This is a genomic window from Vibrio sp. Vb1980, assembly GCF_033338615.1.
In the GTDB taxonomy this organism is placed as follows: Bacteria; Pseudomonadota; Gammaproteobacteria; order Enterobacterales; family Vibrionaceae; genus Vibrio; species Vibrio alginolyticus.
The window spans coordinates 1-55,538 of the sequence record NZ_JAWOSZ010000015.1; the positions used below are offsets into that span (position 1 = coordinate 1).

The 55,538-nt window shown below is 44.4% G+C and carries 70 protein-coding genes and 1 pseudogene (1 of these 71 running past the window's edge); 22 read left to right on the forward strand and 49 right to left on the reverse strand.

The window, feature by feature from the left end; genetic code table 11:
- Positions 1–345 precede the first annotated feature (345 nt).
- The 6 genes and pseudogenes from R7F64_RS18805 to R7F64_RS18830 all read right to left on the reverse strand — a co-directional run bounded on the left by R7F64_RS18805 (position 346) and on the right by R7F64_RS18830 (position 5,654).
- Positions 346–1,368: an IS110 family transposase gene (locus R7F64_RS18805; RefSeq protein WP_102552417.1), complete on the reverse strand. Its 1,023-nt coding sequence runs from the start codon at positions 1,366–1,368 to the stop codon at positions 346–348.
- A gap of 90 nt (positions 1,369–1,458) precedes the next feature.
- Positions 1,459–1,740: pseudogene (locus R7F64_RS18810) on the reverse strand (recombinase family protein); the annotation flags it as partial.
- A gap of 235 nt (positions 1,741–1,975) precedes the next feature.
- Positions 1,976–2,620, reverse strand: coding sequence for a hypothetical protein (locus R7F64_RS18815; protein ID WP_239354750.1), 645 nt, complete (start codon positions 2,618–2,620; stop codon positions 1,976–1,978).
- A gap of 131 nt (positions 2,621–2,751) precedes the next feature.
- On the reverse strand, positions 2,752–3,585 hold the full coding sequence (locus tag R7F64_RS18820) for an abortive infection family protein (RefSeq protein WP_041157137.1): 834 nt from the start codon (positions 3,583–3,585) through the stop codon (positions 2,752–2,754).
- A 158-nt stretch (positions 3,586–3,743) separates the two neighbouring features.
- Positions 3,744–4,352 (reverse strand): hypothetical protein, encoded by a 609-nt coding sequence (locus R7F64_RS18825; RefSeq protein ID WP_041157136.1) that lies wholly within the window; start codon positions 4,350–4,352, stop codon positions 3,744–3,746.
- A 402-nt stretch (positions 4,353–4,754) separates the two neighbouring features.
- Positions 4,755–5,654, reverse strand: coding sequence for an HNH endonuclease (locus tag R7F64_RS18830; RefSeq protein WP_140203481.1), 900 nt, complete (start codon positions 5,652–5,654; stop codon positions 4,755–4,757).
- A gap of 470 nt (positions 5,655–6,124) precedes the next feature.
- Here R7F64_RS18830 and R7F64_RS18835 point away from each other — a divergent pair, with 470 nt between their 5' ends.
- Positions 6,125–7,456, forward strand: coding sequence for a Fic family protein (locus R7F64_RS18835; protein WP_213963514.1), 1,332 nt, complete (start codon positions 6,125–6,127; stop codon positions 7,454–7,456).
- A 65-nt stretch (positions 7,457–7,521) separates the two neighbouring features.
- Here the strand turns inward: R7F64_RS18835 and R7F64_RS18840 are convergent, their stop codons facing one another.
- From R7F64_RS18840 to R7F64_RS18960, 25 genes are all read right to left on the reverse strand, one after another.
- Positions 7,522–8,019 (reverse strand): baseplate protein, encoded by a 498-nt coding sequence (locus R7F64_RS18840; RefSeq protein WP_169629044.1) that lies wholly within the window; start codon positions 8,017–8,019, stop codon positions 7,522–7,524.
- Between the two features lie 13 nt (positions 8,020–8,032).
- The gene (locus R7F64_RS18845; protein WP_318071978.1) at positions 8,033–8,641 is read right to left on the reverse strand and encodes a hypothetical protein; all 609 of its coding nucleotides are present in this window, start codon (positions 8,639–8,641) and stop codon (positions 8,033–8,035) included.
- Positions 8,642–8,650: 9 nt separating this feature from the next.
- Positions 8,651–9,319 (reverse strand): hypothetical protein, encoded by a 669-nt coding sequence (locus tag R7F64_RS18850; RefSeq protein WP_213986457.1) that lies wholly within the window; start codon positions 9,317–9,319, stop codon positions 8,651–8,653.
- Positions 9,320–9,340: 21 nt separating this feature from the next.
- Positions 9,341–10,915, reverse strand: a complete 1,575-nt coding sequence (locus R7F64_RS18855) for a hypothetical protein (protein WP_318071979.1) — start codon at positions 10,913–10,915, stop codon at positions 9,341–9,343.
- Complete coding sequence (locus R7F64_RS18860) at positions 10,908–11,339, reverse strand: DNA-directed RNA polymerase subunit alpha C-terminal domain-containing protein (protein WP_042522739.1); 432 nt, start codon at positions 11,337–11,339, stop codon at positions 10,908–10,910. The genes R7F64_RS18855 and R7F64_RS18860 overlap by 8 nt, the downstream gene beginning before the upstream one ends.
- A gap of 46 nt (positions 11,340–11,385) precedes the next feature.
- Positions 11,386–13,035 carry a hypothetical protein gene (locus R7F64_RS18865; protein ID WP_213986455.1) on the reverse strand — a complete coding sequence of 550 codons (1,650 nt, stop codon included), beginning with the start codon at positions 13,033–13,035 and terminating at the stop codon, positions 11,386–11,388.
- A gap of 282 nt (positions 13,036–13,317) precedes the next feature.
- Positions 13,318–13,668 carry a hypothetical protein gene (locus tag R7F64_RS18870; RefSeq protein ID WP_213986454.1) on the reverse strand — a complete coding sequence of 117 codons (351 nt, stop codon included), beginning with the start codon at positions 13,666–13,668 and terminating at the stop codon, positions 13,318–13,320.
- Positions 13,668–14,219 carry an N-acetylmuramoyl-L-alanine amidase gene (locus R7F64_RS18875; RefSeq protein ID WP_213986453.1) on the reverse strand — a complete coding sequence of 184 codons (552 nt, stop codon included), beginning with the start codon at positions 14,217–14,219 and terminating at the stop codon, positions 13,668–13,670. Before R7F64_RS18875 ends, R7F64_RS18870 begins: the two co-directional genes overlap by 1 nt.
- A gap of 256 nt (positions 14,220–14,475) precedes the next feature.
- Complete coding sequence (locus R7F64_RS18880) at positions 14,476–14,865, reverse strand: hypothetical protein (RefSeq protein WP_258500618.1); 390 nt, start codon at positions 14,863–14,865, stop codon at positions 14,476–14,478.
- Position 14,866: 1 nt separating this feature from the next.
- Positions 14,867–15,631 carry a hypothetical protein gene (locus tag R7F64_RS18885; protein ID WP_318071980.1) on the reverse strand — a complete coding sequence of 255 codons (765 nt, stop codon included), beginning with the start codon at positions 15,629–15,631 and terminating at the stop codon, positions 14,867–14,869.
- Positions 15,632–15,640: 9 nt separating this feature from the next.
- Positions 15,641–15,925: a PAAR domain-containing protein gene (locus R7F64_RS18890; protein ID WP_140084749.1), complete on the reverse strand. Its 285-nt coding sequence runs from the start codon at positions 15,923–15,925 to the stop codon at positions 15,641–15,643.
- A gap of 6 nt (positions 15,926–15,931) precedes the next feature.
- Complete coding sequence (locus tag R7F64_RS18895; protein WP_024703862.1) at positions 15,932–16,702, reverse strand: hypothetical protein; 771 nt, start codon at positions 16,700–16,702, stop codon at positions 15,932–15,934.
- A complete protein-coding gene (locus tag R7F64_RS18900) occupies positions 16,699–17,676 on the reverse strand; it encodes a hypothetical protein (protein ID WP_318071981.1) in 978 nt (325 codons plus the stop codon). The genes R7F64_RS18895 and R7F64_RS18900 overlap by 4 nt, the downstream gene beginning before the upstream one ends.
- Entirely contained in the window at positions 17,669–18,430 is a 762-nt protein-coding gene (locus R7F64_RS18905; protein WP_213986448.1) for a hypothetical protein, read from the reverse strand. The genes R7F64_RS18900 and R7F64_RS18905 overlap by 8 nt, the downstream gene beginning before the upstream one ends.
- Positions 18,431–18,432: 2 nt before the next feature.
- Positions 18,433–18,972 carry a hypothetical protein gene (locus R7F64_RS18910; protein WP_069497720.1) on the reverse strand — a complete coding sequence of 180 codons (540 nt, stop codon included), beginning with the start codon at positions 18,970–18,972 and terminating at the stop codon, positions 18,433–18,435.
- Between the two features lie 228 nt (positions 18,973–19,200).
- The gene (locus tag R7F64_RS18915) at positions 19,201–19,518 is read right to left on the reverse strand and encodes a CcdB family protein (protein ID WP_169629034.1); all 318 of its coding nucleotides are present in this window, start codon (positions 19,516–19,518) and stop codon (positions 19,201–19,203) included.
- Complete coding sequence (locus R7F64_RS18920) at positions 19,518–19,763, reverse strand: type II toxin-antitoxin system CcdA family antitoxin (RefSeq protein ID WP_017420672.1); 246 nt, start codon at positions 19,761–19,763, stop codon at positions 19,518–19,520. The genes R7F64_RS18915 and R7F64_RS18920 overlap by 1 nt, the downstream gene beginning before the upstream one ends.
- A 143-nt stretch (positions 19,764–19,906) precedes the next feature.
- Positions 19,907–20,533 (reverse strand): hypothetical protein, encoded by a 627-nt coding sequence (locus R7F64_RS18925; RefSeq protein WP_213986447.1) that lies wholly within the window; start codon positions 20,531–20,533, stop codon positions 19,907–19,909.
- Positions 20,530–21,681: a phage tail protein gene (locus R7F64_RS18930; protein ID WP_213986446.1), complete on the reverse strand. Its 1,152-nt coding sequence runs from the start codon at positions 21,679–21,681 to the stop codon at positions 20,530–20,532. Before R7F64_RS18930 ends, R7F64_RS18925 begins: the two co-directional genes overlap by 4 nt.
- 3 nt (positions 21,682–21,684) lie before the next feature.
- Positions 21,685–22,008: a hypothetical protein gene (locus tag R7F64_RS18935; protein WP_074518809.1), complete on the reverse strand. Its 324-nt coding sequence runs from the start codon at positions 22,006–22,008 to the stop codon at positions 21,685–21,687.
- Positions 22,001–22,633 (reverse strand): hypothetical protein, encoded by a 633-nt coding sequence (locus R7F64_RS18940; protein ID WP_213986445.1) that lies wholly within the window; start codon positions 22,631–22,633, stop codon positions 22,001–22,003. The genes R7F64_RS18935 and R7F64_RS18940 overlap by 8 nt, the downstream gene beginning before the upstream one ends.
- A gap of 97 nt (positions 22,634–22,730) precedes the next feature.
- Entirely contained in the window at positions 22,731–23,396 is a 666-nt protein-coding gene (locus R7F64_RS18945) for a Ref family recombination enhancement nuclease (protein WP_213986444.1), read from the reverse strand.
- 144 nt (positions 23,397–23,540) lie between these two features.
- Complete coding sequence (locus R7F64_RS18950; RefSeq protein ID WP_213986443.1) at positions 23,541–23,729, reverse strand: hypothetical protein; 189 nt, start codon at positions 23,727–23,729, stop codon at positions 23,541–23,543.
- On the reverse strand, positions 23,726–24,259 hold the full coding sequence (locus tag R7F64_RS18955; protein ID WP_054866672.1) for a PadR family transcriptional regulator: 534 nt from the start codon (positions 24,257–24,259) through the stop codon (positions 23,726–23,728). Before R7F64_RS18955 ends, R7F64_RS18950 begins: the two co-directional genes overlap by 4 nt.
- 16 nt (positions 24,260–24,275) lie before the next feature.
- Positions 24,276–24,734 (reverse strand): hypothetical protein, encoded by a 459-nt coding sequence (locus tag R7F64_RS18960; protein ID WP_048626724.1) that lies wholly within the window; start codon positions 24,732–24,734, stop codon positions 24,276–24,278.
- Positions 24,735–25,183: 449 nt separating this feature from the next.
- Between R7F64_RS18960 and R7F64_RS18965 the strand changes: the two genes are divergently transcribed.
- From R7F64_RS18965 to R7F64_RS19025, 13 genes are all read left to right on the forward strand, one after another.
- Complete coding sequence (locus R7F64_RS18965) at positions 25,184–25,612, forward strand: hypothetical protein (RefSeq protein ID WP_318071982.1); 429 nt, start codon at positions 25,184–25,186, stop codon at positions 25,610–25,612.
- A 2-nt stretch (positions 25,613–25,614) separates the two neighbouring features.
- Positions 25,615–25,869: a hypothetical protein gene (locus R7F64_RS18970; RefSeq protein WP_140203153.1), complete on the forward strand. Its 255-nt coding sequence runs from the start codon at positions 25,615–25,617 to the stop codon at positions 25,867–25,869.
- A 137-nt stretch (positions 25,870–26,006) separates the two neighbouring features.
- The gene (locus R7F64_RS18975) at positions 26,007–26,933 is read left to right on the forward strand and encodes a hypothetical protein (RefSeq protein WP_213963507.1); all 927 of its coding nucleotides are present in this window, start codon (positions 26,007–26,009) and stop codon (positions 26,931–26,933) included.
- 87 nt (positions 26,934–27,020) lie between these two features.
- Positions 27,021–27,560, forward strand: coding sequence for a helix-turn-helix transcriptional regulator (locus tag R7F64_RS18980; RefSeq protein ID WP_024703888.1), 540 nt, complete (start codon positions 27,021–27,023; stop codon positions 27,558–27,560).
- 119 nt (positions 27,561–27,679) lie between these two features.
- The gene (locus R7F64_RS18985; RefSeq protein ID WP_318071983.1) at positions 27,680–27,928 is read left to right on the forward strand and encodes a hypothetical protein; all 249 of its coding nucleotides are present in this window, start codon (positions 27,680–27,682) and stop codon (positions 27,926–27,928) included.
- A gap of 13 nt (positions 27,929–27,941) precedes the next feature.
- Complete coding sequence (locus R7F64_RS18990) at positions 27,942–28,190, forward strand: hypothetical protein (RefSeq protein ID WP_081048945.1); 249 nt, start codon at positions 27,942–27,944, stop codon at positions 28,188–28,190.
- A gap of 219 nt (positions 28,191–28,409) precedes the next feature.
- Entirely contained in the window at positions 28,410–28,658 is a 249-nt protein-coding gene (locus tag R7F64_RS18995) for a hypothetical protein (RefSeq protein ID WP_318071984.1), read from the forward strand.
- Positions 28,659–28,842: 184 nt separating this feature from the next.
- Complete coding sequence (locus R7F64_RS19000; RefSeq protein ID WP_318071985.1) at positions 28,843–29,589, forward strand: hypothetical protein; 747 nt, start codon at positions 28,843–28,845, stop codon at positions 29,587–29,589.
- 12 nt (positions 29,590–29,601) lie between these two features.
- Positions 29,602–30,288 carry a glycosyltransferase family 25 protein gene (locus tag R7F64_RS19005; protein ID WP_318071986.1) on the forward strand — a complete coding sequence of 229 codons (687 nt, stop codon included), beginning with the start codon at positions 29,602–29,604 and terminating at the stop codon, positions 30,286–30,288.
- A gap of 22 nt (positions 30,289–30,310) precedes the next feature.
- Positions 30,311–30,670, forward strand: coding sequence for a hypothetical protein (locus R7F64_RS19010; RefSeq protein WP_318071987.1), 360 nt, complete (start codon positions 30,311–30,313; stop codon positions 30,668–30,670).
- Positions 30,671–30,680: 10 nt separating this feature from the next.
- Positions 30,681–30,923, forward strand: a complete 243-nt coding sequence (locus tag R7F64_RS19015; protein ID WP_318071988.1) for a hypothetical protein — start codon at positions 30,681–30,683, stop codon at positions 30,921–30,923.
- 68 nt (positions 30,924–30,991) lie between these two features.
- Positions 30,992–31,414: a hypothetical protein gene (locus R7F64_RS19020; RefSeq protein WP_318071989.1), complete on the forward strand. Its 423-nt coding sequence runs from the start codon at positions 30,992–30,994 to the stop codon at positions 31,412–31,414.
- 178 nt (positions 31,415–31,592) lie between these two features.
- Positions 31,593–32,015, forward strand: coding sequence for a hypothetical protein (locus tag R7F64_RS19025; RefSeq protein WP_318071990.1), 423 nt, complete (start codon positions 31,593–31,595; stop codon positions 32,013–32,015).
- Between the two features lie 320 nt (positions 32,016–32,335).
- Here the strand turns inward: R7F64_RS19025 and R7F64_RS19030 are convergent, their stop codons facing one another.
- Positions 32,336–32,569, reverse strand: coding sequence for a TA system antitoxin ParD family protein (locus R7F64_RS19030; RefSeq protein ID WP_158174322.1), 234 nt, complete (start codon positions 32,567–32,569; stop codon positions 32,336–32,338).
- A 236-nt stretch (positions 32,570–32,805) separates the two neighbouring features.
- Between R7F64_RS19030 and R7F64_RS19035 the strand changes: the two genes are divergently transcribed.
- The 3 genes from R7F64_RS19035 to R7F64_RS19045 all read left to right on the forward strand — a co-directional run bounded on the left by R7F64_RS19035 (position 32,806) and on the right by R7F64_RS19045 (position 36,883).
- On the forward strand, positions 32,806–33,603 hold the full coding sequence (locus R7F64_RS19035) for a hypothetical protein (protein ID WP_318071991.1): 798 nt from the start codon (positions 32,806–32,808) through the stop codon (positions 33,601–33,603).
- Positions 33,604–34,088: 485 nt separating this feature from the next.
- Positions 34,089–34,403 carry a hypothetical protein gene (locus R7F64_RS19040; protein WP_318071992.1) on the forward strand — a complete coding sequence of 105 codons (315 nt, stop codon included), beginning with the start codon at positions 34,089–34,091 and terminating at the stop codon, positions 34,401–34,403.
- 662 nt (positions 34,404–35,065) lie between these two features.
- On the forward strand, positions 35,066–36,883 hold the full coding sequence (locus R7F64_RS19045; protein WP_069536066.1) for a hypothetical protein: 1,818 nt from the start codon (positions 35,066–35,068) through the stop codon (positions 36,881–36,883).
- A 227-nt stretch (positions 36,884–37,110) separates the two neighbouring features.
- Here R7F64_RS19045 and R7F64_RS19050 read toward each other — a convergent pair whose 3' ends face one another.
- Complete coding sequence (locus tag R7F64_RS19050) at positions 37,111–37,956, reverse strand: hypothetical protein (protein WP_069536067.1); 846 nt, start codon at positions 37,954–37,956, stop codon at positions 37,111–37,113.
- Between the two features lie 854 nt (positions 37,957–38,810).
- Between R7F64_RS19050 and R7F64_RS19055 the strand changes: the two genes are divergently transcribed.
- Entirely contained in the window at positions 38,811–39,647 is an 837-nt protein-coding gene (locus R7F64_RS19055) for a hypothetical protein (RefSeq protein ID WP_318071993.1), read from the forward strand.
- A gap of 878 nt (positions 39,648–40,525) precedes the next feature.
- On the opposite strand, the gene R7F64_RS19060 is transcribed toward R7F64_RS19055, so the two are convergent.
- The 3 genes from R7F64_RS19060 to R7F64_RS19070 all read right to left on the reverse strand — a co-directional run bounded on the left by R7F64_RS19060 (position 40,526) and on the right by R7F64_RS19070 (position 42,444).
- A complete protein-coding gene (locus tag R7F64_RS19060) occupies positions 40,526–41,047 on the reverse strand; it encodes a Fe3+-citrate ABC transporter substrate-binding protein (protein WP_318071994.1) in 522 nt (173 codons plus the stop codon).
- A 309-nt stretch (positions 41,048–41,356) separates the two neighbouring features.
- Positions 41,357–41,986 (reverse strand): tyrosine-type recombinase/integrase, encoded by a 630-nt coding sequence (locus tag R7F64_RS19065; RefSeq protein WP_318071995.1) that lies wholly within the window; start codon positions 41,984–41,986, stop codon positions 41,357–41,359.
- A complete protein-coding gene (locus tag R7F64_RS19070) occupies positions 41,986–42,444 on the reverse strand; it encodes a hypothetical protein (RefSeq protein WP_213986484.1) in 459 nt (152 codons plus the stop codon). The genes R7F64_RS19065 and R7F64_RS19070 overlap by 1 nt, the downstream gene beginning before the upstream one ends.
- 1,045 nt (positions 42,445–43,489) lie before the next feature.
- On the opposite strand from R7F64_RS19070, the gene R7F64_RS19075 reads away from it, so the two are divergent.
- On the forward strand, positions 43,490–44,377 hold the full coding sequence (locus R7F64_RS19075) for a hypothetical protein (RefSeq protein ID WP_017634088.1): 888 nt from the start codon (positions 43,490–43,492) through the stop codon (positions 44,375–44,377).
- Positions 44,378–44,485: 108 nt separating this feature from the next.
- Here the strand turns inward: R7F64_RS19075 and R7F64_RS19080 are convergent, their stop codons facing one another.
- Together R7F64_RS19080 and R7F64_RS19085 are read right to left on the reverse strand one after the other, a co-directional pair.
- Entirely contained in the window at positions 44,486–45,982 is a 1,497-nt protein-coding gene (locus R7F64_RS19080) for a hypothetical protein (RefSeq protein WP_017634087.1), read from the reverse strand.
- Positions 45,975–47,369, reverse strand: a complete 1,395-nt coding sequence (locus tag R7F64_RS19085; protein WP_169628916.1) for a hypothetical protein — start codon at positions 47,367–47,369, stop codon at positions 45,975–45,977. Before R7F64_RS19085 ends, R7F64_RS19080 begins: the two co-directional genes overlap by 8 nt.
- Positions 47,370–47,678: 309 nt before the next feature.
- Here R7F64_RS19085 and R7F64_RS19090 point away from each other — a divergent pair, with 309 nt between their 5' ends.
- Positions 47,679–48,074, forward strand: a complete 396-nt coding sequence (locus tag R7F64_RS19090) for a hypothetical protein (RefSeq protein ID WP_318071996.1) — start codon at positions 47,679–47,681, stop codon at positions 48,072–48,074.
- The gene (locus R7F64_RS19095; RefSeq protein WP_318071997.1) at positions 48,071–48,556 is read left to right on the forward strand and encodes a metal-dependent hydrolase; all 486 of its coding nucleotides are present in this window, start codon (positions 48,071–48,073) and stop codon (positions 48,554–48,556) included. Before R7F64_RS19090 ends, R7F64_RS19095 begins: the two co-directional genes overlap by 4 nt.
- A 492-nt stretch (positions 48,557–49,048) precedes the next feature.
- Here R7F64_RS19095 and R7F64_RS19100 read toward each other — a convergent pair whose 3' ends face one another.
- Entirely contained in the window at positions 49,049–50,302 is a 1,254-nt protein-coding gene (locus R7F64_RS19100; protein ID WP_318072014.1) for a PAS domain-containing methyl-accepting chemotaxis protein, read from the reverse strand.
- 428 nt (positions 50,303–50,730) lie between these two features.
- Here R7F64_RS19100 and R7F64_RS19105 point away from each other — a divergent pair, with 428 nt between their 5' ends.
- A complete protein-coding gene (locus R7F64_RS19105; RefSeq protein WP_169628920.1) occupies positions 50,731–51,051 on the forward strand; it encodes a DUF2623 family protein in 321 nt (106 codons plus the stop codon).
- A 211-nt stretch (positions 51,052–51,262) separates the two neighbouring features.
- Here R7F64_RS19105 and R7F64_RS19110 read toward each other — a convergent pair whose 3' ends face one another.
- The 10 genes from R7F64_RS19110 to R7F64_RS19155 form a co-directional block, all read right to left on the reverse strand.
- Positions 51,263–51,532: a hypothetical protein gene (locus R7F64_RS19110; RefSeq protein ID WP_169628921.1), complete on the reverse strand. Its 270-nt coding sequence runs from the start codon at positions 51,530–51,532 to the stop codon at positions 51,263–51,265.
- Positions 51,525–52,010 carry a hypothetical protein gene (locus R7F64_RS19115; protein WP_169628922.1) on the reverse strand — a complete coding sequence of 162 codons (486 nt, stop codon included), beginning with the start codon at positions 52,008–52,010 and terminating at the stop codon, positions 51,525–51,527. The genes R7F64_RS19110 and R7F64_RS19115 overlap by 8 nt, the downstream gene beginning before the upstream one ends.
- A 14-nt stretch (positions 52,011–52,024) precedes the next feature.
- Positions 52,025–52,663, reverse strand: coding sequence for a DNA N-6-adenine-methyltransferase (locus tag R7F64_RS19120; protein ID WP_074190797.1), 639 nt, complete (start codon positions 52,661–52,663; stop codon positions 52,025–52,027).
- On the reverse strand, positions 52,641–52,883 hold the full coding sequence (locus R7F64_RS19125) for a hypothetical protein (RefSeq protein ID WP_017634081.1): 243 nt from the start codon (positions 52,881–52,883) through the stop codon (positions 52,641–52,643). Before R7F64_RS19125 ends, R7F64_RS19120 begins: the two co-directional genes overlap by 23 nt.
- Positions 52,876–53,172, reverse strand: a complete 297-nt coding sequence (locus R7F64_RS19130; RefSeq protein WP_169628923.1) for an HU family DNA-binding protein — start codon at positions 53,170–53,172, stop codon at positions 52,876–52,878. The genes R7F64_RS19125 and R7F64_RS19130 overlap by 8 nt, the downstream gene beginning before the upstream one ends.
- Positions 53,172–53,495 (reverse strand): HU family DNA-binding protein, encoded by a 324-nt coding sequence (locus R7F64_RS19135; protein WP_052484255.1) that lies wholly within the window; start codon positions 53,493–53,495, stop codon positions 53,172–53,174. Before R7F64_RS19135 ends, R7F64_RS19130 begins: the two co-directional genes overlap by 1 nt.
- The gene (locus R7F64_RS19140) at positions 53,474–53,743 is read right to left on the reverse strand and encodes a hypothetical protein (protein WP_169628924.1); all 270 of its coding nucleotides are present in this window, start codon (positions 53,741–53,743) and stop codon (positions 53,474–53,476) included. The genes R7F64_RS19135 and R7F64_RS19140 overlap by 22 nt, the downstream gene beginning before the upstream one ends.
- 118 nt (positions 53,744–53,861) lie before the next feature.
- The gene (locus R7F64_RS19145) at positions 53,862–54,560 is read right to left on the reverse strand and encodes a hypothetical protein (RefSeq protein WP_017634077.1); all 699 of its coding nucleotides are present in this window, start codon (positions 54,558–54,560) and stop codon (positions 53,862–53,864) included.
- 26 nt (positions 54,561–54,586) lie between these two features.
- Complete coding sequence (locus R7F64_RS19150; protein WP_169628925.1) at positions 54,587–55,315, reverse strand: VRR-NUC domain-containing protein; 729 nt, start codon at positions 55,313–55,315, stop codon at positions 54,587–54,589.
- Between the two features lie 2 nt (positions 55,316–55,317).
- On the reverse strand, positions 55,318–55,538 hold the 3' portion of the coding sequence (locus tag R7F64_RS19155; RefSeq protein ID WP_256952031.1) for a hypothetical protein. Its footprint extends 244 nt past the window's final position; 221 of the gene's 465 nt are visible here — the last part of the coding sequence; its start codon lies beyond the right edge, outside the window; the stop codon is at positions 55,318–55,320.

Here is a 55,538-nt window from a genome sequence, read left to right on the forward strand (position 1 = left end):
AGTTAGTAGCTTGTTTATCGGTAAGGTGGCGCAACTGTTCCCACAACTCTTCAATCAGTGCGTTTGCTTCGTTAAGGGGTCTGAAGCCCAATGGAACGAAAACGTACTATAAGGACTTCCTCCCGATGTCAATGGGTGCTCTGAACGCAATCACAATGAAGATTAAGATGCAGTACTATAAGCGGTCATACTGGAATATTCTGTTCCGGACCAAAATGAAAGACGCTCGCAAGAACCTCATACGCTAATCGGATATTTAACATCCTAACGTTTTCTCAGGCACCTCTTGCGGGGTCTTAACCCTTATCATATTTGCGTTGTCATCATTGGTGGTAAGAGATTTATTTAGGTTGAATAACAATTTTCGAATGATTCACCATAGTGAAGTATTGCCCAACAGTGTCGTGCATTTTTTGCAGCTAAAGCAATAGCGGCTCGCCAGTAACCACGGCGATCTTTGACATCACAGACCCACTTACTGAGCGGATCGTCTTTTCGTCCGGCGCTAGCCATCATTGAACGCGCCCCCTGCACAAGCAGACTACGAATATAGTTGTCACCAGCTTTAGTAATTCGCCCTAATTTTGGTTTCCCTCCGCTGCTGTATTGAGAAGGCGTTAAACCCAACCAGGCCGCCAATTGACGGCCATTACGAAACTCTTTTCCGTCAGAGATCGCTGATACTAGAGCACTGGCTGTCATAGGTCCAACCCCCTTTAGTTGCATCAATAGTCGGCATCGTTCATCTTGCTCTGCCGTCTCTTTAATCAGTCGGTCGAACTTTAAAAGCCTGCGCTCAATGTTGTCTATATGAAGAAATAATTCATCCATGCAAGTTGCGGCTAAGGTTGGAAGGTGAACCTTCATGCTCTCGAACTCGTTACGCAATCGCTCCGGTGATAAAGGAGCAATCACACCAAACTCAGCGAGCAAACCACGAATGCGGTTGCATACTGCCGTCCTTTCTTCATTTAGGCCCTGCCTAGCTCGGTGCAAACATTGAATCGATTGCTGCTCTTCTGACTTGATGCTAACAAATCGCATATGAGGACGTTGAACTGCTTCACAGATAGCTTGAGCATCAGCAGCATCATTTTTCCCTGCTTTGCCAGACAGTCGATAAGGAGAGACAAACTTAGGAGCGATGAGGCGAACTTCGTGGCCGACATTTTTGAATAATCGGGCCCAAAAATGAGCGCTGCTACATGCTTCCATTCCAATCAGACACGGTGGCATATTGGCTACCGTTTCTAACAGCTTGGCCCGACTTACTTTGGGTTTGCATAAAATGGTATTGCCTTTGTGGTCAACACCATGCAATGCGAACACATTTTTTGCTAGGTCGATACCTAATACAGTCACAGCCATGTTGTTATCTCCGTATGAAATGGTGAATTTATCATCTCAGAACTAACGGCTGAGTGATAGGGAGGAAGTCCATTCCATACGCTAAGCTTCTTACCCCGCTGAACGCTCACTTGCCAACTTTTTAGCAACCCGTATTACTGTACGACCTGAAACATTGGTAAGTTTGGCGGTATCACTGATACTCAGCTTGTTGACTACTCGTAGCTGATAGATTTTTTCGTGTAGTTCTGAATCGGCTTGCCGCCCTCTGTATTTCCCTTCCTCTTTGGCTTTCTTAATTCCTTCAGCCTGACGGCGGCGGCGATCTTGGTAATCTTTTCTCGCGATAGCAGCTAGCATATCCATCATCATGCTATTTATAGATTTGATCATGGGGTTTTGCGCCCATTTCAGCGAAAAGTCCAATGTGAGCCCTCAGCCTTTTATTTATAAGGGCTGAGGGCTACGGCATATTTTCTTTCTTAGCCCTATAAAATACGAACATATGACAAAATCGCTTGGTGTTCACAAGATTTCTGAACCATTTTTGAGAAGGTTTTGGACAGAAGCAATTTAGAGTATGGGTTTTAACGTGCGAAATTTGGATTAGAAAAAGTATCTTGAAACCTTAAACGTTTGTATGGGTTTGTACTATCTCACTATGTATAAGCCGATTGTAAGTAACCTCATAAGCACTAGTATAATAATCAATTATTGACTGATCGCCGCCTTGTTTCTGATATAAGTCGATATACCGAAACAGCCCGTTGGACGCATTTAGAGCTTGTAACCATATTTCATTATCTTGAAACAAAGAACCATCGGGTTGGCGTCGTAACTTGGGACTCTCTTTAAGTACTGACAAGTGATATTCCCAGTCTAGTGAATCACTTTTTAAAAGAGTGCTTAATGGAAGTTCTTTCAACCCTGCATACTCTCCTCCCATATCGTACGTCCAATGCCATGGCTCATCACAAGTTACAACCATCTCATACAAACCTTTAAGATCTTTCTCATAAGCTCGAATAGCGATTAGCGTCTCAGAGCTAATTTGTTGATTTTTAACAAATTTTAAATTCTCTAGACCTGCACGAAACGCCAAAAACGCAAACAAAGGACCAAGAACGCCGCCAATATAACTACCAAAGCTTCCCCAGTCACTCTGCTCATTTGAGAGACCTGAGTGAAACTTTATAAAAAAAGCACCTAGACTTATACCTGTAATAAAAACAGCAACAATAGTTGCTATATTATCTCGAATTAGATTATTCAAATTATTCCCCAAAAACCTAGCCGCATTAAGGTGAGCAACGCTACCGCCAAACCTAAACCATTGCACCTTAAACACATAAGCTGAATCAAACCCAAAATGCCACGCGTTGCGAATCACTCTTAAACAGTTTGTTAGCTCGCTGACTTACGTTTTTCGTCCCAAGTTTCAAGCACAAACATCGCTATTGTATGCGCAGAGTTAATTGCCAAACGAGCATGACGAGGTTTTAATTTATACATAATTCGACCCTCACCGTGCGCTGAACTGGCATGTGTGCGAAATGCTCCAATACCGTCAACAATTGACAGAATGCCTGATAACACTCTTTTTAAGTCATCATCTTGAAGTAATTTAGGATCGAAACCTAAATCACCACGCACAACTTTCCAAACGTTTTGTAGATCTTGCTTTTGAGGTTGTGCTAATTGCTCATCAGCAATATAGACCTTAAATATGGATTCCAAAATGTTGCAAGCTGCTGACACGGATTCTCTAGGCTCAGAGTTTACATTTGCTAGCGCTCTTGTAAATTCAGCTTCAATTGAGGGAATGTCTCTACCTTTAATTAAGTCAGACAAGGAGCGACTTGGAGCTGAACTACCATCAGATACAATACCGCCATTAATGTAAGTTAGATTGCACTGCGCAAGAATTGACTCAAGCTTTTCTTTGAATTCCTTTTTATGATTTGTAACGTTAGTTCCCCACAGGAAGACCTCTTCCTCTTCTTGCTTTGGTAACTCCATATACGTTTCAATCAACTTACCAAGGACTTTTAGTGGTTCGCCTGATTCTTTGTTAATTCGTCTTAGCCACGCTTGAACTTTAACGGGTTTAGAACCTTCAGGCGGTTCACCTGGAGCATCAGCATATAAGAAAAGGTTATCGAGACTTGCATGAGTTTCGAGTGCAGATAAATTGTCTGATAAAACCGCTATTACGGGCGCGGGAATGTCTTTTCTCATATTGCCTCTTAATTAAAAATTGATGATTGTGAGCTAACTCTCTGTTAAGGGGTGAGCAACGCAATGCTAAAGCCGCCGCACACCACCTTAATCACTTAAACCAACGCATAGTAAAAATGCCACGCGTTGCGAATCCCTCTCGAACAGTTGGTTAAAGGTCACTTTTCCACGTATTGCTTAGACTCTTCACAAATCCAGCTATAGTGTTCTGGATTACTACTATAGCGGTAGTTATCGAGATAAAACTTTAACCTTTCAACTTTACCTAACTTATCCCTGTCAATGGCTGAAATAACTAAACCTCTTGAGATATTGTACTGTTTTTCATCTAACTTCTTAACATGAGATAGCGTTTGTGAAACTACGCCAAATGACTCAATCATCCGAGAGTTGTTTCTGTAAAACTCCGAACATGATAAGTACACATTTTCACCTCTCAAATAGGATTGATATGCTTGATCTTCTACTTCCGTGAGATGCTTTTCATTTGCGAGGGAGCTAATTAAATTATCTAACGATATTTTATGCTCGGATATTACTCTATCCAGCTTTGACTGCTTGCTTGACTCAATCACCTGCAAACCTAGAAACAGTATTGAAACAAGAGTAAATATAGGAGTTAGAATCCCACTGATATACGTACCAAAATTCGCAAAGTCTTGTGTTGTTGCATATTGATATAAATCATGAAATTTGAAAAAGTACGGAGCAATAGTAAGAATCACCGTTATCAGTAAAATGACTATCAACGTTCTAAGATGTTTCATTTATTCTCCTGACCTTTAACAGTGTCTTTTTAACAGACATTGTCTTCATAAAATACAGACGTCATAGCAGCAACATGCTGTTCTATAGGTCTTATTCTTCCTTCCACTCAAAAATTGCTGAACATGTCTGTATAATTATAAGTGCTCAACTAGACTCATAATCTGCCATTAGGATAAATAGGTCAATAACTGACTTAAGAACGTGGTCAGGAATCTTGAGCTAAGCAGTTTTGGGGCAGGAGTTAGTTAGATCAATATATCTGTATCAATATATCTGTATCAATATATCTGTATCGTGCGATGACGTCCTGGCAAATCCACCTAACTGCAATCACCGCGACGAATCACGTAGGGCTCTTTAATTAGAATACTTAAACTCCAAATGATCGAGATAGTGATAGTTTAGCGAGTCTGTGAGATCTTGAAGTTGAACTCGTTGTTATGCACTTCTAAATACTTTTCGAATCGGTCACGATGCTGTTCACTGATCTCTTCAGAACAAAGCTCCTCACCACCTTGAATTCCCAAACCTTTTAACAGTGAAGTATCAAGGTTGGGTGATAACTTAGATATGTACTTCGAGCCCTTCTTTGTGAAGGTTAGCAGGTGCGCGTCAAAGAGTTTATCAATATGAGCACAGAGTAGAATACCATTTGCCCCATCAATCCTCTGCTCATCACTTTCGCATTTAGACCAAGGCACTATATGAGATGCAATTAATATCTCGCGCACCGGTGTAAGGGTTAACGCACAGCTCTCACCATTACCCCAAACGTTGATGACGTTTTGTCTAAATTGCCCTTGTCCAACACGAGAAAGTACTAAGCTTTCGCGCTCAGTCTTATTTGTAGTAGTACCGAATATACCATCGATGTCTTGTGCTACGTTGGGTAAAGGCATTTTAGAGTGCTTTGCTTTATGGTTACCAACCGCATAGTAATCACCGCCAACAATATCTAGAGACATGTCAGAGACTTCTTCAATATACTCTTTTATCTTGGCGCTGCCTGTATCTGCGTAACCGTCGTTATCTTCATCCCATATTATTGGGAATGTTCTTAATGAATAACCTTCATTCTCTACTAGTTTTATATACTCAAGAGCTTCGCCAAATGCATTAACCCTACGCCCTTCGTTATTGAACTCCCAGGCCATTGAAAAAATCAACGCTCTGTTTCCGTTTGTATTGACATCCCACGCACCAAAATATACTTCCTTTTTTTCGTGATTCACAAAGGCCCAGCCATACCGAGCGTTGCGATTAGTTGCGCCGTAGGATTCCATAAATTTTTTTCGTGACATTATCTACCTTACTTAGTAGTTAGTTTTTATTTGTGTAAATATAAATGTTTGATTAGGTTAATAGGCGCTAGTTCTTAACTTTTGACCAGCATTACTTTTTGCATATAAAAGTTAACAGAAAATCTATGCTCATACTTTGGTTCATCACTTGTTTCGGTGACAAGGCGTTGTTGCCGAGGTCAGCCCCAACACGTTTTGGGGCACTTATAAGTGTTACGAAGTGAATTTGAGAGTGACTTCCTGAAAAGCCAACTATTCGAAAGGTTTTGAACTTTACTGTCTACCGACAGTTGTTGATCACTGGCATAAAATATTGATCGATTGGGATGGAAGTTAAGGGGACAACTGTATTATTGAAAGTATTCAGTAAAGCATTACACCCCTTGCAACTCCTAGGTAGATAAGCGATTGACTCCCACTGCCTGTGTGCAATACTAGATATATTAAACATTTTAAAAAAGTTTCACGGTATGAGCAAAAAGATAGCGGGAGTCAGCATCCCACCAGAATTACCAGCCGATTTCAGTAAAGTTGCCTCTCTAATTCGCAAACTAGATCCAATTAAATACGGATTTGATAGCAGCGGTAATTACTTGCATTGGAACGACTTTCAGTACCGTTCAAAAGAGTTTAAAGGCGATCAAAAGGGTTACGCTTGGCATGCCCTAAAAATTAGACGTGGCCTTAACGACATTTCGCTTGTTGATGAAAACGGCAATCCGTTCCAACTTAGCGCCGCCAGTCTCGATGCGAAGCTATTCCACATCGACAAACAGCTCAAACTAGAAGATTTACCGCTATCTGCGCAAGATAAAAAGGCACACCTAGTGAAAAGCGTGAAGATGGAAGAAGCCATTAGCAGCGCCCAATTGGAAGGAGCGGCCACAACGCGCAAAGTGGCCAAGGAAATGCTTGAAACGGAACGTGAGCCTAAAGATGACTCCGAACGGATGATTATCAATAACTGGCGTTTGATCATGATGGCCGATGAACTTAAGGATGTAGAGCTCACACCAGAATTGATTGGCGGGTTTAATGGCATCGCCACCGATGGAGTGTTAGAGAATGAGCACGTTGCTGGCCAATACAGAACGGATGCAGTCATGGTTAGAGACGTGGCCACTGGCGATATTATTCATGAAGCGCCAGAACATGAGCACGTTTTGAAGCTCATCGAGCAACTATGTGACTTCGCCAACACCGACCATACCACCAGCCCCAATTTTATTAACCCAATCGTTAAGGCTTGTATTCTGCACTTCATGATTGGCTACATTCACCCATTTATGGACGGCAACGGGAGAACGGCTAGGGCGCTTTTCTACTGGTTCATCCTTAAGCATGGCTATGAGAACTTTAAGTACGTCTCGATCTCTGCGCCACTTAAGAGCGCGCCAACCAAGTACGTTAGAAGTTACGTTTACACCGAAACGGACGACAACGACTTAACGCACTTTGTGGACTACCAGCTAACGGTCATCATCAATGCGATTGAGCGCTTTAACGAGTACATCAAATCTAAGATTGAAGATACGAGAGAGGTGCGCGAGCTGCTAGACGACTCCAAGCTTAAGGGCGTATTGAAACTGCCACACATTGTGATTCTGGCCAAGGGATTAGAAACAGCCGGACGTGTCTTTTCAGTTAAGGAAATTCAGTCTGATTTTGACGTGTCTCATACCGCTGCGCGCAAGTATCTTGAAAGGCTGGTGGAGCTGAAGTTATTGTTCAAATCAAAGGATGGCAACGAGAATACCTACATTGCACCAGCCGACTTGAAACAGAGACTAACCAAAGCTTAAGAGCATCAAAAAAGCCGCCAAACTGGCGGCCTTTTTGTAGGGAATAGAATAGGACAGGTTGGCGATTAGAAATCTACCCAGTTGTATTGCAGTGTGATAGCTGGCTTAACAAGTGCTGCTGTATCTTCTGTTGATAGGTCGATCACGTCTGAGCGCACTTTTACGTGCTCTAAGCGGAATCGATGCGACTTAGCGCCCTTACCTTTAGTCGATTCTGGCGTAGACTCGATAACGACCGTGACCATTTTCTTTTCACGAACGATCTCACGTAGCATATCTAGCACTGTACCAGTGATAGTTTCTACACACGTCACCGCGATTTCGCCTTTGTTCTCAAGCGCACCATTTTGGATGTAGCCCAAGCCCATTTGACCAAAATCTTCTACGTCTGCACGTCCCATTGCAGGAAACTGAGTTGAACGAACCAAAACGCTGATATTTGGGTATTCTTCGATTTTCATCTCGAACTCTGTACCCATCATCTTTTCGCCAGCTTGGACGTTCTTAGTGAATTTCTGTTTCAAGAAATTCATATCGCCTTTTGCGTTAAATGCTCCGGCCATAATTACACCTATTCTATTGGAAGTGGTTAGGAATCTGTGACTGATTAATCATTTGCTTAGGAGCGGCGGTAATAGTTACCGTGTTGTAAGCGAAATTCCCGTCTCGCGTCTTAGGTGCGTTAATGTCATAACTCACCTCGCTAATTCGCATAGGTAGATTGAGCGCTTTGCCAATCTTGAATCGCGCATCACTTGGAACACGGCCACCAAGGCCATCGGAACTGACTGGAACAGTATTTTGCAGCTCGGGACTTATCATCTGAGCCAGGTATTTAATGGGATCATTAACCTCTGATTTGGCATTGGTGAACGCGACAAATTTCAGCGTTGCTGTGATTTCTGGCGGTTCGTTTCCTTGCCAAACTTGCTGACTGTTCCATAGTGTTTTACTCGTCTTATCCGACACGGTTTGCGCGACTGAGGACGTTTTATCTAGGGCATTGATGTTACCCACGGAATCGCCCTCAAACGGCGCTTCCCATATCGCTCTAAAGGCAAGCTGACACTCATTAGTCATGTAACCAATGACCGTAACCTCTTGACCGCCTATGACTTGTGTAATGGCGCATTTATTGTGGATAGACACGCCATCATCATTAGGTACGCCGACAATTACAGCCATTGCTTACCCTTACTTGTCCATACCGCGAGAATCGCGCATGCGGTTAGACTTTTTGCGAGCTGCTTTAGCCGCTGAGCTGTGAGCTTTCGCGCGCGCTTTCTTAAGTGCTGCTTTTTGTGCTGCACTCATACGGCGCTTACGGCGATTCGTTTTGATGTAAGTTACCTTGCCATCACGGATCACTTTCTTAAGCGCTTCAAGCATCATGGATTCACGAACGGCGAACTCTGCAATCGCTTCGTCTGAGTCCACGTTGTCTAGGCCACGCTCTAGGGATTCAAAGATGCGATCTGCTGCTTCTGGATCTTCCAGTGCTTCTAGCATGTCGCCCTCTTTTGGCTGGCCAACTTGAGCAATGAACTCGCTAGCCGCTTCTTGTAGCGATTCGTATAGTGCTGCTTGGCCATCGGTTAGCTCGGTATCGTCATCGCCACCAGCCATGCCAAATAGCATTGCGTCTAGGTTGTCGATTGAGCTGTCACCACCGTTAACCCACTGAACACAAGCCGCTGCTGCGTCTTGGCGAGCCATGATGTTTGATGCACGGTTGATTGACTCAAGAAGTTGGTCTTCTGTTACAGACTCAAAAAATGCAGTTTCAGTTTGTTCCTGCTCGGCCACTTGTGGCATCACAAATGGGCGAGCAAGAACAGAACCCTCAGAAAACATTGATTTCATTCTATTCTTGCTCTTTGTTGATTAACGGATTAGTACAGGTTCACCAAGGATTCGACGCGCTGAGCCAGTTGGACAGAACGACCAAGTGACTTTCCAGTAGTCGATTTCGACTTGCTTAACTTCCAACGTCCAAGCGTTCTCGCCGTCTTGTGCTGGATTACGAGGTGTCACTAGCGCACCAACGGCTTCATAGCCTTCAAGGATGCTGGCCATACCGTCAGTTAGACCCTCAAGCGTTGCACCGTCAGGTTGGTGTTTTAGGCGATTACCTAGTGCGTAGAAGTCGCGTGAGATAGCGTCAGCAATAGACACGACTTGCTCAAAACGTAGGTAATTTTCAGCCGCAGATGACGTTAGAGAGTCATCAATGAACAGGTTGCCGTTTTCGTCTGTGCCTAGTTTGTTTAGACGTGCCTTGTACATTTCTTGGTAGTTAGGCTCGCCAGCACCTTGGATTGGTTTTAGGCCAGTACGTTGGATAACAGCACGTTCAACACCTGCTGGTGTGTAGTGCCAACCGCCGACCGGAGAGGTCTTAGCAACGCCAAGCGCTTTAGCTGCAAAGCCGATACCCGAGCCGCCCCATACCGCCATGTTGCCGTAGAAACGACACTTAGCTTGGTAAGGGATATGCACGAATGAAGCGCGATGGTTGTTGAAGTTCAGACCTTTTTTGAACTCCAATGCCGCTTCGTGCGTTAGGCGAGGAGCAACATCGAAGTAGCCAGAAATGCGTTTGTCTTTACAGATTTGCGCAAGGTCAGTGATTACCGCAGTGTCGTAGCAGCCCAAACCACAAACGTAGTTAAAGCTGTAAACGGTAGTGCGTAGTGCTTTCACTGCTTTCTGGTAATCGTCAGCCGTAATGTCGCTAATATTGCCGTTGGTCGCGCCAGTGAATTTGGTTTTCGCAATTGCAGTAACTTCGCGTTTCGCTACTTCTGCATCGATGCGACAAGTTAGGTACTGCGAACGTTCTTCAAGAACAGTCTCGATAAACGCAGCGCTACCCATTTGATCTACTGCTGTAGGCTCTAGGGATACAACCCATTCTTCTAGCACTACAGAGCCACCAGCCGCCTGTTCTTCCTCTAGGGTAAGAGTGAACATGCCAGCGCCGTAAGTCGCTTCGTCTGCTTTCGCAAGCGTGATAGAGCGGTTATCGGATTGCGCACCGTCTTTGATAGCGATCGCTAAAAATTCGCCATCTTCAAGTGACAGGTCAGCCGAGTAGTTGATCGCTTCGTTAGTGATTGTCACTTCGTCTGCTGGTTTGGTTAGCTTGATAGCTGGATAGGTTGCCGTTTTTGGTACGACACGAACCACAAGGCCATTACCGCCGCGCAAGGCTTCATCAAGAACGCGCATGCCGTCAGCCAATTTGCCAAGGCTTGAGTGGTAAGGCTTACCTAGCTTGTCTAGGAAGTTAGCCGCCGTTACCGGAATCACTTCGAACGGCTTACCTTTTTTAGACACAATCACACCGCCAAACACTAGCTGGTTAGAGCCAGTGCCTTGCTTAGTTGTCGAGTCAGCGTTAATTGGCGAAACCGCAACTTGTGAGACGTTATCCATTGAAAATTCAATCTTACTCATTATCTGTCTCTTTCAGCGTTAGATCCTGTGCTGCAAGCTGGTCTACAATTTCTTGCAAACCCGCTTGAGCAATACCTTTCACCGCAATCACGTTGTCTTTCGTCATTTCGGTTAGTTGCTCAACCGTTGTCACACCGTGGTTAATCAGTGCTTTTTCAACGCTTGCACTAAGCTCAAGCGCGGATAGCGCTGTGCCGTTATCGCTGGTGGCTGTGTCTGGTTGCTTTTGAACTTCTGGTAAAACCGTTGGCTCAAGGCGAACCGAAACGAGGCCGTTTGGATAGGCCGCTTCCACTTCGTGTTTGAAGCGGTTCACGTTGAAAACTGAGAGAGGGAAATCTTTGGCCAGTGGCGGCATAACGCGACCCTGTACCGTGATTTCCTTTGGTGTGTGGTTGGTGATTAAAACGATCGTTTCTTTCATCGAATCCCCCAAGAGCGGCAGCCCGTAAGACTGCCGCTTACTTGCCTTATGCCGCTGCTTCTACAGGAGCTTCATCGATAAGTTTCACGCGGTAGAAGTAGTCTTCTCCGTCGAATGGATGGATTTCGCCGTAGGCCAGTTCGTATAGCGTGTTAGACGCTACTAGACCTTTACCGATTGGATGCGTGTACATGGTTGCTGCGATTGCATCACCTGCTACGTAGCCCGCTTCTGAGTGAGAAGAACCGCGACCGTAACAAAGCATGTCGTTCGTACCGATCACTACCGGACACTCGAACACTTTCCACATGCCGAACAACTTGCCTGCGTAGTGGATAGCGTTTTTCTGTTGGTAGTTAGCCGGAGCTACGAAATATGGAGCACCTAGTGACTTAAGGATTGTTGACGCGCCAGTACCAGCAAAGATACCTGTCATGCCAGTTGTGCGAGTCGCTTGTAGGATCTTCGTAGAAACGTTTAGAAGAACTTCGTTTAGACGTTCACGATGTAGACGCCAATCTTCACCAGCCGATACGTAGATATTGAATGTTTCTTCGCGCGTACAAGCAAAGTCCATATCTACTAGGTGGCGAGTCGCTTTTTCCGATGCCAATGTGTTGCGCATGTGGCTCATCTGTAGAGATTTCAGATCTTGGCCAAACTCGCGTTGCATTGTGAACATCGCTTGAATAGTCGCGTCTGCTGCGATTGCGTTTTGACGTGGGCGCAGTATACGAGAGTCCATATCATGGTCGATCGTTGGGATAAGGTCAGGGCGTCTTTCAATGTCTACTTCGAACTCGATGTGCAGAACGGTCCCTGCTGGTAGGGCTGATGTTGGAGTCACGGTAACTTTGCCCTTTGCATGGTCTATCTGACAGTTAATAACCATACCGTTGTGAGTACCTGTCATTATTTGACTACCGTTGCTGTCTAGGTCGCGAGCCACACGTTTATGGTTAATAAATAGGGAAACAGATGTCTTAGTGAATGGGATCTCAAACTTGGTGTGTTTTAGGTCAGTCTTAGAGTCAAACACATGAGTTGTCTTAGTGCCGTCTGGTTGCTGTTCATCGACAAACTTGTAACGCTGACGCATAGACGAGTATTGGCCAACCGTTGCTTGGTCGATTTCAGTCCCCGCTGCGAAGTCACCAAAATTTGAGCCAGTGCGGCGGTAAACTTTGAAGATCTCAACTTCGTTCGCACCTGCTGGGATCATGGTTACAGCGTCAAGTGTTGCTGTCTCAAGGAGAACAGGAAGCACTAGGCCAACCATCTTCGCACGAATTTCAACACCCTCAGATGTTGATAGAGATTGACCGATAGACTCAAGCATCATTGCGCCTGTTGAGCCGTCACGCTTTGCGCCGTCTAGTGTCATCATGTTACGCATAGTTGCGTGAGCAGATGCCATTAGCTCATCGCTAGGTAGGTGGCCGTAAGTATTTTCGTATTCACGCACCGCAGACTGCATGCCTGATACGATGCTAATCGCTGTTTCTTGAGACACTGACTCGAACATAGGCTCATTCGCAATGGCTGACAAAATAGCCGCGCCACGAGAATTGTCGTCAGTTAGAAATATGCCTGTTTGTGAATCGAATTGGGATTCGATACACAGATTGCGCATTGCTTGTGCGCCTAAATGGATCGCCTCAATGCGCTTGTTGAAGTTAGAACGTTTATCTGCCATGTAAATAAACCTTAGTTATTTATTTGGTGCGTTCGGAATGATTAAGCCGCAGGAAAGCGGTAAAAATTCGCTCAATTTCGGATAGTAATTAAGATTTATTGCGAAAAAAATAGGGGTAAAGTTTCGTTTAAATTATTGTTATATAATGAATCTATTTCTTTTTGTGCGCTTTTGTGGGAATGGTAACGACAGGGGATTTCTATGTCGTTGATCGTGTGTTTTTGTTGAGAGAAAAGGGGATAGGAAAGGGCATCTAAAAAAAATTTAAAAAATTTTCAGTTGTTATAGGGTTCCTGCCAAAAAGCCGAACACGTTGCTTAGTAGCTCTTGTGTGTCAGTCTCTATGCTTGGAAGCTCAACCCCATAGAAAACGGCCAAAAAGTCACGAACAATGAGTTGATAAACGACCACCAGCGCGATGCTCCACATCATAGCGGCGCGTCCAGTACGCACCAATGTGTTAGAGCTGGCCGCTTCAAGCTCTGCCAGTTTGTAGGCAAACTCTTTGCGTTCTTCGTCACTGGTAAACACACGATCACCAAACTCGGTCAGTTCGTGGATAATGCCACCTACTTTCTCGCTGGTGGCGCTCTTAAATAGACTACTTGTAAACACTTTTGCTAGTCCCATCATTAGTTGCTCTCTTTAATGTGTTCTGCGAACGCTTCTGCCAGTGCTACGGCTAGCTTTTCGCGCAGTTCCAATCCCTTTTGTAACGACTCGTCGTTAGACAAAAAGAACGGCTCCAAAATCACGGCTGGCATTTTGGTTTTCATCAAGAAACGCCAACCGCGAGTATCAGTACCAGTGTTCGAGATAGGCTTAAGGCCACGATCACGCTGTCCGATAAGTCCAGCCACCGCTTTTTGTAGGCGCTGAGCAAGTGCTTGACTCTTGTCCGACTTATGCCAATGCAATGTCTCTGAGCCTTGAACGTCCTTATTGGCCACGCTGTTACAATGTAACTCGATGGCGTAGTTAGCGCCCGAACCGTTCACGTCATCGATCATGCGTGAGTAGGTATCTCGATACATGATCACTGGAAGAATGTCGCGCTTATGCAGTTCGGCAGCCAATAAGCTGGCTAGGGGATGGTTGTATGTGTATTCATTAATTCCGAATGATTTATTGTATGCGCCACCATCTTTGAAGCTATGACCAACAATAATACAGACTTTTTTCATTTTCGGATTTCCAAACTCAAGTTAACTAACATAGGGTTAGGGATTGACTCTGTTCGGAATAGGAAATATATTATTTAGGTCAGCTCGTTGTCCTAGTCGAGCTGCGGTCATTGACACTGGATGAGTGTTTTAACTTCATTCAACTTTACAAGCCTGTAATTTAGCTTCTGCACTTGCCGCGAACCATCTCACTGTCGCGGCTTTTTTTTGCCTGTCGCATAGAAAAAAACCAGCGCGAACGCTGGCTTTACTTGGATTATGGTCGGTTTTGAACTGGCTCTATCTTGTTTGATTTAAAGTAATCAATAATAGGGCTTACTCGATACGGCTCTACATGGAAGCTGGCCATTACCTGATCGTTGCGCATCAAGTAAAACTGATTTCCGTTGTATCGTACCGCATCAAATATCACGTTCATCCGGCATCCATCGTACATGTACTCGCCATCGACGCTAAGGCTTTTGCGTACCACAAAGGATAGGCGCGCTTTGGTGGATTTAAGCTCGTTTCGAGCTCTAAATAGGTTAATTGCCAGTACGATGATAAGCGACATTAATCCGCATAGTTCATATGCGTTTAAATAAACTGAATAACTCATTTTGTCTTTTTCTAGTGCGAATAGGAAAGGGATTAGCAACAAAAGCATTCTACAGTCTAAATACCTGTTCTGTCGCGTCTTTGATGCTCGTTTTTTTCGTCTGGTTGCTACAAATGGTAAACGAAATCGCCTTAGTGAAGTAGTCCAGCGCTAAAGTACGTTCCTCTTTTGACGCAATGATCATTGCCTCAATCACTTTGCTTGAGCTGGCCACACCACCAGCAAGGGGAGCCATTACCTCATTTAGTGCATCGGCCTTGTTGGCCAGTTCTGGCGGCAAGACTGGCGGCGGTAAGGTTGCACCACCATCTGAGCCACTACCGCCCGTTAGTGGCGCTGGTGGCGTTAACGCACCATTGATTTGCGTCATTAGGGACACGGCTTTATCAACATGGCCAGAAAGACCGTCGATCACTGCCTCAAGCGCTTTCAGTTCTTCCTTGCTGGTAATTGGCAAGATACTCGGAGCGGGTACGTTGTCCTCTGTGCCATCTACCTTGTGTTTGACGTTCACACCAATAGACACTTGTTCGAGGTCGGTTGGGTCGGTGATCAACACTAGGTGCTCATTCCATTGCGTTAACGTGGCCACGGTCGCGCTCACTGAGTCATTTAAGCCCTTAAGCGTTGCGACTAGCTTTGATGCGCCTTGGTAGTCCTCAATATCCTCGCTCACGCAGCCTGATAGCTTCTCTGACAAGCTTTCACACTTCACCTTAAGGGATTTGCCTCGGGTAAGGTTCTCCGCTTCCTTGAGGCCGCCTAAGTCTAAAAACTGGCGAAACTGCTCGATTTGCTCTTGTGTGTCTAACATCAAATTGCCTCAATCAATCGTCATCAAGTCGTTACCGTTCACCAGCGTAGCGCCACACCCAAGGGCATCGCCTACCACGGCGACCGGAACGCCATTAACAGTAAGTTTTGAACTACCAGTAATAACGCCAACGTGCGGCGGGTTATCTGGTTTTACGTGCATGACGGATATATCACCCGTACCTAATACATTGATTCCATTCACGGTCAGTAGTGGCCGACCAGTAACAAAAACACCTGGACTAAAGCCACCATGACCACTATCTACACTCCCTACAATTCCTACGGCTGGCATAGTGCATTACCCTAATGTAAATGGAGCTGCGGCAGCTTTAACAGCGAACTGGCCACCAGCGTCGATATTGACGTTACCACTCGCTTTAATGGTCACTTCATTGCCCTCTAGGTTGGCTTTACCGGACGCTTTAACGGTCGCATTACCACCCGCCTCGATGTTTGCATCGCCTTTCACTTTGATAGTTAGTGCGCCACCGACTTGCTCCAATGTGTTCCCTGTTGAGCTGCGAAACGCATTGCCCTCGACGTGGATAACACATTGGCCATCTGGTGTGATTTCAATGGCCGTGCCGCTTTGGGTATGCGTTACTGAGTAGCCGCCTTGATGCGTGATGAGCTCGCGCAAACCAAATCGCACAAAGAGCGCATCTTTGCGGTCATAGGCTGGTGGCTCGGGTTCACCCTCGGCTCGTTTAGGCTGATAGGCTTCGCCGTTCACCTCGCTTGGTAGGTACGATTCGTAGTTAGGCGCGTAGTAAAGCGATCCGGTAATACGGGGATAACGGGTATCGCCATTGCGAGGAAAATCCACCCAAACCAGATCGCCTTTTTCCACTGGCACGACTTGGCCACAACTCGGTTTTGCACCTAATGGCAGTAGAAACTCGGCAAAGGGGAGATCTTTATCGGGGATAGCATCCCAATAGCCAAGCAAGCGAACGGATACCATGTACAAGCCTTTCGGATGGACAGGATTAACCACCTCGGCCTGATAGCTACCAAACAAGCGGTTAGTGACGTTGGTGCGTGTTCTGTTCTCTGACGAATCACTCATAGATTTCGCACTCCTAACTCGATACGACACTGATACCGGTTCCCACGTTGGCAATGGGCGACACGGTTCATGATTTGTTTCTCTGGCATGGATTCATCCAGCTCGGTAGCGGGTAGCCGTTTATGGAATAGCACTGAGCACACCGAAAGAGGCATAAAGGCGGTATTTCCGGTGAGCTCCACATCCAAAATAGGGATGATGGCCATGTGTTGATTATTCAGCGCCTTGGCTTGTGGAACGCTAACCATAACCATAGCGCCCGAACGTTTACCGCCTTGGAAGCCCTCGACGGTATCCCAAGAGGCATAGTTACGGTTAAGAACGCGCTCAAACAGGGCTTCCTCTCCGATAATGGAGTAGTTCGCAATGCTGTGCTCTGCTTCCTCTGGATTCGACTGTTCCAGCTTGAATTGCTCGCTCATATCCATGTTCTTGAGCGACTTAAAGTGCATAACACCACGGCAGATAAACGCCGCTGAGCCGTAATCTCTGGCCATTGTTCGAATTAGGCGAGACTTAGTGCCACCAGCGTTTAAATGGTACGTAGCGCCACGTTCAAAGCTGTCACATTCGATTTTTAGGTCGGGTAATAGCTCGGCCAGAATGTCTCTAGGCTGCATTTCGACAAAGAATCGAGGCGTTGTGACTGGCTCTTTAAGTAGGTGCGCATCCTTTTGGAACGCTTGAACCGTTAGCATGCCGTCAGCGCTGGTGGACTTGGCCACAATGAATTTTTCAATCCAAACCTGATCGCCTCGCTCGTTCACATCGGCCATCGTGACCTCGATCTCTGAACCGCGCTTAATCCCGTAGTCATCCCGATAAACGGCAGCCTGATCCATGATTTCCATTACCAGCTTATTGCCGTCCATCGAAGCGCACTCAATGTAGGTAAACGAGTGAACGTCCTCGATGGTGATGTCATTTCCGTTGGTGACAACTTTTTGGGCGAGAAAGTATTCTTTTTTACTCAATGACTCGACCTCCCACACCAATCGCGCCCTGACGGACAGTGATCGACTCGGCCTCATAAACCTCTGCAATCACTTCAAAAGAGATTGAGGAAGCAAACAGGCGAGTATTTTCATGGTCTACTTCGGCGGGTTCGGTCATCGCATCTTTACGGTCACGTATCTCGATGCTGATTTCCATTTCAGCACCAGCAAGCATGGTTTTCGCTCTGAATACATGCTTACGCTTGCCCTTGGTATGACGTAGCCAAACCATTAAACCTAGCGCTAGGCGGCTAAGGGTAGACTGGTTCCAAGCTAGGGCATTAATGCGGTAGGTAAGCGCGACAAAGGACTTATTAATCACGGCATAAGGTTGGCCTTGTTCATTGGCCAGTTCGCCATAGTCAGCAATATCGACGTACTCCCCGCCATCAACAAACCCAATCACCGGATCGCGCGTGATGTAGCAAACAGGTAAAAGCTCATTACGGTTTGCTTTCACCTTGTCGCCCAATTTTGCCGTTAACTTAGATAGGAATGACACTGGATCGTTAAAGTTGCCGTAGTAAATCTTTCTCGACTTATCACGGCCAACAAAGCGAGAAAACTCACTGTTCTCTCGCCGTTTAGTGTCAGTCACAACTAAGGAATCAAGCACGTTCTGGAAAAAGGCAGCCACCGCACGATCAATGTCGGTTAGCTCTGTGTGTTCCACCTTGCCATCGAATGTCACTACATCGCATGGGATTTCAAAGAACGCATCGTCCAGTTGCATGATTAGTCCTCCAAATCGTCCAGCTCGTAATACTTACGGCCTTTCACGATAGTGATGCACTTATCGCTTCGGTGTAAGGTCACATCGAACTTGTGGAAGTTGCTCGTTAGGATAGGGAGGTAAGCCGATACTGGCTCATTGCGTTGGTAGCCGTCTCGCGTTTTGCGGCCTTTACCGGATCGGTTGCCCTCATAGATTTGAATGACCGCGCAATCAAAATCAATCTTGGCCATGTCTGCGATCGCTGCATCGAGATCTTTGCACACGTTAAGTACGTTCGCGCATAACATGACGCAAAAACGGCGTTTTGAGCTGTCAATTTCGGCAATATTGTTCACTACGCCTTTCGCTTTCGAGTTCGGGTCATAGTGAGTGACCGTCATGATCTGCTTGTGGTAGTTAGTGAGGTATTCTTCTGTTAGGTCGGGAAACTTACCGCAACCAAAGTTAAGAATGTTGTTCGCGTATGACCAGTTAGGTGCAAGTCTGCTAAGGCGCTTGGCACTGGCTGGCACTTGCTTTCGGCTAGTCTGTAATGTCATGCCCACTCCAAAATTGGAGCGGCGCTTTAAGGATGGGGTTGACTAGGGCTGATTTGAGCGCAAATTATACACCTCGACGCGATTAACCCTAAATAATCAAAATGGCGCATATAAATGTAATGCGCATCAAATACATCTTGTGAACTCTCAAGCCAATTGCGTTGCGTTTGATGTTTAAGGTGCATGCGGCGGCATTCGGTAATGCGTTGCTCACACCTTAACAGGACGTTATATGCCAGTAATCAGAAAGTCGATGGCAGAGATGATCTCGTCTCTAAAAGTGCTTAGATCGTTTACAGGCTCTCTTAGAATTTTGGTTGGTACACTTGCCATTTGATGAGTCAGAATTACGAAGTCACCTTCATCAATATGGATTACCGGACATAGATGACTGGGCGCTTTTTTCTCTAACAACTCAGTAGGCGTTAGCGGAATAACTAATCGAGTGTTCAATGTATCAAGCAGTTCACTTTGAACGTCAACAAAGTATGGATATGCGGTTGAAGTGCTCTTATCGTTGTTTTTGTATAGCAAAAATTGCGGCATTAGAATACTCGGTAAGAATCAGAAAATAGTCCGTGGTTTTCAGTTAGCTCGTTGCAAGCATTAATGGCATCAGCATTTTGCTCTAACCATTCAGCTTTCAGGCGTTGACTCACTTCTTTCTCAAGTGCCTTTTCCATTGTTGCTGAAAGATTAATATTTAAGCGCTTAGCCTCAGCAAGTAACTCACTATTTAAGCTTAAGTTTGTAGCTTTCTTGGGTGCTTGCGTACTATATGCGTTTCTCATAACAGTAACCTATGCGTATTGTGTGTGCGCATAAATTATAGGCACAGTACAAGCATATAACAAGGTGCTTAAGATGGGGTCAAGCCTACTCCAAAATTGGAGCGGCGCTTTAAGGATGGGTTGGAATAGGGCTGATATTAACGTTAAAGCTCGATCACTTCACCGTCTTGTAAGTTTTCTTCCGGTTCTGGTAAGAAATCTTCCTCCTGCTCTGGCTTCGGTTCTGGCTCAATCGAACTATCCGGTAATTCCGGTAAGTTCGCTGGTGGCTGGTTAAAATCACGCATTGGTATGCAGATATAAATCACGCCCACGTTCGCCGTGCCATAGCCAACGGCCTTGTGTACGTACCACCACACGGTTCGTAATCCCTCGGCGGTTTCTTCATCCCATTCCAGTACACTACCGATAGGCACATGGTGCGAAGCAATACGCAGCATTAGCGGCTCTAAGGACTCGCCAAGGTTTTCGTCGCCATCATCCATCATGAAAAAGTTCTCTTGCTCATCTGGACAATCCAACACGGCCACCAGCTCGGGATCGCTATAAGTAAGCGTGTCTTGGTTGGTTTCTAGCTCTAATACTGACTCGCTTTGGTAGTTATCATCCGTTGGTGCCGATTCTGGCTCAACAGGGCGATACAGGGACGCTTCAAAGTGATCAGGTGATAGTTTGATAGCCTTAATCCAATCCTCCCTTAAAACGCGATTAAAGGGCTCATGGCCTTGGTATCGAACCTTTCTTACTACAGGTTTAACTACGTCACTCACTTGATGATTCTCTCTAATCTGCTTGGTGTTACGTTCATCAATTTTGCGAAGTCGGCTAGCGCTTCACCCTTAGTCTTTCCTTGCAGCTTGTAGCCGTCATGGAAGTTCTGGAAGCCGACCTTAATCATATCGATATAACCTTTCTTCTCGTTGGACTCCTTACGCAGTTTGCGCGCTTGGCGCTTGATGGTTTCGCTTTCCCGTTTCTGTTTGGCGATCTGTTTTTCCATTGCTTTCTGAGCGCGTAGGTATTTCGCGTGTTCTCGCGTAGCGGCGGCCTTATCCACCACCGTTTTACGGTTACGTGCGGCAGCTTTCTTCTCGCGTTCGTTGAGCAAGTACGTTTTGTTATCTGAGCCAAAACCAACACGGCGCGCTTGCTGCTTCATTTGGTTGGCCAAGATGCGTTGCCATGCCAGCGATTGCAGCATGGTTGTTGCTTTCAAAACGTGTTTACATGCCACACCGGACAATTCAGGGTTTCGGATTTTCGGGAACGCAAACTCTTTAGGCGGCGCTATGCAGTAGTTACCCATAGTGGCCAAGTATCGATACCAATACTGGTGACGGCCACAGTCGCAATCAAAGGAAATACGGCCAGCACACGCCAGTTGCACCGCTTGGTTGTAATCTCCATTAGGCGGTTCGTGTAGTAGTTCATCCCACTGCTCAAAACGCACCTTTACTCGGTGTTCCTCATGTTTCGATACGCTTGAGGCTCGGACACGAATAAGCGCGATATTGTTCTTAATACCGATTAACGTGGCCTTGTGAATGCCTGTACCGTCATCGACACGGTTGTTTGCACGGTCTACGTCGATTTGACGCGAGTTCTTCACCAAAAAGGCATAGGTGATACCCGCTGTCTTGCTGTCATAGACCTCTTTGTGTCGCTGGCGAGCCTTGTCGAACTTGATCAGGTCTTCTTTGGTAAACCGTTGCCCTTTAGCCTTTTCGCCTAGCGCCTTTAACGCCTTGTTGGTTGGTTTGGTCAGCGTTGAGGCGGTCAGCGTTCGCTTGGCATTGCGGCGGTTTTTCTTTTGCGCCTGTTCAATCTTGTTGAATAGCTGGTTGAACTGCTTTTCATTGAGGCCAAGGCTGGCAAATGAGCCGTTATCCCGTTTTTCCGCTTCAAACTTCTTCGGCATAGGTTACAGCCCCATTTCGTCCATGAATTGACGCATAGAGCGGCGCACCCACGCTGCTGGTGGTAGTTTGATAGTTTGGCCAACGGGTAGCGGATTCATTGGATCGTCTACGTCACAAACCAGACTCACTAGCCAATCAAGCTCAACCGTGCCATAGGCGCGATAAGAGGCCAGATCGGCACGGTAGGTTTCATCAAGTCGAATGGTGTACTCAAACAGCTCGGTATTGCCCGAACGGTTGACGTATTCCATGACGATGGCAAAGAAATGTGCCCGTAGAATATCGTCCTCGATGTTCTCTGCTGAGAGGCGGGATAACTTACTCATTATTACCTCCCATACGATACTTACCGTCTGCGATTAGCCCCGTTTTAGCCTTAAACAGTCCAAACGCGCGCGAGGCCATTTCTGGCTCTTTCTTGGGCTTGCGTAACATGCCAAACAAGCTCTTAAGCGTTACCGTGTCGCTAAGGCTGTCTTGTGTGGCCGCATAGACCACAAACATAAGCGCGTAGGTATCAGGGCGCAGTTCTGACCAGTCGATGTTGTACATTGGCTTGCCATCCGTTCCCCGTACTTCTTCCACGATGGACGGCGACACTTCATAGCGGCCACCAGCATTAGGCGGGTAGGTGATAGAATTTAGGGATGAGAGATAGTTATAGGCTTCCATTGCCGACACAATGATCGGTCTGCCTTTTGCGTCCGGCTCGGATAAGCGAACGGCGCGCCCATACTTCGCAAAATAGGGCGTAACCTCGTCCACCAGCACAATAAAACCGCCTTTTTTGAGCTTTTCTAGCTTCTTAGGCAAGGTAAGTTTGAGGCTCATTAGAGAGCGCTCTAATTGCTGGCATTCGATGATATGGAGTTGGCCATCATCCACACCAGCAAGCATAATCCGTGGCTGGCCGGATGATAGAGTAAGTACAGCTATGCGCTTTCGTGCCATGTTGTGACCTCTAAGCGCGCTTTTTAAGATGGGGAATCTTGGTCAGTTTAACACCATTAACCAAGCTTTTTAGCCTCGTTAATGGTGTTTATATTAATTAATGTTCGGAATGCTTGGGATAAATATTTTCCAGTAGTTCAAGTGACAATCCCGCCAGCTTATAGACCTTAAACAACAGTTCTATCTCTGTACCGTTGTAGATCTTCCATTGCGCTTTACCGCCGTATTTCCCTTTCGCATGGAGCGGTATCATATCTGGATATTGCTCGCGCTTTTCTGCTTCCAGTAGTGTGTCGTGGTGATAACAACACAAGGGTAATACATACGCATGCGCCCGTTCTCCAACACGGCCAAACACATGATGTAAGGAAATCACCGGATTCTCTCGGCCATGCAGCCAACACGCGATACATGGTAAGCGGCCAATGGCATCCATAATGCGCCTTTCCTCTGCCGTTGGCGTTCGGCCTTTCAATCCCTTACTGGCGATCTTTTTGGTTGGTTTCTTCACTACAGGCTTTGCTTTTTGGCGCTCGATGCGCTGTTGCTGTTTGTCACGCTGCTTTTTCTGATATTCGGGATCATTTAAGCGCTCGATTTGGCGCTGGCGCTGACGCTCTTGTTGTTGTAATTGCTTTTTGAAGCGCTTCTCCCGTTCCTCGGGGTCATTCATCTTGGCGATTTGCTTTGCGCGCGCCCGTTCCATTGATTGTTTTTGCTTCTCTCGTCGTCTTTGAAGTTTCTCTGCTATTGTCAAAGCCATTAAAAACACCTACTATTTGTTTGCTCTTGTTTCACATTTGCTGGTGGAACATGAAAAGGCTGGTAACTCGAATTTGCTGATTCGAACTGTTTGCTAAGGCCAGCCGCAAAAAAACCGCGTTTATTCGCGGTTTTTTTGTACCTATCAAAAGTAACTCTCAATCAAAACCCGATGGTATGGCTTGCCGTCATCGTTACGCATCAGTTGCCCCAAACTGACGATCTTCATGAGCTTGCCCTCGTAGTCCCAAGGCTGATTTCGAGTTAAACACTCTTTGGCTCGTTTAAGCGCTGGCGAGCCAACTAAAAGATAAACGGCTTTGCGAGGTTTCACGCAGCATTCTCCGTAGCAATGTTTGAGGAAGTGATCATAGACAGTGAACGTTCGGCAAACTTAAGCTCTGCTTTGCGCATATCAATGTCGCGCTCTACATGCAGTGTGAAGTTGTCACAGAACACGCCTTTCTCTTTCTGGTGCGCGTTCAGCTTCTCTTTAAGTTGAGTGATTTCTTGATTGAGTTTTTCAATGTACGACTTGAAGTAAGTCTCGCTGCCGATTTCCAGCATCACCGATGCAGGACTACGAATGATAGACAGGTCATCGCATGTAGATTCGTTGCGTAAAAGGTTAAGAACACGCTCGCCATCTTGAGTTAAGCTGTAATTCTTGCGGTCTGGTTTACCGTCTTGCGCTTCAATTTCGTGTGACACTAAACCCTTTTCGGTCATGCGACCGAGTTCGCGGTAAACTTGCTGGTGGCTAGCTTGCCATGCGCCAGATTCAGGCATTGTTCGGTTTGTTAGGTCATAGCCTGTTTGTGTTCTCTGTTCAAGAATTGCTAGAAGTAGATTACCCAAAGTCATAGTTAGTTACCTTTTGTTATTGATGCCAAATTTCACCCGTATCCTCGTCAATAAATCCATGACATAGATACTCTCTACTTGTTGAGTAATGCGTAAGTCTTCCCTTTAACGCCTTTTTGTTGCGGTTGTGCCAGTGCTCGTATCCGGCAGTAAACGCATATTGGTTGTTGTTGTAGTCTGCATAATGCAGATCTGAGCCGTTGCGAGCCTCACTCACTCCCGCCGACCAGCTTGCTAGAAAATCGTCACGCTCATTGAGTTTGATAGCTTGTCGCTCATCATCATGCACCCCAAGTAACGTGATAATTCCTAGCCCTTGCATGCGGTCAATGACGGTCGTATCGAAATAGCCGATGTAGATTTCATCGTGCGGGATAAACTCTACTTGTAGTGGCATTTCGTAGACCGTTCCATCTAGCGGTAGAGCTTCCATAAGCTCTATGAGTAGGCTCAACTGGTTTTTTGGAATTGCCATTGGCCAGTGCCTTGTCTAGTTGTTTAACCACATCTGCACACATGGAAAAGCGAGGCATTTCATTTCGTATCGCTTTTTCGTCTGCGCCCTCAATAAAGGCTTTCGCCTCATCTGCACTCCCTAACACCCAACTCACACACACGTTTGCTACCGCGCCAGCGTTGCGGCTAATGGCCATCGATACTGTTGCTCCGTGGTTAGACAGGGCAATAGTGCCTTTGCTGGTATTGAACGTTTTTATGGTCATTTTCTACAAATGATTAAGTGTGTTCGGAATGATGGGTGAGACTACCATATCAAAATTAAGATATGCAATAGCTAATTTACCCCTTAACATCAAAAAAATATATATTGATATAAAGTTGCGTGTTCGGAATAAAAAGTTGTTGCCATAATCCAAAGATGGGATTGGATTACGCCACAAGCAAACAGTTGGAGCCGTTTAAGAAATGAATCTAATTCACGGGTTTTGCAGCACTAATCCACTAATTAACCCTGATATGGTGCTAATGCAGAGAGGTACATACGCCAACCAGCTAAAACGACTTTTCACTGACAGCAAACTACGTGTCGGTCATCTTTATGAGATGAAAACGACAGCAAGTAGCAGTGTTAAGTTTTGGGATTCACTCTCTGCTTATTTTGATGAGATTACTTACAAAGCAAAAGAAAGCTACACGGAGATTGATTCTCAATATCAATTTTTAACCTATCTAGCTGATGCGGTTTACTTGATTGAAAAAAAGGGCATTGATTGGGATGTCTCCATCCAGTCATTGATTTTGGACGATGACCAAACGCAAGAAACCCACGATCAACAGCTACGCAATATTAGCCACCTTCTGAAGATGACAAAGATGTACGCAGAACAGTTTTAACGATGCTGACGATCTACCCATTGGACGAATTTATTAAGGCAAATTTCCGAAGCAATTCGGAGTTTGCCAGGATACATGGCGTTGTTACTGACCAGCTCAAAGAGTGGCAAGAATGCTGCAAATTGGCTCGGGATATTCGTGACGTTCGCCACCTAGTGAACGTTAACGACATTGACCCTATGAAGATGACCCAAGCGCTATGTGATGAAGTGTTGGCGGTGATTGCCAAGCTACCACGAAAAGCAAACGGCTATTAACTTTCCATTGGCTGCCAGTTAGCTGGTGGCCATCCCTATCCTGATTTACGGCCACTTTAGATGAACGCCAACGGATAGATGCAGTTATAAACTCTGGTGTATTATGCACACCCTAACTACCCAAAAGATATACAGAAATGACGCCCTACAAAACTAAACTTGCTTCGCTTTTACTGTTAGTGCCAGCTTTGGCAATGGCTAAGACTGACGTTATCGATATACCCGCAGAACAGAACCGCTCATCGTCTTACAGCTGGAAGATAGATGAGGATACGACATTGACTATATCTCGATACTGCGCCCCTGAATGGGATAAGCTCCGTATTTTCGCATCTTACAAGGAAAGCAACTGCGACAACAGCGCCTATGTTCGTAGCACTATGGCAGATGACTCAAGAACGCGCTTTGGCCATAGCTATACCGTTACGATTAGCTATGGAGAAACGAGTGCCAAGTCTAACAATTATTGGAATACGTATAGTCGTAGAGAAAAGGAGACGTTTGTTCGCTCGCTATCTCAAGAGTCCGATCCTGTTGTTAAGGTGAGTGGGTATGGTCAAATATCCGATGACAAGCTAATTAAACTGGATGGCCTTAAACAAGTTAAGGTTCCAAAAGGTCTGATTGAGAGCGACCCAACATATTCAATTGTTAAGTCCGTTCGTTTGGTTGGATACCGTGATGCCTACAACGCTATTCATGATGGCGCGAAAGCCGAGTTCAATGTTAGGTATGATGCTCAGAACCAAAGAAATGCTCTAATACTGATTATGGTTGTCATAGCGGTTCTTGGTGGAAGCTATGTGACTTGGAAGTACGTATTAAAGCCAAGTGCGAATAAGCTAAGTGAAAAGCGCAAAGAAGTGGCTGATAAGCTTGAGAAAAGCAAGGTTAGAAGAATTGCCAAAGAAGAAGCGATTCGACAGACCGTTCGTACCACAATCGAAAACGACAATGCTGCGATTACTGCACTAAAGGCTCAGATTAAAGAAGCTCTTGATAACAATGACGCTAAGACAGCAAAAATTCTGATGGAAGCGTTAGATGAGGTGGAAAACAGTTAACCATTAAGCCACCAGCACGGTGGCTTTTTTGTGTCTAATTGGTAGTATAGGCACAATTGTATACATGGATAGAGAGCAGAGAGTTCGATGAGCATTTATGAGTTCACCTTGAATATCGGCAATATCAATATCACAAACGATAACGACCTACTTGATGTATCGCGCAAACTGTATGAGGGCGCTTGCTCTGACGCTGCGGTTATGTCTGTTGATGAAATGCTATATATCGAATTTGAGCGAGAGGCAGATTCCTTTGCTCAAGCTGTAACACAAGCAATCAAGGATGTGGAGTCGGTAGATGGCTACAACTTGCAGGTTATCTCTATTGAGGGCGACCTTGTGAGTTTGGGCGAAGCTGCGGAGTTCACCGGAGTTAAGAAAAGCACACTAGCAAAATACAAAAAGGGCACATTTGGCGGCGGCGGCTTCCCTGTGCCAGTACGCAAAGCTTCAAAGAAAGATCCTCTTTGGAGGCTTAGCGACATAGCAGATTGGCTATACCAAAAGGGCAAAGTTACTAGCGAGCTAGTAGAACGCGCTCGTATGATGGATGTAATTAACCATCACCTAGAAACCAGATTGATGAAGAATAGCGATAAGTACGCAAACCTACTCATCAATATCTAAACTAACCTAATAATACCCATAAAGTAATAAAGTCTCAGTTGCCACCAGCGTATCGCTGGTGGCTTTTTTTTATGGTTGAAGCTAAAATGCCACTAATTGCTTAAAAAGAGGATTGATGATTGAAAGAGTTTGATGTTGCACTGGTGGCCAAGTTCCAAGGCGACATGAACGCAGACACGCTTTGCGAGCTATCTAATGCGCTGTTTGAGGTTGGTGCTAATGATTGCACTGTATCGGCATCTGGCAGCGAAATTCGTATCGAGTTCGACCGAGAAGCTGACTCATACAGTGAAGCCGTTCAAAGCGCAATGCAGCAAGCTAATCAGGTTAGCGGCCTTACCGCGCTCAGTGTGGCCAATAGCCAATAACGAGGTTGATCTTATGACGACTCAATTAAAAGAGTTTGACGCATCCGACTACCTAACCGACCAACAGACTATCCAAGCCTATCTCGATGAAGCAGCAAGCACTGGCGAACCCGAGATAATTGCAGATGCCTTAGCCGCTATCGCCAAGGCCAAAGGCATGGATAACACCTTACAGCCACCTAATGACCCATCTTTATCCTCGCTTATCTCGCTGGCGAACGTGTTAGGCGTATCAATTAAGTTAGGTATTAACGGGGAATAATATATTCCACTTGTTCGGTCTAACCGAACTACTCATTGGCTATCCTGTTCGGAATTTATTCAATTTAGTTTCATTTCTCTATAGAACTGAAACTAACCCACCAAATTTTGATTTTTAAGGCACTTTTGACCAGTGCTGGACACTTTTTTTCAACTATTTTTGCTTGGCCATTGACGCGCGTATTTCGATTTTCTAACTTTAGATTAAAGAAAGAAAAGCATGATAACTATATCAAGTCTTATCGCGCTGGCCATTGCGGTTTATAAGTTGGCCACATCAGAACGCATTGAAAGAATTAAACTTTCTATCGAAGCATTCAAAACCTCTAAAGAACTAGTTAGTGACCTGACCAAGTTAACCAAACAACTGCGAAAGCTAGTGTTATACGTGGATCTTGGCCTGTTCCTAATGGTTCTAAGTGACTACGCCGAGTTAATAATCCCAATCGTGGTCAACTTACCAACCTAACCCACACGGCGCGCCTTAATGGTGCGCCTTTTTTGGCTCAAAAATAGACAGAAATTTACAAAATGATCATATTTTATATCTCTTTATGATAAATGTGTTCGGAATTTAAAATTGAAGTGGTATATTAATTTCGTTCCTAATCCCTTTGTAGTTAAAGGGGATGTTTAGAAACGGGAGTTACCTAATGATTGTCTATAAAGTTGGACGTTACACATTTTCTGCTGACCTACGCCGATACTCCAAACAAGTCGGCCAAGAGGGCAACTACACACTAGGCTTTTGCACGGTCGAGTACCTACCTAAAGGCAACAGCCTTTACCATCCAGAGCCGAAGTTAATCGACAGCAACAAACCATATGACATTATTGAGTTTGACCCTAAAGCCAAGATCAACGGCAGCCTGGCAATTCAGTGCGAACCTGATAAGCACAACGCAACACAAGCCGAGGAAATTAGCTGGATTGCTATTCAAATTGACGCACCAGATGGCGACTTAGACGGACTCATCCGAAGAATCGCAGCGGAGGGCGGCGTAGAGCTTAATGAGCAAATCTTGAATCAAACCCGAGAATACATATACATGTGCTACTCAACGCCAACTCAAAGCGATCCTGCAACGGTTGGCGCGCTTATTCGCAACACATCAACCCTTAAGGCCGACTTCTATTACAAAACCCGTATCGAGTCGCTAGCGAAGCATTTCAACACCACCAGCCGACAAGCGGAATGGTTGGTGTTTATCGATAACGGTTCAAAGATGGCTAAACGTGACGATGGCTGGCACCCAACATTACTCGACCTAGACGAACCCGCTACAGAGAAAGAGCTTAATGAGCTGGTGGACGCTGGCGCAATCGCCTTTGATGCAGAGAGCAACACGTACACCAATACCGAAAAAACAACCTTAGCACTGAGAGAGAACTACCTGTAAGAGAGCATCACCGTGAATAAGCAAATAAAAATTTACGTACTGACGACCATGAACAAGGAAAGAGTTGAGTTCATGAAACAGTTACTTAAGGACGTTAACTTTGAATTTGTGGAATCACTAGGCACGGAAGCCTTAAAGGAACTAGAAGCGAAATACGCCCGTAAATCGCTGCGCTATAGAAAGAAAGCGTTAATGCTTGGCGAGTTCGGCGCATTCAAAACACACGCTATGGCTTGGGAACGCATTGCCAAATCTGGTGAGGCGGGGATCATCATCGAGGATAGCGCTGATTTCGTTCGTGACGCATCGATATTGCTAAGCGACGAAGTACGCAACCAAATCAACAATTGCGGCCTCGTTTCCTTTACCGACTACGAGTTCAAGCTGCATCCAGATAGACCAACGCTGTTTAGCGATATTCCATTGCGAAAGGCGTTTCCAATTCGCTGCTATGGCATAACTCCGCGTCGAGCCAACGCATTACTATCGATGCTCAACAAAACGGGCATGGTTTTACCTGTAGACCGCTGGATGGGTACGCCTAAGCTATCCGGCCTGTTTGGGTTTGTCAGCAATATTGGCGTAGCCATAAGACGCAGCAACGCAACTAGCATAGCGAACGTGAGGCGAGGCAAAGCGTCTTTTAATCCGCTTAATCTGATATTCAGAGCAATCAACAAAATCAAGTACCAATACTAACGGAAAGCTTCAAAGACCAATTATGTTAATCAATGGCATTGAAGTTACACGCGCATTGATCATCCGAAAGCCGCGGATTCACCTTATCCTCGCTGGCTTAAAGGTTTGGGAAATGCGCTCTACCAAAACCAAAATCCGAGGCACCATTGCCCTAATTGAACAGGGCACTGGTTTAATCGTTGGCCTAGCGAACTTAACCGACTCTTTAGAGCCTCTATCGCATGCAAAATTGATAGCCAACTTTGATAAACACAAGGTGGACTATGACGCTATGCCTGAGCTGGCTAAATGGCGTTACCCTTGGATTTTGGAGGACGTACAGCGCATTGAACCAATCCCTTATGAGCACAAGGTAAGCGCTGTAATTTGGGTAAATATCTAGGAGTAATCAAATGGCTCGCTGGTGGAAGAAATGCAAATACACGATCGAGTGCAAAGGCTATGTGTTTGAGTACGACACAGCCGAGGAACTAGGACGAATGGTAGCTAAATCTGGCTGCGGTATGGAAAACACTTTCGACCCTAACACCGTGGAATTTGACCAGTTCTATGACAGCTACGCGACAACTAAGGAAGAAATGGCCAAGGCGGCCAAAATAGCAAGAAATGGCGAAGTGTCGGTCGCTCTACTTTAAAATCCAAGCGCCACCAGTGGCACTATGCTGGTGGTCATATCAATAACTAATCAGTGACAAGGTAAACAATGAAGAAAACCAAATTACTCTTATCGTTGGCTATGTTATTTCCTACGTTAGGCAATGCAGCAGATATAAACCCACTTACTTGGGAGCGCAAGAATGCAATGATCATAGCTGCATCGGCAGACTTAAACATAACAGCTAATGTAGGCGAGCATGACTTGGCTTTTGGTCGCGCCGAGGATTGTTTTGATTTCGACGATGTGGACATGAAATTGGAGATTAACGGCAGACTGGTAAACATGATTAAGTCATGCCCTAGTGCGCGGGTAGCGGTTTACGCACCCAAAACAAAAGCGGGCAAAGAATACCTACTAAACATATTTAAATCAGAAAAACCATTTGAGATTCTAGGTAGTCAATTTACGGCCACCAAATTCAATAAGAGGTATAAAGAGTTATTAGAAATGACCTCAAACGCACTATAAGCCAAATAGCAAAACACCGCCCATCGAGGCGGTGTTATTTTTTTAACTTCACACTTAACGGTAGTGACTCTCCGATATTTGCAATTATTACACCTATAACCCTGATTCAACAACTACTTTTACCCGCCAATTGCTGTTAATGTGTAGCTCAAACAACGCCACCAGCAAGGAAAACAACGTGAACGACAAGATTGATTTGGACAAGGTGCTCGACAAGCTAACCAGCATGACACCTGACCGCCTAGAAAAAGTCATGGACAAGTTCAACCTAGCCCAAGAAAGACAACGGGCAGCCCAAGAAGATAGAGAGGCCAAGGAATCAGGCATCGAGCGCATTACTCTGTTCTTTGCTGGTGGCCATAAGGCACTACTGGTGAAGCCTAACCCATTAACAGGAACATGGCTGCTGAATCTATACGGAGCTGGCACAGTTACCGCGCCGCAGGATGTGAACGTAGAATTTGAGGTAACAGACCACTTTACTGAGCTGTTTCGTTTCTCGATGACGTTCAATGGATTTACCTATTGGCACGACCTTGTTGATGAGCAAATGGCGCAAGAATTGGCCGCGTTCCTTAACGTACCGCTACAAGTACAATAGTTAAGATTAAAATAGACCCAAAACGACAAGAAAATACCGCTCTGCTTGCGCTGGTGGCGATTTCTCACAGTGACGTGAGCAATGGGCGCACCATGACCTCAAAAACGCTTAAATCGCGTCTGACAGCGCGCAGTAGAAATGAAAAAAGCGCCTAAAAAGGCGCTCTTTCAAACGGAAAAACAAATCTGGTTTGGTCTTTATGTGAGATTATCCTGTTCACTGACTAGGGGAGTCACCTCCGACACTAACGCCCTCTCAAAGAGTTCCAGTTGCGTTAGCAAGCCAATTATTACAAAAGAGTCGTCTTGGTGCGACTCTTTTTAGTATTTATATGGCTTGTTGGTTTTACGGTGATAGACGGTCACATCACCGTTCTTCACTTCGTCTCGCGCCACCAGCGACTCGCGTACAAACTCATAAGGCAAATCTTGGTTTTCTTCCATCATCTTCCCTATATTCGCCCAATGCTCGATTTGTTCTGCCACACTGCGGTTAGCTGCATTAGCCTGAGCCGAAGCGACCAATTGGCTATCTAGATTTACAGTCGTCGTCACTTAAACTCGCCTCCATTCGTCAAAGGTGCGCCAATTATCTTGCGGTTTAACTGGTGCATCAATTGGTTAAACACTGATTTCCCGCGACATATCTGTCAAGTGAATTATTGTGTGACCATTAACATGAATTTCAATTAATTAAGTTCGTGCTGTTGCATATTCATCATCAACTGATAACAATACTCATTTGCAATTGTAATCAGTGATTTAATATATATCTATAGAAGGAAAAGTAAGTGTTAAAGCAAATTTGTGTTGTTTTGTTTTTAATATTGTTCGCAGGTACTACCCAAGCAGGAAAACAGTTTTTTGAACCTAATGGGCCATTATGTAATGTAGCTCCATTAGGCTGGAAAGATCGTAAAAACCATGTCGCAAGAGGTTATGAATATTGTGTTGTAGGAACCGCGTATCAGAAAGTGGTAAACCTTATGCAAACGCCAATTTACGTATCTGTTTTAGGCCCAAATAAAGGAAAGGTCTTTAAGATAGAAGGGCAGAGTATCTTTGAATCATTTGGAATTTCATCGACGGTATTTCTGTTAACTGAGACTGATGGAGCGTTCTATCGCACGAGCAATGCATTGGTAGTGGGTAGCGAGAGGAATGGGAAAGAAACCAAACGTAATTATCAAACTAACCTCTCAAACTTGCCTCAAGTAAAGGGGAAGGAAGTGCCGCCATTTAGGGTTAAAGAAATAACATTTGAGTCTTCTATTTATATGGGAGGGATTCTTGATGACTTTGGCTCTAAATACAATCAAAGAGCTTGGGGAACCGTTTTGCCAGCAATTATAGGTGGTGCTGGAGCTGGTGGATTAGGCGCGTGGGATGCAGACAAAGCATGTGGTGGTGACATCGTGAGAGGGATGTTTATTGGTGGTGTGACCGCTGGATTAGGCGCAACTATATTCGCAACTGGCGCGGGAGCCATTGTAACGCCAATTGCAATGGCGGCCGTCAACAAATCGCTGACAGCAGCTTGCTCCCAGTGTCACAAAAGTACCTGCGAAACCGACAGTGGTAGGCACTAATGCACGTACAATTCTTGCTTGCCTGTTTGATTGTAGTAATACAGTTTATTTGCCTACGTCATAATGACTACTTTAAGAAAAGAGCGTGGTTGTTCTTATATTTGGCGATAGTCCTAATAATGTTTTCATTAGCTCGCTTAGATACAACATTACAAGCTTTGGTATGTTGCGCTTTAATTTCCTTGTTTGAACTGCCTTGGCTTAAGAGGAAGTTAAGCGCAAGGTTTGATGTTTCGTTTTCTGTATTAAATGGCTTCTATTTGATTTTTTTGATAAACAATTATTTGCCTACCTTCACGAAGTGATTTGCTCCTTGACCTTAAATCTCGTCAGACAGTGCGAATGAAAAGCTAGCAAAGCCATAAAACAAAAGAGTCGCACTAAGGCGACTATTTTTAGTTACACATAAATTCGTTGGGATACGTTACCCGAGCCAGTGTTAATGACTTAGGTTTAATAATTGGGCAATGGTTATGGGAAAAAATATGGAAGAGATTGCCGAAACTCAAGTTGATATTGCTGAAGAGCGAGTAGAAGTGATTTCAGAAGCTGTATCTTACGCTCCATTAGTAAATGCTTTGACAGTTGCTGACCTAGCAAAAGACATGGCAAATGGAGATGTATGGCAAGATGATTCCGCTTCACTCATTGGTGGGAAAATGTCTGATATAATACTTGCGAGAGCCTTCGGTAAAACCTTTGGCCAAGATACTCTTGACATATTGAAAGCATTCGCAGGTAAGCATGCTGATGATTACTCTGCAAGTGCTGTAAGTCAGAAACTAGACTGCCTAGGTTAGGCAATTATAACTAACATATATGAACGTACGAAAGATACTACTTTTTTTTACATTTATATTTTTCATTCTTTTTCTCATTAGAAATGAATTTTCTGATATTTTCTTATATCTAGCGATAATTTGTTGGTCTATTGAAATTATATATTGTTGGCATAATGGGTTATCAATGCATATTACGACATTAATTGAAATAGATACTCAGTATAAATTGCTCCGATTATGCTTGGTTTTGATAGTCTCTATTGCTCTACTGAAATCTTTGATTAGTATTTTTGGATACATATTGTAAGGCGTCCAACCTGTGCCTAAGACGTATGATACTCAAGCTAAAGATTACCGACAAAATCAGCGAGCAAAAACAAAGTCACCGCATGAAATAGAGGTTTGGTTTAATCTGGATGACAATCTGTTACTGTTCGACTCAAGGTCTAGCCAGGCTCTAACTCTGTTATGCCCCATTTTAATTTAGGACAAGAAATCTAACTTTCCCGCATCCCCATGTTTGACCAAATTTTACTAATGATTCAATATGTCGCTGATAGAGTCAGGTTGTCAACCTGTATCTGGCTGGTTGGCAGGTTAAAAATACACTTAGATCCTAGGAGAAGGCATGAAATTTCAAAGGTTCAATAATTCAATGTTAGATCTAGAGCATTAAGTCAGTGGCAAATATATCTATAGGGCGCTTTGATAATCTCACTAATTTTCAGTTTGAGAAGAACTCTCACAAGATACGCTTGTGGTCTCAGCCCCCGAAGGCTTTGAGCCTTAAAGTTTTTACGCCGATTTCTACCGATGGTGAAAGAGTTTGCTTTGATGGTAAGTTCTTTTCAATAGAAGAATTCTCTATTTTTATCAGAGATATAAATATCAATGAGTTAATGGTTCTCACAAATAAAGAAAAGCTTTTACTATTGGAGCAAGGTTTCACTGATGCTTTTGATATAAACGTATTAGAATCAAATTTCCCATTTTTTTCCAACATCAAGTTCAGCCCGAACCTGCCTCAAAGCTTAGAGAAACTAGAAAGTTGTTTGAAAAAAGTTCGTCAGCTTAACATTCGTGGTCATTCCGTTGGCCAACAAACTGTCAACGAAGGAATGCACAAAGTTGAAAGGAAAGTCCGTCATAAAAATACTCTCGACTCCAATTTCTTCTTTGCCAACTTAAGTGGGTATCAAGAAGTATTCAAACTTCGAGAGGAACGCCAGGACAGAACGGTGATTTCTCTAGACTATAACTCAATGTATGCTAGTTGCATGGAAGGAGATTTTTTAGATCCCGAGCATTTAGAGCACAGAAGATTTAATCAAAATCTAAGTAAACTATCCCTTCCTAAAGGGTTCTATCGTGTAGTATTGTCAAAGCCGACAACAGAGTATATAAGTAACTTTCACCCTTTTAAGTATTCTTGTTTTCAACGCTCATTTTCATTCAAATTGAAAAACCAAGACAAAGTTGAAGTTTTTCTATTTGATGAAGAGATTGATTATTATAAGCGTCATTTCAAAGACGTACATGTATTGGACGGAATAGTATCTAAGCAAATAATCAAACACCCACTTTTCAATTACGCATCAAAGCTATACTCAAGGCGTTTAAAGGCATTAAAAAATAAAAACAAAACACTAGCCTCACTACTAAAACTCAAGCTTGCTATGCTTCATGGTTCTACAAATAAAGCTAACTCTAAGAGCCGTATATTTTCAGATTACGATGAACTTAAAAGCTTCATAGAAAGAGAGTTCTTTATTTCCAGTCTAAGTTACTGTTCAAAAAAAGATTTTTTGGAAATATTAAATGATAGTAACTACTTTTCAATCAAACCTTCGGGCGGAAAAATTGTTCTCACGTATCGTGACTATAGAAATGCGAGTAACCTTTTTAGCCTTTCAGCGAGGATTTTGGCTAATGCTCGTTTGAAAATGACCCAGACGATAGAGTTGCTCAATAAATTTGAAGGGCTTGAGATTTGTTATGTAAATATTGACTCTGTGCATATATCAATACCTCGAAATCGACAAAGAGATTTTTTCGAGTATATGGGGGATATGATATCTGAAAAAATGGGAGACTTAAAAGTACAATCCATAGCAGATAAGGGTTATTGGTTGGACATTGGTCGGTATTGGTTGATAGAAAACCGTTCGGTTAAGCAATTTGCCAATACTGGATTTAATCCACTAGGCAATTCTAACCCGTTTATAAGAAAAAATAAAAAGTTGGTCAGATTTAAGAGCCATATTTTTGATTTCTGTAAGCCATATTATTCTAGCATAGAAAGCTCATTTTCTTTTAAAAAGCACTTATTAGGTGAGCAAGTGATAGGAACACAAAACTATAATAGATTTAGCTATGAAGACATTTCAACACTAGAAAAAATGTTGAATACTGAGCAAACAGAAGTCTTGAGGTCGCTACAAAAAAAAAGTGTTACTTTTAATCGTATTAGTAGCTTATATGGGGGTGTTGTAGAGTAGGATATCAGGCTGCTTAAAGTAAACTTTAAATCGTCTTTGGTTTCATATACACTACGATAGTAGCTGGCACGTAGCCTAAATATTGGGCTTGCTACCGAGTAGTGCTTCGCGCGGGAGCTTCGCTCCAACGATTTTTGTCAAAAGACAAATGCTAATGGGCTAGCGTGCCAGCCCAATTTACTCTTTAAGTCCAAATTTTTGAGTGTTAATCACACATAAAATGGTGACTAAAAACCCAAGCAAACTTCAACTATATCGATGATATATTCAATAACATTTTTGCCTCTATCAACCGACTCTAGTCTTTTCAAACCTTTACCAACCTCAGCATATGCATAGTAATCAAGTGTGTGTAAGTGCCTCGCCTTCCAACGAGGAATATACTTTTTTCCATTAGGCATTGTAGCGTGCTCAAGAGGCATTGACATTTCGTAAGCAAATGCCTGCATGGTCTTCTCGCGAACTTCGAGCTGGTAAGATGGGCTTTTACTAATGTAATCATTAATCAATAGAGACAAGCGGCATGCAGATAGTAGTTGCCGAGTATCTTCCGAATTAATTGGTAAGTTAAGTTGTTTGTTATTTGCTTCTTTGTCAATAATGTCAAAAATGCATCTTCGCAAGTCCGCTACTCTAGAGTACGCTGTATCTTTCGCTTGATTCTCTGAAAGTTTTATTGCCAAACTATCGATCGTGCTTTGTTCAAAAAAGTCTAACGGAAAGCCTACAGTATTTCGGAAATACTCACCGACTAGAAGTTGTATAGCATCTTTTTGTGTTACTACATCAGCATAGGGTGCTGGCAATGCTTCGATTCTTATATATCTTTTTATAAGTTTTTGTTTGTGCTCCCTTAAAAGGAATTTGCGTCCTTGTAGCAGAACTTTCTCATTATCCTCAAATCTCGAAAGGTGCTTGGTGAGCTTGAGTCTTAACCGATGCTTCTCGAGTTGGTCTTCCTGTAAAGCAGCTTCCCGAGCATCCTCTTCCTCTTGAGAAACAATAGCATCGACGTTGCAGTACATACCATCAAACGCATAGTGGTATCCCGCTGGATCACTTCCATAAGCCATGATTGATTAAGTTCTCTTGGAAACAAATAGTGGAGTTAGAGTAACATCAGATACAGCTATAGTGTAGAAGATTATCCTATAACGACAGAGTGCATTATTGCTAGTCTGGTATGCTCATCACTTCCACTATGCTATGTGCTCACCATCGCAAAGTTGTTTGTCTGGTTCGTCTATCAGTACCAATTTTATCATACAGATTCGAGCCATCATTGCCAGGCAACAAGTTAAGTAACTTTCAATACCTTTAGTTATCCATAATTTACTAATTTAGCAAAACCACTGAAACGTTTATGTCCAAAACCTTCTCAAAAATGGTTCAGAAATCTTGTGAACACCAAGCGATTTTGTCGTATGCTCGTATTTCAGAGGGCTAAGAAAGAAAAGGAGGAGTGACGATGCCATACAAGCAAGTCACTTTACCACCGATGCACGCCTAGTCCATTTGTTCGGAAAAGCTAGACGCATTAAATTCGCCCGTCGGTCAAATGGTGACCGTGTTGAATGAGAACAGCGAGAAAATAGTTACCAGAGAAGATTTTGATATGCTCTTAGAACAAATTGATGTGCGGGAAAAAGCATCTTCATGACACTTTAATTTACATTAATATCTGCCACGAAGGCTGGGCAAGCAACATTGAGATAAGTGTGTCATAACCATTTTTGAAATAGTTAGTGCCCCAAGAATCCCTTATTTTCTTGACGGCTCCCATTACCGTTCTTTATCTTCAAGCCAATAATTTAAATGAAAATGATTATCACTCATTTTTAAAACTTTAGTTTGATTTTATATAAATTGAATTGTTTATGTAATTGGTTTTATATGTTGACATCTTGTCAGCATATGGAGCTTTAGGGTGGGGTCTTACAAAAAATACGTTGGAATTTTATTCGTTTTATCAATGTGTAGCTTTAACAGTTACGCCGGAGCAGACGCTTTTAATAATGAGCTTTGTAATTTATCTCATGCCGGCTGGAAGAACGATAAGAACTTGAGTGCGGCTGGGTATGAGTATTGTGTAACCGGGACTGTATTTGACCAAGTTATTAACCTAACTCAATCCCCTATTTACGTTTCCACACAAAAGGGGAAGGTGAAAAAGGTACAGGGCGAAAGCAAATTTAAATTAGCCTTCTCTCGCCGTGTACATTTCCTTTCACAAGAGAACGTCCGGTTCTATAGAATATTCACAAAGTTGGTGATCTCTGACGATAATTCTGCAAACTCAGCAAAAGAAAGGTATAAATCCTTGATGCAGAACATTTCATTTGACTCTGGTGAGGCAGTGCTGCCATTTCGAGTAAAAACCATCGGCTACGAAGCTCCAATTTTTATTGGATCGTTCAATGAGAAATTTTCACAAAAAGGTTTGCAGTTAGCGAGCTCATCCCCAATGGCAGTGGGACCAGGGGTAATCATAGGAACTGGAGCAGCAACAGGGTCTGGCAACGCATGGGATAGCGATAAAGCATGTGGAGGTGACATTGTAAGAGGTGGCATTGTTGGGGGATTAACGGCAACTGCTGGCTTGGCTTTAGCATTACCAGGAGGCGTGGGATTCATTGTTGCAGCTGCGGCTACATGGGCTGTAAATCGCTCATTAACAGGCATATGCGCTTCATGCCACGTTTCGTACTGTGACAATACTGAAGAAAGCAAACACGGTATAGGAGGAGGTAGTGGAAGATTTTAACTTAACGAGTGCGACTCTTATCACTATCATTTTGTTCGTTAACTTCTTCTTAACAAGAAAGCAAAAGCACCTTGATGGGTTCTATTTGAATGCCTACATACTGGTGATGGCAATAGCGCTAACAAATTTCGACATTATCACTATCGCACAACTGCTTGGTGCAAGTTTGGTATTTTTGATTGCTAGTTACGAACCGATAAGAACGAAACTCCCACTGCAGGGAAAGCCGTTATTCATAACGCAAAATGGTATATACATAGCGCTACTCTTAAGTAGTTGCATCGGTTGATGTCGAGTATGTGTTCTGTAAAGACAACTTGCCTCGCCAAGTGCGAGGCTTTTTATTGCGGCTTTCGAAGCCGGTAGGATGGCTCTAATTGTGGGTCATGCATTAGCCTCAACGTATAAACTCTACGCACCATATTAGAATAGAGCTTTTTCCTGAAAATGAACGACTTTTCCTTCTTTGATGTTCAGCAACTACTTACTTTTCAACAAGTCGCCCTCTCTAAAGTAAAATTCTTCCCTATTATGGTCAATACAAGCAAAGCTCTTCCCCTTTTTGAATTAACTTTTAAGTGATGCGGATTGGTAGTTTCTTGAGTCAAAAGCACTATCTAGTTGTTGGGCTTTTCGCTGAAACGGGCGCCCCCTCCAAAAAACCGCCGCTCGCTTGCTGTTGAGCAACGATATTGAGCTGGTGGCCATGTTCCACCAGCCGTTTGAACTCACATAATTTAATCGGTGTAATCTGTGCCATGATGCAAACTCGTCGTTTTTGTATGTTTAAAACGTCAAATTTTACATTATGAGTAGACTATAACCATAGATTTTATAGTTACAAGGCGTGTTCGGAATATATATAGACGATAGCAAAACTATTTAAGTCGTACGCTGCTGACCTTTTCAATGTGTAACAATACTTCCATCACATCACTGTGAGCTTTGAGTAACTTTCTCTTAGCAAGAGTCCATGCCGCCAATTTCCCATGAGCGCTCACACTTACCTTAATGAAATGCTCGCGCTTCTGGTCGTTCTCATCGTACTTGGTGTACCGCGCCACATAGTATTGCTTACCATCAATGGTAGTTAACCGTGGATCGAGACTTTTCGGCAATCGCGCCAGTAAGTTGAATTGCTTGCGAACGCGATCCCAACAACGCCCCCATAGTTCCTTGCCGATTTGGTTGCGTATTTTGGTTGCCTTGCGTAGTCCTTTCTTTTCACCAATGCGAACAAACCCGACAGAACGACGAATATAACCACCCTCCGGCTTAGGTACACTAACGGCGTAGCAAGTCTTTTTCTTGGTGATAAATCGATAGCCTGTGTTAGATACGAAATAAGCATAAGCGTTACGACACTCTGACACTCTATAACCCTCAAAAAAACAAAACATGCGATTCCTTTCGGTTGGATTTAACTGGCCATTGCTGCCCTTTCTTGGCCAAATGAACAACGTTACAGCGTAACTATGTTTTTTATATTCCTAATTAATGCGACAGATTTATAGTCTTTAGGTCATCATAGCTGCAACCAAGCACTAGCTTGATTGCCTTTTTACTGAATCCTTGCTTCATTAATTCTCTTACCTTTGGCTTGAGTTCATTCGGAATCGGGGTTCGGGAAAGTTCCTGTTGTCGAAGCTTAAATTCGTTCACTCGCAAGTTCGCGTTCATCAGAGCTTTACACATAATTTCCCCTCCCTTTATTCTGCCTTTGGTTTTAATGAAATGCCTGTTGTGTACTCTTTCGCTTCATCGTGGAACGTTCTTAAGTAGTGGTCAGTCACGGCAACACTAGAATGACCAAGCGCGTCCTTAATCACTTTCAAAGAGGCTTTCTTTTCAAGCAGTAGCATGGCGTACATTTTTCGCATCGAGTGTGTTGATAGCTGGTATGGCAACCTCAACTCCATTGCTATGCGCTTATACGCTCGGTTGATGTACTGGATGCTGATCGCATTGCCCTTTTTGGCCAAGTGGTGATTGGATTGAAACATCAACTCATTATGGCCATTGTGTAGGTAGATACGCTTAATAAGTTCTTCCAGTTCGGCGTTAACGTGGATGGTGATTCGGGCGGCTTCTTTAGCGGCCTTTTCACTCTTACCTCGGGTCATACGACCTTTAAAGCCTTTTGACTGCACAATGGTAAATGACGACCTAATCACGCTATTTATCATCACATCGCTGAATTTTAGCTTCGAAATGTCGCAATAACGTAAACCTGTACGCACCTCCATTTCAATCATCATCGAGATAAGCGGGTTTATGTCATCCATTAAACGGATGATTTTTTCCAATTCGTCTAAGTCACGCGCAGGGAAAGCAGCCATTAGATCAACTCCACTTCATTAGCATTAACCGTCTTAAACTCACCACCAACGAACACCTGAATTTGCAGGGTTCGAGATAGCAAGCCAAAGCCCAAGAACAAGCCGAGCTCCCCATCGACACACACAAAATCGTGGTGAACAGGTAGGCGGCCAAAGTGGTTAATCATCTTGGTTTGTGCTTGAACACTTTGAGGCTCTTTAATGGTATTGATAGCAAAGCGAAGCTGAGAGCGAATCTTTAGGGCATTGGCACCTTTTCGCGCCTTGCTGATCGTGCCTTGCACACAAGGCAAGCCGTAGAAGTTGCGAATGACAGCGGCGGCTTGCTCTTGGCCTCCACACTCATTAATTAGCTCATCCAGAGAGATAAGAATAAGGTCATGATTACGCTCTTGGATGGCACTGCGTTTGCTCGCCCATTCATCCGAAAGCGACACCAATTCATTTTTTTTAAACATTTTTGCTGATCCTTTTTTGGCAAAACGCCAGTGTTTGCTCGGAACACAATATATTCCAAAGGAATATCTTTTGCAACCATGTTCGGAATACTTCTATTGAAAGTACAAAGAGTTCCAAAAGCGGGCGATTAATCAACTTTTGATAAATAACGCAATAGTGCTCAAAACACCACCAGCAATAAGCCATTTTTTATCAATATTCCTGTGGAATATTTAGGTTCATTCACACAAAATGCCAGGATTAGAAAGCAATCTTAAATATTTGATAAGCTATTGTTTTTATTGGGTTTTATGTCTTTTTGCGTCGATAACCAACGACAAAACATTGGTTAAGTTAGTTTCAGTTCTAGACAGAACTGAAACTAAAAGAGGTTTTTTTGAAACTCGCCACGACAATTACCCGTCTGTGGCAATATAATGACGGTGTTACGGCGTCACGCGACACGAACAAACATGCATATCCTCAATTATTATGCGGTATAGGTCACGTTCTCAAAACCTAGCTGCTAGTAACGATATGTTTGCATTATTTTGCATATCTAGACAATCAAAGATCACAGTCTCATAATACTCCGCGAACATCAGCTCGGTTGGCGAGAATCCCCTAAACTCTTTCCAAATCAGAGCTATATACGTATTGGCTATCCAGTCAATTGGCTTAAGAGATATAGATATGCACTGCACGTTGAATCAATTAATTCCACTCGAAATACTAGATAGATGTGACCTGTCCCTAGATGTATTTAGCAGCTCGTTCCTCGATGACGCGACCGACATTTGCATGATGCATCTTATCCAATCGCATCCGAACGCACTATGCAATTTATCTATTAATCGTGATGACGTATTAAACTTCGTTCGAGATCACTTCTCCGCTTAAAAAGCAACACTTATAACGTTCTTCTGTTCGTTTTTTATTTAATTCCGAACACAAAAACGGTATGCTACACATCAAGGATAAAGGTAGGGTTTTTCGTTACTCGCATACGCTCAGGGATGGAGTGTAACCTTTATCCTCCAATGTAATTTGGAGCAACCGTTCACCATGATTAATAAAAAAAATACTGAAATTAAAGATTTAAAAGCTATTGATATAGAAACACTTAATCAATTACTTGCAAATAAACAAACGGCAGATGCGCGCCTAAAACGTGCCTTGAAGCACCGCGCGACTTTTTCCGAACAAATAGATGGCAAGGAAGATAGTGGACTATTCAATGATCGCATCGTAGCTGTAGTAAAACGTGGTAATCCTACCACTCGTTTACTTGAGTATATTGAGGCCGCGAAATCAGCCAATAAAGAGCTTTTAGAGCGCGCACCTCAATACTTCAACAGCTCATCTAACTCATTTAAAGAGACGACCGTAATTGAGAACGTCCGTCGCGTTAACATCACAATTAATAAAGCAGCTAGCAGCCAGAAAGTCACTGGTGCACGTCTAGCCAAAAGACTTGAAGCATACCTACGCGACCTCGACCGTAAACTCTCCTACGATCTTCCAGAAGATGAGAAAGAACAGCTCACTAACAATAAAAACACTGCATTGAATGAATTGAAATACTTCAAAGACAATGCAGACGTTGAGTTTAGAAAGCGCGGTCAAGAACACAATGATATTGTCGCTATTATCCATACCTATGATGGCAACAATGGTGGCATTTCTCGCGTAGCTAAAAAGGTTCACGTTAACGCTGGTGGCCTTGTTCTAATTAGGCATCGCTCTTGTAAAGATCACGATGTGCTAATCACGAACAATACCACTGAGGGACGCTCGATATTCGATGAAGCGAATGCTTTTAAGTCGGTACTGTACCCTAACGCTAATATGTATATAGAAAGCGAAGTTGACGCTATTCGTGAAGCCAGAAAAGAGCTTAGAAGCAAGAACGAAAGCAAAGCACGTTCGCAGTTCGATGGATTAGTGAACTAAGGTTTTAAGCTAAATTATTGTTGTTCCGCTTTGATTGGTGATTTGGTGGCGATATTTAACGGTATCGCCACCTTTTCATATTACTTTTATATGTTGGCGCCAACGGAATTAAGCATCGTCCGATTCAAGCGCTTCCAGTACCCATTGTTCTACGGAACTGCGAGACTCTAGCATGCTCTCTGTTACTTCCATTTCGTGCGGCACATAATCTACCAATTGAGAAAAGCAGTATGTATCCCAACGGTCAGGTGATGGGATGTTCATTTTCTCTTTCATCATCGGTTTTGGCATCATTACCCATTGGCCTGACTCGTTGATTGCACAAGGTATTTTACTGCCTTGTTCTGCCGTCTTGACGTTCTTATCTATCTGCATGCGGCCTTGGTTTATCGCATCCCGAGCCATAACATTGGCATACGCACGCTGGTTAAAGAAACGCTGCTTATCGCTGGTGGAGTGCATCTTCTTACCCCAACGAATGCGCTGTACGCGCCGTCCGTAGCGTTCTAAGCAAGTCGCCGTGTCATAACCTACACCGTCACTATCCACTGCTATCGTGATGTTTGGGTACAAGTCCTCACTACACTCTGCATGGATAATGTCAGCGAACCGAACCGGATCGACCGTGCTTGGTTGTTCAAGCAATTTCACGCTCTTAACGATGCGCTCCATGCGTTGACCCCAAACCTTGCAGATATTGAGTATCGAGCGGTCACGACCATTACCCACGTCCACCAGCGCAGCCCAACCCCAACCATCGGGCATATCGAGGTTGAGCCTTGCGCTTTTGTCCAGTGCATCCCGACTAAGCAGCATGCCAGCAATGGAACTTGGGAACTCCCCACGTACTTTAATCAGGTATTCCGGTGCCTCTCGACCGCCATACTCCAATCGCTTATCGAGGATAAATTCCACGGTTACGAACGGAGATTCCTCGGAGTTAAGCCGGATGGCTCGCCATCGACCACTAGGCTCGGCTAATCGGTGATGCGTATCGTAGAAATAGCCGCTAGGGCGCGTTGGCTGGCTCAATAACAGCATTCGGTTATCTTTCTCGGTCAATGCACCCGCTAACACACCAAAAGCCTTATCAGAGACGCCTGACGCCTCATCGACAATAACAAACAAGTGTTTAGCGTGTTCACCCGCTAGCGCTTCCTCGTTACCAATACGGCACGATTTAGCACTGGTTTGCCAGATACCTTTTGCTGAGTTTTCAAAAAAGGCTGTCTCGGTAATGGTGAAGTATTGCTGTAACCAACCATGCTTTTGTAAGAGCGTGTTCCAGTTGGATTTTAGGTACTTCCATACACCGATTTGTACCTGTCTCGCGTTGTTCGCCACCAGCACAACACGCGCATTGGGGAAGCAGAGCATGAAAGCAATGATCATGATACTGGTCATGTCTGACTTGCCTGTACCGTGGCCAGAGCTGACAGTCGTTCGCGCACCAATACGCTGAGCACTATCAATGATTTTGCGCTGCTGCCAGCTCGGCTTCTTACCGACTAGCTCAACAGCGAGGCGTTTCCAGTCATAGCGATACCGCTTAACTAGGGCAGGGTAACGGGGATCTTGTGTTACGCTCTTTATTCGTCTAGCCACCAAGTACCTCGAAGCTGTCTACATCGTCAAACCCCGACACTCCCTCGTTATCGAGGTCATCATAGGCTTGCTCTTTAGCGGCTTCGTTTTGTATTTGGGATGGGGATAGGGTAGGTTCTACGCCGTTCTCTAGGTCTTCGGCTTCTTTGATTCGTCGGTTTACTTCTTCTTTGCGCGCAGGTAGCCAGTTATCTTGCTGCTCAATCTGCTCTAACGTGTAGTCATCAAACAGCTCATCCAGCTCTTGCTCACTGATACCAGTGTCGTCTACTTCTGGTTCTAGGTTCGCTAGCTCTACCTTAGCTTCATGCAATAGCGTTGCTGGTGGACGTGCGCCTAACTTCTCGATTTGCTGACACGTCTCTAAGGCTGTCCAGTTGTTCTTAGTGCGCAGAGAAAGCATTTCTATTACTAGGCTGGTTTCTTCCGCTGGCAGTAAGTGTGGCATCATCAATTCAGCGTATTCCTGTTTACGCAAATCGATGTAGCGCTTGGCCTCTTGTTTGGCCATCGTGGAAATACTCAATTCCAGTTCACGCAATCTGGTGCCATAGCCAAAGATGAGACGGTCACGCATGGCGTTTATGTCTACTGGCTGGTTTTCGTCATCGAGCGGAATGTCTCCGCTTTCTTCCATTTCATCGATCTCTTTAAGGCGTTTAGCTAACGTCTCATTCATTCGGTAATACTGCGAACGGGCAATAATCAGTTCGTTGCAAACCGAAAGCGGATCGGTATCCATGAGAATATCCATGATTTCGCCAGTAATACCCGCACTACGGGCATAACCACCATGCACAACAGGGCGACCCACTTGAGCACTGGAATACTGCGAAAGTCCCTCAACTGATCGCGGGTTGCGCAGTGATCCAATACCCCCTGTTTTCGCGCGATCGCCTTGCGCACTTTGCGCTTGCGCAGTTGCCCCCGCTTCTTTGGACTTTGATTTATCAGCCCTTTTTTTCTTCTTGTCGTTTTTCGCTTCTTGAAATTTCGCTAATTGCTCATCGTAAAGATCAAATAATCGATCAAACTCGGGCAGCGATCGCATGGAATTAAACTGGCGGCGCAATGTCGCACCGTTCACCCCTTTATCTTTCGCAAAAGCGGCCATCGTGAGCGTTGGGTTTTGAGCGCCACGCACGAGAAATTCTTTCAAAAGGGAATGCCAGTCATTGCCTTGACTGGTCTTTTTTGCTTTGATTTTTGGCATAACGGACGGTTGGAACTTGCCGCCCGTTTTGGCTGGCCGTTTTATATATCGCTTAGCGGTGCCGTACTTCAATCCGTTGGCTTCGCAATACTCGGCCAGCGTCAAAGTCGGCTGCTTCTCTAACTGCTCCCAAAACTGCTGTTGGTGAGCCTGATAGTCAATCTTGCCGGACACGGTTAAACCCCATAAACTTTGTTACGTTCGGAATAATACATAGTTTAAACAGGTAACAACAATACGAACGAGGCAACTTAAAACAATCATTTGATTGTCAATAAGGTTTTAAATGCAAAAATTTATAACGCGACATTAAATAGTATTTACAGTAACGATTTTCTGCATATAATCATGGCCTGCTAGTGAGTAACGCTACTCATGTACAATTGATTCTGCGGCACGATATAGTAATTGGCTGCGTTATCTCACTAGCCACCTTTCCCCCATACCCAAGACAACGCGCTACGTGACGAAAGGAATACCCCCTTGAAAGCACCCGAGCGCATCAAATTCAGACACAAAGCCAAAACCAAAGCACGACAAGCCATGTTTAGAACCCGCCAACGGGAAAAGGGATTAGCGCTACTTCAAGTGCGAATTTCACGCCTTGCTCACACAAAAGCATGCGAACAATGCGAACAGAACGGGATTACCCTGACCGAGCTGTATCAGTTGGCCATCAACAACACCGATCCAAACCAACTACCAGAAAAGCACCCCGAAATAATCGAGGGCGACCTAGTAGGGACACGCCAAATCAGTCCTTGGATTGACCCCGAAGTTGCAAAGACGTTTGAGAAATTGGCCACCAACTACCGCAATCGAACCATAGCGATGAGTGCTATCGTCTATGCGTATTGCGCTCGATGCGAAGCTGAATGAACCGAACAGGACACGCTTGGGGCGCACTGTGCTTTGCGCCCGTTCCTCTCGCCTTAATGGCAGACACAACACCACTACATTCAATCCTGGCATTTCTTGGTTGCTTAAGCGGTTCGAGCGCACCGGACTGGCTTGAATTTGACAGAATCCCGCACCGAACTTACACCCACATCCTTTCGATATGGCTCGCTGTAACGGCTTATGGCTATCATTTGGCAATAGGGGAGACATTCGTACTCATTGAGGCGTTAAAAGCCACCAGCACGATTCTAGGTGCGATTCTGTGTGGATTTGGATGCGGTTGTGTGTCGCATTGGCTTGGGGATGTGTTAAACCGCCAGCCAGTGCCGATTTTTACCCCATTTGATAGGTACTGTTTGAATCTATTCGCTTCGGGGAACCACCAGCGAATCACATGCGTATTCATTTTCTCGGTAGCATGTATTTTAGTTGGCTTTTTACGACCTTTTAATTCCGAATAGACTTTTTAAAAATGGCATTTTTTACATAAAAAAAGGCCACGTTTTACCGTGGCCTTTTGATTTTGAGGAGTTGTCAATAACAGGTAATTCAATAACCAATCAATTGGCCATCTATATTTTGGAGTATCCACGTCCATTTTCTTGCGAGTGAGGTAAATATAGGACACTCAAAACGCCTTTTCAATAGATTAAAACGCGACACATAAAAAAAGAGCCAGTATTTCTACCAGCTCTTTAACTCTCTTTTGCAAACCTTCTTTGAATCACTCGCCGAAGCTGTACGCTTCACACGAAAACAAGGCAATTATATTGATACTTACCTCGAAAAATCAAGAAAAAAGCGCCAATGGAATAACCAAAGGCGCTTGAGCACAGTTGTCTAAGATTTTTAAAGGAAAACACAGCCGCCACTATGGAAACCATGTAATTTACCCAAATATAAAATTATACGTTCGGAATGATAATTTAACACACCCCAAACTCTAGGCATTACTACAGCACTCGGTTGAACTGCTCCACTGCATCAACAACCTGTCTCGCTCCATTTTGTATCTCATTCATAACTACACCCGCACTTTCTGATAATTCGAGTGTGTCGAGCGCTTCCTGTTGGCATTTTGCAATCAGCTTAACTGCGTTGTCCGTTCGCTGTAAGTTTTCACTTACCATTGTGACAATTTCATCGGTGGTTACATTGGTTCTTGTAGCAAGCTGTCTGACTTCATCAGCAACAACGGCAAAGCCTCTACCATGATCGCCTGCGCGTGCTGCTTCTATCGCCGCATTCAACGCAAGTAGGTTAGTCTGGTCAGCTATACTACTAATGCTATTTACTAGCTCGCTGATACGTGCTGAATGAGCTTTTAATTCATCAATTGCAGTGTTTGCTTCGCGCATTTGCTCCGACAGTATTTTCATCTTATCGAGTGTAGATCTTATCACTTGCTGCCCTTGCTGTGTTTGTATCCCCGTCTCTTGGGAAACATCATTAGCCAACTGTGCAGCCTGCGCCATTTTCTGCTCTTGCATTACCTGTTGAGTAATCTCCGTAGCGAACTTAACGACCTTATACAACTCACCTCTATCATTATGGATAGGGTTATATGAAGCTTCCAACCATACGGGGTCACCGTAACGATTGAGCCACTTGAATCGCTCAGAAACGAAGTGATCAGCAGCTAACCGCTGCCAAAATTGGCGGTAAGACTCAGAGTCAGCTTCCTCTTGTTCACAGAACATACGATGGTGCTTTCCTACTACCTGCTCAAGAGAGTAGCCCATTATTTTTAGGAAATTCTCGTTCGCCTTTAAGACATGACCATCTAATGTGAACTCAATCACTGACATAGAGCGACTTATGGCGTTCAGCATATCTACTTGCTCATGAGATGACTTAATTGTTCGTGTAAGTTCTGTCGCAAATACAAAAATACTCTCCACATTTTCATGCTCATCCCAAATAGGTTGGATCACCGCTCTCAGCCACGACTCCTCACCATTACCTTTAAGAACCTGTAATGCGCCATTCCAAAACGCTTTATCTTGAACAGCTCGTCTCATCCTATGAAAGTGCTCTGTACCTCGCGCGTTAGGTGGCACTAATTCTGAAATGCACTTATTTAAAACATCAGCATCATTTAACAGCATTTGTTGCTGTAAATTAGTATTTATTGAAGTAATACAACCTTTGCCATCGAGTGTTAAACAAAGCATTTCCTCATTTAAGCTGCTATGGATCTGTTGCAGGCTATGTAAATCCTACTTTAATCTTTGGTTTTCTTTCTGAAGCGATTTGTTGAAAAACATGACTCTCTCGTTTAATTAGCTTCAACGCTAATTCACATTTTATTCTTTGTATTCTCATTACCTTAATAAGCACGAACGTATTCAAAATTCCATTGCATACCAGCCCACATCTAGTTAATAGCGTGAGCTTATCAGGTTATTTTTTCTACGGCACTCATTGTGGGCAGTATACTTAATTATCCTAATGACCCAAGCGATTTTGCTTCCAGGCTGACCTTTACAAACAAGCTTGTTGCTGAAATTGGCACCTCTCTACTTACTTTTCATGCTTTGAGTAACATTATGTATTCTCTGCACTTCGATTGGTGCAACAATAGATAAGTGATAGCATTGCCTAATATCTCAACCGAAACAATTAAGGATTTAGCATGGACGACGCACAGTTTGAGCTAGGGAAAAAGGATGGTTACTCAGCTGGAACGCTTGTATCAGGGCTTGCTATGAGCGAAAAACCTCAGAGTTATGCTGTAGGTTATATTGCTGGATATGCATCGTACGTAGCTAGCATGGAGCATGGAATAAAGAGAGCAGCATACGAGTCAGGAAAGCTTGCTTTTAGATACCGTGTTCCTAGGGATATTATCAAGGCCATTGTCCTCGATGACATTCTAAAGACTACAGATAATGCCACTTATGAATGGTTCGAGAATGGTGTAGAGGCAGAGCTCGAAGACTTCGATAAAGATTAACCCTATACCGAAGACCAAAGGGCTGACCCTCTTTCGAAGATCAACCCTTTGCCCTCTTTGGGAGCCTGTAGGTTTTACCCTACAACGCTTGCACAACCTTATTAAACAAGCGCACCGTATAGGAAGTCGTATCCGTCACTGCCCTATGGGAACAATACTAAACTCATTCCGAACACATCACAATATTAGTTTGCATTTCATTTTGTGATTTTTACCCATTTAAAGATAGTTTCTGTCGCTTTTTGCTGGTGGCTTTCTTGAGTGTTTCATAGTAGCCAATCTTTATCAAAAACAAGTACCAGAGCGCATTAAGAGTCGTGATTTGCCAAAACTGTAGTTCAGCAAACCAGAATCGCTTTTTCAGATGCTTGATGGCCATGTAGGCTAACCATTGGTGTTTAAATCTAAGTACCGTCACTAGGCGCGCTTTCTTCACCTTAAGCGTGAATACATAGGCTCTTGTCTTTCCTGTCTTACTCATTGCTTGCTTTCCCCTCTAACTGGTATCGAAGCGGAGCAGTAAGCCATCCCCAACGTTTATGTCGCCATATGTCGCTAATCGTGGACTGGTGTACGCCGTATTCCTCGGCTAACGTGTGTTGGCATACCTGTTTAGTGAATAACAGCTCATAGATGCGTAGAACTTCACTAGGGGATAACTTGGATGCGCAGTTCTTTCCTCGGCGGTCTACGTTGTCCTTTACGGCCTTTTCAGCGGGTACACCAGCCTTAAGGCGTCTTAGCACTCTGCGGTAACTGGTATCGGTAGCGGCGCATAGCTGTCTTGCGGTCATTACCTTGCCTTGGTAGGTCACAAGGTGCTTGGTAGCCTCGGCCAGTAGTTCCTCTCCGGTTCGTAGTCCTTTGTGATACGCGCGATAAAGGGAAGTCATTGGATAGCCAGTTAACTGAGCGAGACGGTACACGCTCATCGATTGACCCTGATATTGAACACTCATAGTAGCTCACTCCCTTAAGCCACTTTAGCGATTTGCTCATAGATATCAGTAAGGTGCGTTCTGCCTACCTTACGGTTAAAGCGCATGGATGGTGTTTGTAGACCTTTCTCGGTAAAGAGCACTAATGCACTGCCGAAGTTCACACCTTGCTTTTTGGTGTGTCCATCTGTCTCATAGAACGGGTAACGACCATCCGGCTTGTAAATCATCGTGGCGTAGCCCTCAACCAAGTCCAGCCACCACGTTGTGAGTTCTTCATGTGGTAACAGCATCATGCCGTCACGGCCTTTTCTGGCTTGTTCTAGCGCCTTTTCCAGAAACTCAAACTTAAGGTCAAACGGAGGATTGCACCACCAGCCATCTTCCCATTCGCCTTGTAGGCCATCGAACCCAACACAAACAGGGTTTAGGAGCTGAGCGGCCTTGTGTTTTGGCTTAAGGCTTGGGAATCCACTCGGCTGTTCGTTAATCCAGTCAGGAGCCACGTAGAAGCGGTTCACCTTGGCGGTTTGTGGCTCGGCGGCCACGTCTAAAACAAACTCTTTTCCGGTATCACGTCGAAAGAGGAATTGAGCATCAAAGAAACAGTCCCAACGAGTCGCCCATTTGTTCTTTGCGCCCTCGACGGTCTTACTTTTGACTAGGTGCGCCATTCTCTGACTTCTCCCCACTCTTGGCCGCTACCGTAATGCGCTCGATGCGTTCTGCGTCCAAATCAATCTTCACTCGCTCTATCTTTGGATAGACCACCAATCCATAAAAGCTGTATGTGCCAATACCGACAACAGCCACCAGCGCTAACACAATGGTTATGGCCAGTAGTCGAACAGAGCCGATAAAGACACGCAGCCCAATTGCCTTGCTATCATTCATGGACGCGTACCATGCCCTTGTAAGCAGAGAACAATACGCTGTGCTCGTTTTTGACACCTAAGCGCTCTTTCGTCGCCGGATTAATGGTTGTGCGTTCACGCTCTATGTGACGGAAACGGCCAAAGCCTCGAATTTGCACCTCACGGCCTTTCGCAATCTCAACCAGAATGTGATTGATCATTGCATCCAGACAATCGCCCACCAGCTCTGCATCATCACCAGTAAGCTTTAAGCCAAGGCGTTTAGAAATGTTTCTTTCAATGTCAGTTCGGTTTAAGCGTGTGCTCATTAATGTGCCCCCTTGATCTCGTTTACCTTGTTTGCCAGCTCATCGCGGAATACATCCGATGCACTAAAAGTCAGCTTGTCTCGCGCAGCTACAATCGCTGGTGCTCCCGTTTTTGGATTACGGCCAGCTCGCGCTTTCTTAAGGCGAGGTGCGAACGTACCGAAACCACTAAGCAATACAGCATTGCCCTCAATCATGGTTTGAGTTGAGATTTCTTCGATAAAGGCATCAAAAACCAGCTCGCATTCTTCACGTAATGCGCCCGTTTCTTTTTTCATTGCTGAGATCAGTTCGTGCTTACCTACGGCTTTTTGTTTAGACACGCTAAGTCCTCTTGAATATCTTTCAGATAAATTCCGTGCTGTTGGCCTAGAAGATTGATGGCGTAAAGCACCAGTTCTTCTCGACTGCTACAGCCAAGTTCTATTTGGAGTCGCCTAATTTGCTCTCGTTGTGTCGCGCTGGCGCGATAGTATTGACGTTTAATGTCGAACCTAGCCATTTTGGCCAGATGACGATTCCAGCGCTGTTGAGGCGTCAAGGCGTCTTTTTTGGGTTTACGTCCTGCCATGCGACGATTATAACCATTCCGAACACGCCGTAAATATTCCGAACACAATTTCTGTTTTTAATACAAAAAAATACCGCCCATATAGGCGGTATTTGTGGAAAGATGATCAAGGATTTGATTAAGCTCGTTTGAACTCCGAAAAGTGGCTGCGCATGCCATCACGAACTTTGAGAGGCGTTTTGCGCAGCTTGGCGCGTGTCGCTGTGTCGTATAAGTATTGTTCCCATTCCCAATAGGACATATCACGTAGTCGGCCTACTGGCTCACCAACACTATTCATGAATATGTAGGTGTTCTTGGCTTGGCCGTTCGGGATTGAGTTGCCATTACCATCCAATATCTCAAAGACACCTCTCGCACCGACAAACGTCACGGTCAGACCATATTGCGCCGCTGTAGCATCAATCATTGCGCTAGTCAGATAAACATTCTCGCCAAAGATTTTAGTACGGAGGATTTCACGACGATATTTCTTAATGTCTCGAACCCATTCGAAGATGACGCAGCGAGTATGTGGTGTTCGAATATTGGTTTTCACTTTGATTAGACCAGCATCGAATAGCATTCTAATCACTCGATAGTTGATCTTCTCTCTTGGTGCAATTGTGTCGCCAGTAGCATCGTAGTCACAAATATGACCACCAGTAAGCCAACGATACGCTTGAGCGCTACCAAATTCCCCTGCGGGGGCATAGCTTAGCAACAACTTGTCATAGTAAAGGTAATCGCATAGGAAGTTACGGACTACCTTTGTTGCTTCTAACACGTCTAAATCAACTGGCTTTTGGCCAATGCTGTGATATTCACTCGCTAACATGAGAAAACTAAGCCCTTTTTATATACTTATGCGGCCAGTCTAGTTTTGTTATCAAATGTTGGCAATTGGAGATAGCTATTAATTTGACAAATGCACTCATCAAACCCCTTGGCCACAACCACGTAATACCCTAGATTTTGGAACATTTTTATCTTTTCCTGTTGTTCCTTACTTGGGCGACCTTTTTCCGTTTTTACCTCCAAAAAGAACCCGTGATACCCCCCTCTCGGGATAGGAAAAAATATATCTGGCACACCTTTCTTTTGTCCCTCATAGCTCATCATCGAAGCCGCTTTAGGTGTTCGATAGCCACCGTTCGGGATTGAGAAAACCAGTGGGTAAATGTCCTTGTACTGCGTCTCTAACGTGTAGAACAAACGCACCTGTAACCAGTGTTCGGCCAGTTTCGTGTCGTTAAACTCTTTCGGGCGCTTAATCCCTTGTGCAAGGCGCGTTTTGTGTGGTGAATCCAGTTCCACTTTCTTCTGTGTTGCAGCGCGCGCAACGTCATTGTCTTTCTCAAGAATACGGATAAGCCAAGCTGGTAGTTCCGACTTATCCACCAGCGCGGTATTAGGGACGTTTATCGATACCGGATTGATGATGTGATTAACAGAACGGTTAATCTCGTTAAGTGCTGCATCGATATTGAAGTCGCCACCGTGGCCAGCTTTCACGCCTTTGCTTTTCCACTTCTTGCGCTTAGCGACTTGGTTTGCGAGGAAAGAGTGATCGAATCGTGGTGCCTTGGCCATAACTAGATAAGCCCTTGTGTTACTAAAATCTCTTGTTCCTTACGGCGGTTAAAGTAGGCAAATACCTCGTCCTTGGTGAATTGCTTAGCTACCACTTTGCGGCGGCCACCTTGCGAGAAAACACGCTTAGCAATGTCCTCAGATAGCGTCCAACAAAGTGCGGTTTCGATTTCGGATTCGTCATTGATAGCTCGGTAGGCCGTGATCACCTTGGGTAGCTTGG

Bases quoted from the DNA above. Each gene is read 5' to 3' on its own strand.
- R7F64_RS18805 (WP_102552417.1), bottom strand. From the start codon at position 1,368: ATGGCTGTGACTGTATTAGGTATCGACCTAGCAAAAAATGTGTTCGCA.
- R7F64_RS18820 (WP_041157137.1), bottom strand. From the start codon at position 3,585: ATGAGAAAAGACATTCCCGCGCCCGTAATAGCGGTTTTATCAGACAAT.
- R7F64_RS18825 (WP_041157136.1), bottom strand. From the start codon at position 4,352: ATGAAACATCTTAGAACGTTGATAGTCATTTTACTGATAACGGTGATT.
- R7F64_RS18830 (WP_140203481.1), bottom strand. From the start codon at position 5,654: ATGTCACGAAAAAAATTTATGGAATCCTACGGCGCAACTAATCGCAAC.
- R7F64_RS18835 (WP_213963514.1), top strand. From the start codon at position 6,125: ATGAGCAAAAAGATAGCGGGAGTCAGCATCCCACCAGAATTACCAGCC.
- R7F64_RS18840 (WP_169629044.1), bottom strand. From the start codon at position 8,019: ATGGCCGGAGCATTTAACGCAAAAGGCGATATGAATTTCTTGAAACAG.
- R7F64_RS18845 (WP_318071978.1), bottom strand. From the start codon at position 8,641: ATGGCTGTAATTGTCGGCGTACCTAATGATGATGGCGTGTCTATCCAC.
- R7F64_RS18850 (WP_213986457.1), bottom strand. From the start codon at position 9,319: ATGAAATCAATGTTTTCTGAGGGTTCTGTTCTTGCTCGCCCATTTGTG.
- R7F64_RS18855 (WP_318071979.1), bottom strand. From the start codon at position 10,915: ATGAGTAAGATTGAATTTTCAATGGATAACGTCTCACAAGTTGCGGTT.
- R7F64_RS18860 (WP_042522739.1), bottom strand. From the start codon at position 11,339: ATGAAAGAAACGATCGTTTTAATCACCAACCACACACCAAAGGAAATC.
- R7F64_RS18865 (WP_213986455.1), bottom strand. From the start codon at position 13,035: ATGGCAGATAAACGTTCTAACTTCAACAAGCGCATTGAGGCGATCCAT.
- R7F64_RS18870 (WP_213986454.1), bottom strand. From the start codon at position 13,668: ATGATGGGACTAGCAAAAGTGTTTACAAGTAGTCTATTTAAGAGCGCC.
- R7F64_RS18875 (WP_213986453.1), bottom strand. From the start codon at position 14,219: ATGAAAAAAGTCTGTATTATTGTTGGTCATAGCTTCAAAGATGGTGGC.
- R7F64_RS18880 (WP_258500618.1), bottom strand. From the start codon at position 14,865: ATGCTTTTGTTGCTAATCCCTTTCCTATTCGCACTAGAAAAAGACAAA.
- R7F64_RS18885 (WP_318071980.1), bottom strand. From the start codon at position 15,631: ATGTTAGACACACAAGAGCAAATCGAGCAGTTTCGCCAGTTTTTAGAC.
- R7F64_RS18890 (WP_140084749.1), bottom strand. From the start codon at position 15,925: ATGCCAGCCGTAGGAATTGTAGGGAGTGTAGATAGTGGTCATGGTGGC.
- R7F64_RS18895 (WP_024703862.1), bottom strand. From the start codon at position 16,702: ATGAGTGATTCGTCAGAGAACAGAACACGCACCAACGTCACTAACCGC.
- R7F64_RS18905 (WP_213986448.1), bottom strand. From the start codon at position 18,430: ATGCAACTGGACGATGCGTTCTTTGAAATCCCATGCGATGTAGTGACA.
- R7F64_RS18910 (WP_069497720.1), bottom strand. From the start codon at position 18,972: ATGACATTACAGACTAGCCGAAAGCAAGTGCCAGCCAGTGCCAAGCGC.
- R7F64_RS18915 (WP_169629034.1), bottom strand. From the start codon at position 19,518: ATGCCGCAATTTTTGCTATACAAAAACAACGATAAGAGCACTTCAACC.
- R7F64_RS18920 (WP_017420672.1), bottom strand. From the start codon at position 19,763: ATGAGAAACGCATATAGTACGCAAGCACCCAAGAAAGCTACAAACTTA.
- R7F64_RS18930 (WP_213986446.1), bottom strand. From the start codon at position 21,681: ATGCCGAAGAAGTTTGAAGCGGAAAAACGGGATAACGGCTCATTTGCC.
- R7F64_RS18935 (WP_074518809.1), bottom strand. From the start codon at position 22,008: ATGAGTAAGTTATCCCGCCTCTCAGCAGAGAACATCGAGGACGATATT.
- R7F64_RS18940 (WP_213986445.1), bottom strand. From the start codon at position 22,633: ATGGCACGAAAGCGCATAGCTGTACTTACTCTATCATCCGGCCAGCCA.
- R7F64_RS18945 (WP_213986444.1), bottom strand. From the start codon at position 23,396: ATGGCTTTGACAATAGCAGAGAAACTTCAAAGACGACGAGAGAAGCAA.
- R7F64_RS18955 (WP_054866672.1), bottom strand. From the start codon at position 24,259: ATGACTTTGGGTAATCTACTTCTAGCAATTCTTGAACAGAGAACACAA.
- R7F64_RS18960 (WP_048626724.1), bottom strand. From the start codon at position 24,734: ATGGCAATTCCAAAAAACCAGTTGAGCCTACTCATAGAGCTTATGGAA.
- R7F64_RS18965 (WP_318071982.1), top strand. From the start codon at position 25,184: ATGAATCTAATTCACGGGTTTTGCAGCACTAATCCACTAATTAACCCT.
- R7F64_RS18970 (WP_140203153.1), top strand. From the start codon at position 25,615: ATGCTGACGATCTACCCATTGGACGAATTTATTAAGGCAAATTTCCGA.
- R7F64_RS18975 (WP_213963507.1), top strand. From the start codon at position 26,007: ATGACGCCCTACAAAACTAAACTTGCTTCGCTTTTACTGTTAGTGCCA.
- R7F64_RS18980 (WP_024703888.1), top strand. From the start codon at position 27,021: ATGAGCATTTATGAGTTCACCTTGAATATCGGCAATATCAATATCACA.
- R7F64_RS18990 (WP_081048945.1), top strand. From the start codon at position 27,942: ATGACGACTCAATTAAAAGAGTTTGACGCATCCGACTACCTAACCGAC.
- R7F64_RS18995 (WP_318071984.1), top strand. From the start codon at position 28,410: ATGATAACTATATCAAGTCTTATCGCGCTGGCCATTGCGGTTTATAAG.
- R7F64_RS19000 (WP_318071985.1), top strand. From the start codon at position 28,843: ATGATTGTCTATAAAGTTGGACGTTACACATTTTCTGCTGACCTACGC.
- R7F64_RS19010 (WP_318071987.1), top strand. From the start codon at position 30,311: ATGTTAATCAATGGCATTGAAGTTACACGCGCATTGATCATCCGAAAG.
- R7F64_RS19015 (WP_318071988.1), top strand. From the start codon at position 30,681: ATGGCTCGCTGGTGGAAGAAATGCAAATACACGATCGAGTGCAAAGGC.
- R7F64_RS19020 (WP_318071989.1), top strand. From the start codon at position 30,992: ATGAAGAAAACCAAATTACTCTTATCGTTGGCTATGTTATTTCCTACG.
- R7F64_RS19040 (WP_318071992.1), top strand. From the start codon at position 34,089: ATGGAAGAGATTGCCGAAACTCAAGTTGATATTGCTGAAGAGCGAGTA.
- R7F64_RS19050 (WP_069536067.1), bottom strand. From the start codon at position 37,956: ATGGCTTATGGAAGTGATCCAGCGGGATACCACTATGCGTTTGATGGT.
- R7F64_RS19060 (WP_318071994.1), bottom strand. From the start codon at position 41,047: ATGTTTTGTTTTTTTGAGGGTTATAGAGTGTCAGAGTGTCGTAACGCT.
- R7F64_RS19065 (WP_318071995.1), bottom strand. From the start codon at position 41,986: ATGGCTGCTTTCCCTGCGCGTGACTTAGACGAATTGGAAAAAATCATC.
- R7F64_RS19070 (WP_213986484.1), bottom strand. From the start codon at position 42,444: ATGTTTAAAAAAAATGAATTGGTGTCGCTTTCGGATGAATGGGCGAGC.
- R7F64_RS19075 (WP_017634088.1), top strand. From the start codon at position 43,490: ATGATTAATAAAAAAAATACTGAAATTAAAGATTTAAAAGCTATTGAT.
- R7F64_RS19095 (WP_318071997.1), top strand. From the start codon at position 48,071: ATGAACCGAACAGGACACGCTTGGGGCGCACTGTGCTTTGCGCCCGTT.
- R7F64_RS19105 (WP_169628920.1), top strand. From the start codon at position 50,731: ATGGACGACGCACAGTTTGAGCTAGGGAAAAAGGATGGTTACTCAGCT.
- R7F64_RS19110 (WP_169628921.1), bottom strand. From the start codon at position 51,532: ATGAGTAAGACAGGAAAGACAAGAGCCTATGTATTCACGCTTAAGGTG.
- R7F64_RS19115 (WP_169628922.1), bottom strand. From the start codon at position 52,010: ATGAGTGTTCAATATCAGGGTCAATCGATGAGCGTGTACCGTCTCGCT.
- R7F64_RS19120 (WP_074190797.1), bottom strand. From the start codon at position 52,663: ATGGCGCACCTAGTCAAAAGTAAGACCGTCGAGGGCGCAAAGAACAAA.
- R7F64_RS19125 (WP_017634081.1), bottom strand. From the start codon at position 52,883: ATGAATGATAGCAAGGCAATTGGGCTGCGTGTCTTTATCGGCTCTGTT.
- R7F64_RS19130 (WP_169628923.1), bottom strand. From the start codon at position 53,172: ATGAGCACACGCTTAAACCGAACTGACATTGAAAGAAACATTTCTAAA.
- R7F64_RS19140 (WP_169628924.1), bottom strand. From the start codon at position 53,743: ATGGCAGGACGTAAACCCAAAAAAGACGCCTTGACGCCTCAACAGCGC.
- R7F64_RS19145 (WP_017634077.1), bottom strand. From the start codon at position 54,560: ATGTTAGCGAGTGAATATCACAGCATTGGCCAAAAGCCAGTTGATTTA.
- R7F64_RS19150 (WP_169628925.1), bottom strand. From the start codon at position 55,315: ATGGCCAAGGCACCACGATTCGATCACTCTTTCCTCGCAAACCAAGTC.